Here is a 56659-nt window from a genome sequence, read left to right as displayed (position 1 = left end):
GCGCACCGAGGACGGCGGCCTGGTCCGCAGGTTCGCCGCGGTTCCCGACTGCGCGGGGCTGCTCTCCGCCGTGGCCCGGGACGCCGTCGATCTCCTCACCGACGCCACCGCCCGTGGTCAGCTGCGGCAGTGCGCAGGGGACTCCTGCTCGCTGGTCTACCTCGACACCTCGCGCGGGCGGCGGCGCCGCTGGTGCTCCAGCGAGGTGTGCGGCAACCGGGAGCGGGTCGCCCGGCACCGGCGGCGTGCCGTCGCCGCGCGGAACTGACGCCGCCGTGCGGACCACACCACTCGAACTCCCCTGAACCGCAAGGCGTTTTCACTCCGTACCAGAGCACCCCGCCACCGAATTCCCGAAGTTTTTCGCGAGCCGTTGAGCAACTCGGCGCCCGCACCCGTACTCAGGAGGGACGCGGCTCCTCGGGCCACTGCTGTTCCCCCACGCCAGTGGGTCCGAGGACGGGCGGGAGTCCGCAGCAGACGAGGGCTGCGGACTCCCGCCCTACTCCTGCCATTTCGTCCAATGACCGTCCCCAGCGTTTCCAATGCTGGGACTCGACCAGGAGGTTCGGGTGCGCAAGGATGCGGCCGTGGTCGAACACCGTCCTTCCAGAACCCGGCACAGGGCCGAAAAACCCCGGGCCGGCGGCAGCGTGCCGGATGAGGAGCTCATGCGAGTCCTCTACCGCGAGCACGCGGGTCCCTTGCTCGCCTACGTACTCCGGCTGGTGGCGGGCGACCGCCACCGCGCGGAGGACGTCGTCCAGGAGACGCTGGTACGTGCCTGGCGCAACGCCGAGCAGCTGAACAGGGCCACCGGGTCCGTACGCCCGTGGCTCGTGACCGTGGCCCGCCGTATCGTCATCGACGGCCACCGCAGCCGCCAGGCACGCCCACAGGAGGTCGACCCGTCACCCCTGGAACTCATGCCCGCGGAGGACGAGATCGACAAGGCTCTGTCGCTCATGACGCTCTCCGATGCTCTGAGCGACCTCAGCGACGCGCACCGGGAGGCGCTCGTCGAGACGTACTTCAAGGGCCGTACGGTCAATGAGGCGGCCGAAAAACTGGGTATACCCAGTGGGACCGTGAGATCCCGTGTGTTCTATGCGCTGCGCTCCATGAAGCTCGCGCTCGAGGAACGAGGAGTGACGGCATGACAGCGCATGAGCGCCCTTCGGAGCACGAGGCCGTCGGTGCCTACGCGCTCGGTGTGCTCGATCCCGCGGACGCGGCGCGCTTCGAAGACCATCTGGCGTACTGCGACGCCTGCGCGCAGCAGCTCGAGGAGTTCATGGGGCTCGAGCCGCTGCTGGCCTCCCTCGCCGAGACCCCGTCCGCCGTCCCCGACCCCGCCGCGCTGCACGCCCCGCCGAGCCCGCAGCTGCTGGACCGGCTGGTGGACGAGGTGGCGGTCAAGCGCAGCCAGAAGCGCAGGCGCGGGCTCTACCTGGTCGCGGCCGCCGCCGCGCTGATCATCGGCGGGCCCGTCGCCACCGGCGTGATGGCCTCCGACGACGGCAAGTCCCAAGCCGCCCTGCCGCACGCCCACTCCACGAGCCCGGCCGAGGACGCCTTCTTCAACCACATGACCGACAAGGTCGAGGCGACCGACCCGGTCAGCAATGTGGCGGCGACCGTCGGCACCGAGAAGAAGGCCTGGGGCACGCACGCCGTGCTGGAGCTGAAGAACGTCAAGGGCCCGCTCAAGTGCAGCCTCGTCGCCGTCTCCAAGACGGGGGACGAGGAGGTCGTCACCTCCTGGTCGGTCCCGAAGTGGGGCTACGGCATCCCCGGCAGCACCAACGAGAAAGCCAAGCAACCGCTCTATGTGCACGGCGGCGCGGCCATGGCCCGCAGCGACATCGATCACTTCGAGGTCCGCACCTTCGACGGCAAGCGCCTGGTCTCCGTCGGCGCCTGAGCGGGGCCTGGCTGCGGCGCCTGAGCGCGGCGCCTCCCCTTCTCGGCGCCGCCCCGAACCGGGGCCCGGCCTCAGAGCCCGGCCCCGGCCCCGGTCATGAACGGCGGGATCGGAAAAGATCCCTGATCACAGATGCGCGGTACGCCCCCTTCGCGTACGGTTGACGGCTGCCCAGCACGTCAGAAGGGGGCACGGGTGGCCGCGCAGGAAGTCGCTGTCGATTCGGTACGTGACCGCGAGATCGGTGTCGAGCAAGATCACCTGGATCAGGTGTACCGGCGCCTCGAGGAGAAGATCCACGAGGCCGAGTTCCTGATGGACGACGCCGCCCGGCGCGGCCAGGTCGGCACGCCCGGCGCACTCGCCGAACGCGACGCCCAGGTCTTCCGCGCCGGAGTCCACCTCAACCGGCTGAACAGCGAGTTCGAGGACTTCCTCTTCGGCCGGATCGACCTGCTGCACGGCAAGGACGGGGCGCGAGGCCCGGACGGTGCGTACACCTCGGTCGAGCCCGCGGACGACGCCGTACGGGACGGCCGCGCCGAGATCGCCGAGACCCTGCACATCGGCCGGCTCGGCGTCCTCGACGCCGACTACTCCCCGCTCGTCATCGACTGGCGGGCCCCCGCCGCCGCCCCCTTCTACCGAGCCACCCCCAAGGACCCGGGCCGCGTCGTCCGCCGCCGCGTCATCCGCAGCAAGGGCCGCCGGGTCCTCGGCGTCGAGGACGACCTGCTGCGCCCCGAGCTGACAGCCTCCCTGGACGGCTCGGAGCTGCCCGTCGTCGGCGACGGCGCCCTGATGGCCGCGCTCGGCCGGGCCCGCAGCCACGCCATGCGCGACATCGTCGCCTCCATCCAGGCCGAGCAGGACCTCGTCATCCGCGCCCCCGCCGCCTCCGTCACCGAGGTCGGCGGCGGCCCGGGCACCGGCAAGACGGCGGTCGCCCTGCACCGCGCCGCGTACCTCCTCTACCAGGACCGCCGCCGCTACGCCGGGGGCATCCTGGTCGTCAGCCCGACCCCGCTGCTCGTCGCGTACACCGAGGGCGTGCTGCCGTCCCTCGGCGAGGAGGGGCAGGTCGCGATCCGCGCGGTCGGCTCGCTGGTCGAGGGCGCGCAGGCGGACACGTACGACGAGCCGGCCGTGGCCCGGATCAAGGGCTCGTCCCACATGGTGAAGGTGCTCCGCAAGGCGGCCAGGGGCGCGCTCGACATCGGCGACACCCCGGACCGGCTGCGCGTCGTCGCCTTCGGCCGCCGCGTCGAGCTGGACGCCGCCGAGCTGCAGCGCATCCGGCAGGCCGCGTTGGGCGGGACCGCCCCCGTGAACCTGCTGCGCCCCCGGGCCCGCCGCCTCCTGCTGGACGCGCTCTGGACGAAGTCCGGCGCGCACCGGCGCTATACGGACCCGGAGCTGGCCGCCGAGGCCCGCGCCGGGTTCGACGAGGACCTCTCCACCGAGCCGTACTTCACCGACTTCCTCGACGCCTGGTGGCCCGAGCTCACCCCGCGCCTGGTGCTCGCCGCCATGGCCGACGAGCGGCGACTCGCCCGCTGGTCGCGCCGGGTGCTGACGCAGCGCGAAGTGCGGCTGCTCGCCCGCTCCCTGGGGCGGCTCGACGCCGAGGGCCGGGGGCCGCTGTCGGTGCACGACGTGGCGCTGCTCGACGAGCTGCACGTGCTGCTCGGCACCCCGGCCAGGCCCCGCAAGCGCGAGGTCGACCCGCTCGACCAGCTGACCGGCCTGGAGGAACTCACCACCTACGCCGAGCGCACGGGACCCGTCCGCCGCAGCCGGGGCGAGCGGCTGGAGGAGGAGCGTACGGACTACGCCCACGTCATCGTCGACGAGGCGCAGGACCTCACGCCCATGCAGTGGCGGCTGGTCGGCCGCCGCGGCCGGCACGCCACCTGGACGATCGTCGGCGACCCGGCGCAGAGCTCCTGGTCCGACCCGGAGGAGGCGGCCGCGGCGCGGGACGAGGCGCTCGGCACCCGCCCGCGCCGCCAGTTCATGCTGACCGTGAACTACCGCAACCCCGCGGAGATCGCGGACGTCGCCTCCCGGGTCCTCGCCCTGGCCATGCCGGGCATGGAGTCCCCGGAGGCGGTCCGCACCACCGGCATCGAGCCGAGATTCGCCGTGTCCCGCGACGGCCTGGCCGCCTCCGTACGCGAGGAGGCCCAGCGCCTGTTGGACGAGGTGGACGGCACGGTCGGCGTGGTCGTGGCGATGGACCGCCGCGAGCAGGCCCGTGAGTGGGTGGCGGGCCTCGGCGACCGGGTGGTGCCGCTGGGCAGCCTGGAGGCGAAGGGGCTCGAGTACGACGCGACGGTCGTGGTCTCGCCCGCCGAGATCGCGGACGAGTCTCCGGCCGGGCTGCGGGTGCTGTACGTGGCGCTGACCCGGGCCACGCAGCGGCTGACGGTGCTCTCGGGCGAACGGGACGTACCGGACGCGGACGGAGTCCCGGACCTGCTCAGGGACTGACCACGGGACGGGACGTACGGCCGGTCCCGCGGTCGCCCCACGGCCGGTTGCCGGACCCGGCCCGCGCGGCCGATCGGGGGCGGTTTCGCCTCAACTGCCCGTACAGGAATGACTTCTCGGGGTCGTTTGTTAGCCTGGGTGTGGCACCGGCCCGATCCAAGCCCCCGGGCCCAACCTTTGTCGCTTCGAGCGACCACTTGCCGCGAGGCGAGCATGGCGGGTCGGTGTCCTCGCTCGTACGTGAAGGGCGCCCCTCTCAGCAGAGAGGGGCGCCCTTTCGCGCGGCTGGAACAATATTTCCGAAACTCGAAGGCGACTAACGCGTACCGGCAGGTAGGTGCGACGATCGACCGAGCGAGCCGAAGGGCGCGCCGGTGTCGAAAGCGACGAGGCCAAGCGAGGAACGAGCGCAGCGCCGAGGAGTGTCGACACCGGGTCGAAGCGCCCGGAGGCGAGCGAGGAATAACCTGCGCGCCCCCGCCGAACGCGGGCTGCGCCTCACGCGAACAAGAAGGCAGAAGAGGAAGTCGGCCATGGCAACGGCGCCCAGCGTCTCCTACTCGATGACGGTCCGGCTGGAGGTACCGGCCAGCGGCACCGCCGTCAGCCAGCTCACCACCGCCGTGGAGTCCTCCGGCGGCTCGGTGACCGGGCTGGACGTCACCGCGTCGGGTCACGAGAAGCTGCGCATCGACGTCACCGTCGCGGCCACCTCCACCGCGCACGCCGAGGAGATCGTCGAGAAGCTGCGCGGCATCGAGGGCGTCACGCTGGGCAAGGTCTCCGACCGTACGTTCCTGATGCACCTCGGCGGCAAGATCGAGATGGCGTCGAAGCACCCGATCCGCAACCGTGACGACCTCTCCATGGTCTACACCCCGGGCGTCGCCCGCGTGTGCATGGCGATCGCCGAGAACCCCGAGGACGCCCGGCGCCTCACCATCAAGCGCAACAGCGTCGCCGTCGTCACCGACGGCTCCGCCGTCCTGGGCCTGGGAAACATCGGCCCCAAGGCCGCGCTGCCCGTCATGGAGGGCAAGGCGGCCCTCTTCAAGCGCTTCGCCGGCATCGACGCCTGGCCGTTGTGCCTGGACACCCAGGACACCGACGCCATTGTCGAGATCGTCAAGGCCATCGCCCCGGGCTTCGCGGGCATCAACCTCGAGGACATCTCGGCGCCCCGCTGCTTCGAGATCGAGGCCAGGCTGCGCGAGGCCCTGGACATCCCGGTCTTCCACGACGACCAGCACGGCACCGCCATCGTCGTCCTCGCCGCGCTCACCAACGCGCTGCGCGTCGTCGGCAAGGGCATCGGTGACGTACGGGTCGTGATGTCGGGCGCGGGAGCGGCCGGTACGGCCATCCTCAAGCTGCTGATCGCCGCCGGTGTGAAGCACGCGGTCGTCGCCGACATCCACGGCGTCGTGCACGCGGGCCGCCAGGACCTGGTCGAGGCCGACGGCCGTAACGAGGGCGGCGCGCTGCGCTGGATCGCCGACAACACCAACCCCGAGGGGGTCACCGGCACCCTCACGCAGGCCGTGGCGGGCGCGGACGTCTTCATCGGCGTCTCCGCCCCCAACGTCCTGACCGGCGAGGACGTCGCCGCCATGGCGGACGGCGCGATCGTCTTCGCACTGGCCAACCCGGACCCGGAGGTGGACCCGGCCGTGGCCCGCCAGACCGCCGCCGTCGTCGCGACGGGCCGCAGCGACTTCCCCAACCAGATCAACAACGTGCTCGTGTTCCCGGGCGTCTTCCGCGGCCTGCTGGACGCCCAGTCACGCACGGTGAACACCGACATGATGCTGGCCGCCGCGACCGCGCTCGCGGACGTCGTCACCGAGGACGAGCTCAACCCGAACTACATCGTCCCGAGTGTCTTCAACGACAAGGTCGCCGGGGCCGTCGCCGGAGCGGTCCGGGACGCCGCGAAAGCGGCCGGACCGGCTGTGACGGCGGCCACGGCGGACTGAGCACGGCGCGTCGCAGGGCTCGCGGTCCCACCTGGCCCCATAGGGTGACGGGCAGAAAAACGGCCGCGAAACCCGCCGCAACCCTGGAACGAGCCCTGCGGTGCGCTGCCAGGAGCAGACGGAGCGTCACCGAAACGAGGCCGTGGCGCTTTTCGTGTGACTCCGAGGGGTGCCGGATTGGCTTTCCCGCCACAGGTGGGGGCAGGATGCGTATCCGGGCGCGAGGGTCTGCAACCAGACCCGGGTCCGGGGACTGTCCGAGGGCCCTGGCAGCATCGGCTTCGATCTCACGCCTCATTGGCAAGTTGAACACGGGAGTAACTATGAACCGCAGTGAGCTGGTGGCCGCTCTTTCCGAGCGCGCCCAGGTGACCCGTAAGGACGCGGACGCCGTCCTGAACGCGCTCGCCGAGACCGTCGGTGAGGTCGTCGCCAAGGGCGACGAGAAGGTCACCATCCCCGGCTTCCTGACCTTCGAGCGCACCCACCGTGCCGCTCGCACCGCGCGGAACCCGCAGACCGGTGACCCGATCGAGATCCCGGCCGGCTACAGCGTGAAGGTCTCCGCGGGCTCCAAGCTCAAGGAAGCCGCCAAGGGCAAGTAAGTTCCCCGCACGACGCGAAGGGCGGCCACCCTCGGGAGGGTGGCCGCCCTTCTGCGTGGGTGCCGGCTCGCCGGACGGCCAGGCGCTCGCCTGGAGGCTTCGGGAGTAACCCCCGGACCCCCAGCAGGGGGTCCGTCGGGGGCTCAGGCGCTCGCAGACGATGGCTCAGGCGCTTGCGGACGGCTTCGGGAGTTCGACCTTGCCGCCGAGCCCCTCCAGCTTCCCCATGAAGTTCTCGTAGCCGCGGTTGATCAGGTCGATGCCATGGACGCGGGAGGTTCCCTGGGCCGCGAGGGCGGCGATCAGGTACGAGAAGCCGCCGCGCAGGTCCGGGATGACCAAGTCGGAGCCCTGGAGCTTCGTAGGCCCGCTCACCACCGCCGAGTGCAGGAAGTTCCGCTGGCCGAAGCGGCACGGGGTCCCGCCGAGGCACTCGCGGTAGAGCTGGATGTGGGCGCCCATCTGGTTCAGCGCGCTGGTGAAGCCCAGCCGCGACTCGTACACCGTCTCGTGCACGATCGACAGGCCCGCCGCCTGGGTCAGGGCGACCACCAGCGGCTGCTGCCAGTCGGTCTGGAAGCCCGGGTGGACGTCCGTCTCGAGCGCGATCGCGTTCAGCGGGCCGCCCGGGTGCCAGAAGCGGATGCCGTTGTCGTCGACCTCGAAGGCGCCGCCGACCTTCCGGAAGACGTTGAGGAAGGTCATCATCTCGCGCTGGCTGGCACCGCGTACGGAAACGTTGCCCTCGGTCGCGAGCGCCGCGCACGCCCAGGAGGCGGCCTCCAGGCGGTCGGGCAGGGCCCGGTGGTTGTAGCCGCCGAGCTTCTCCACGCCGGTGATCTGGATGGTGCGGTTGGTGCCCATCGTGATGATCGCGCCCATCTTCTGCAGGACGCAGATGAGGTCCTCGATCTCCGGCTCGATCGCGGCGTTGCGCAGCTCGGTGATGCCCTCGGCCAGGACGGCGGTCAGGAGCACCTGCTCGGTCGCGCCGACCGACGGGTACGGAAGCTCGATCTTGGTGCCGCGCAGCCGGTTAGGCGCCTCCAGATACTGGCCCTCGGGCCGTTTCTCGATGACCGCGCCGAACCTGCGCAGCACGTCGAAGTGGAAGTCGATCGGCCGGCCGCCGATGTCGCAGCCGCCCAGGCCCGGGATGAAGGCGTGGCCGAGGCGGTGCAGCAGCGGGCCGCAGAAGAGGATCGGGATGCGGGAGGACCCGGCGTGCGCGTCGATATCGGCGACGTTGGCGCTCTCCACGCGGGAGGGGTCGAGGATCAGCTCGCCCGGGTCGTCACCTGGGCGCACCGTGACGCCATGCAGCTGCAGCAGCCCGCGTACGACGCGGACATCACGGATGTCGGGCACATTGCGCAGCCGGCTTGGCTCGCTGCCGAGCAGAGCGGCGACCATGGCCTTCGGCACGAGGTTCTTCGCGCCGCGGACATGGATCTCGCCCTCGAGCGGTGTGCCGCCGTGGACAAGCAGGACGTCGTCGGTCATGGGTCTCGCGTTCCTGGAGTCGGGCAGGGACCAGAGAAATGGTAAGGGCCGTGTGGCCCTCCTCCGTAAGGGCGCGGTACGAACGACCACGGCATGCATGCGTCGCAACACGTTCCGTTCACCTCCCCGTACCGCAGGGTCACCCGGGAACACCGCAGGGTCGCACGGCGCGCCCCCGTGCCGCCGTACGCCCCGCGCTGCCGTCGGCCGCGTAGCCGCATTGACTCCCCGCGGAGGGCAATCGTGCGGGATCATGTCGTCATGACCGAGGTGTCCTCCCTCACAGGGCGGCTGCTAGTCGCGACACCGGCGCTGGCCGACCCCAACTTCGACCGCGCTGTGGTGCTCCTCCTCGACCACGACGAGGAGGGATCGCTGGGCGTCGTCCTGAACCGGCCGACGCCGGTCGGAGTCGGGGATATCCTCGAGTCCTGGGCCGGTCTCACGGGGGAGCCGGGCGTGGTGTTCCAGGGCGGCCCGGTGTCGCTGGACTCGGCGCTGGGCGTCGCCGTGGTGCCTGGCGAGGCGGGCACGCCCGTGGGGGAGGGGCCGCTGGGCTGGCGGCGGGTGCACGGCGCCATCGGCCTGGTGGACCTGGAGGCGCCGCCGGAGCTGCTGGCCGCGGCGCTGGGATCGCTGCGCATCTTCGCGGGCTACGCGGGCTGGGGCCCGGGCCAGCTGGAGGACGAGCTGGTCGAGGGGGCGTGGTACGTGGTGGAGTCCGAGCCGGGTGACGTGTCCTCGCCGGACCCCGAGCACCTGTGGCGCTCGGTGCTGCGGCGGCAGCGCAACGAACTCGCCATGGTGGCGACGTATCCGGACGACCCGAGCCTGAACTAGGCGACCCAGGGCCCGCTCAGCCCGGTCTGCCCCGGTGCCGTGCCTGCCGTGCGGTCCCGCTCAGCCCGGTCTGCCCGGTGCCGCCGGGCCCCGGAACGTACCGCGGTACGCGCTCGGGGAGACGCCGAGCGTCGCCTGCAGATGCTGGCGCAGTGAGGCCCCCGTGCCGAAGCCCGCGTCCGCCGCGACCCGGTCGACCGGCAGATCCGTCTCCTCCAGCAGCTGCCGGGCCCGCTCGATGCGCTGCTGGGCCAGCCACTGCATCGGGGTCATCCCCGCCTCCTCGCGGAACCGGCGGCTGAAGGTCCGTACGCTCATCGACTCCCGCGCGGCCAGCTCGCGCAGCGTGAGCGGCCGGTCGAGGTGCTCGAGCGCCCACGCGCGGGCCGCGCCGGTGGAGGACAGCCGGGGCTCGGGGACGGGCCGCTGGATGAACTGGGCCTGGCCGCCCTCGCGGTGCGGGGCGACGACCGTGGAGCGGGCCACCTCGTTGGCGACCGCCGAGCCGTGGTCGCGCCGGATCATGTGCAGGCACAAGTCGATGCCCGAGGCGACGCCTGCCGAGGTGAGGACCGACCCGCCGTCGGTGTCGTCCCCGGCGTCGTCCTCGGTGTAGAGGACGTCCGGGTCGACCTTGACCGCTGGATGGATCTCCTGGAGGTGCTCGCAGGACCGCCAGTGCGTCGTCGCGCGGCGGCCGTCGAGGAGCCCGGCGGCGGCCAGGACGAAGGCGCCGGTGCAGATCGAGGCGATCCGGGTGGCGGGCCGGATACGGGCGAAGGCTTCGGCGAGCGGGCCGTCGAGACGGCCGGTCTGGGGCTCGTAGTCGACCTGGGCGGACGGGACGATCACGGTGTCGGCCTCGGCCAGGGCGTCGGGGCCGTGCGCGACGGCGATGGCGAAGTCGGCGCTGGTGCGGACCTCGCCGGGTACGAGCGCGCAGGTCACGACCGTGTAGAGCGGCTCGCCGCCGCGCACCCGCGCGGCCTGCCCGAACAGCTGGTGGACGATGCCCACTTCGATCGGCAGCAGACCGTGGCGGGCCAGGACGGCGACCCGGTGGCGGCCGGGGTGCGGGAAAGCGGCCATGGCGAGATTCTTTCACATATCGGCCATCTGGCCACTCGTCGAGCCAGGGCCCGCCGCGCAGGCTCGTAGGCATGACACAGAGCGTCGAGAGAATTCACCTGTGGGGTCGGCGACCGCACCGCGCCTGGTGGGTGGCAGCCGTCTCCGGACTGGCGATCGTCAGTGCGGGCGCCTTTACCACGATGTCCGGTCTCCTCGTCGGCCCGCTGCACGCGGAGTTCGGCTGGTCACGCTCCACCATCGGCTTCGCCGCCTCGGTGAACATGGCGCTGTACGGGCTCACCTCGCCCTTCGCCGCCGCGCTGATGGACCGCTTCGGCATGCGCCGGGTCGCCGCCGGTGCGCTGGCGGCCGTCGCGGTCGGCGGCGGCCTGACGGCGGTCATGACCGAGGCCTGGCAGCTGACCGTTCTGTGGGGCTTCCTCGTCGGGCTGGGCTCCGGCTCCCTGGCGATGGCCTTCGCCGCGACCGTCGTCGGCCGCTGGTTCGTACGCCGCCGCGGCCTGGTCACCGGCTTGCTCACCGCGGCCGGCGTCTTCGGCCAGTTCGTCTTCCTGCCGCTGCTCTCCTGGATGACCGAGCGCTTCGGCTGGCGTGCCGCTGCCGTGACGCCGGCGCTGGCCGCGCTGGTCGTGCTGGTGCTCGTACGGCTGCTGATGCGCGACCATCCGGCGGATGCGGGACTGAGGCCGTACGGGGCCGCGGAGCGGGTGCCGAAGCCCGCCCCCCTGCCGGGCGCCGCCCGGCGCACCCTGCGGGTGCTCCGCGACGCCGCGCGCACCGCCCCGTTCTGGCTGCTCGCCGGCACCTTCGCGATCTGCGGCGCCTCCACGAACGGGATCATGTGGACGCACTTCACCCCGGCCGCCCACGACCACGGCATGCCCGTGACGGTCGCCGCCTCGCTGCTCGCCCTGATCGGGATCTTCAACGTGGCCGGCACCGTCGGCTCGGGCTGGCTCACCGACCGGGTCGACCCCCGGCGGCTGCTCGCCGCGTACTACGCGCTGCGCGGCATGTCGCTGATGTTCCTGCCGCTGCTGCTGGCGCCGGCGGTGCACGGGCCGCTGGTCGCCTTCGTCGTCCTCTTCGGCCTGCTCGACGTGGCCACCGTGCCGCCGACGATCGCGCTGTCCCGGGAGTTCTACGGCGAGGACGGCGCCATCGTCTTCGGCTGGGTGAGCGCCGCGCACCAGGTGGGCGCCGGACTCGTGGCCTTCCTCGGCGGCGTGGCGCGGGACGCGTCCGGCTCGTACGACATGGTGTGGATCGCCGTCGGGGCGCTGTCCGCGACGGCGGCGCTGCTGGCACTCGTCCTGCGCTCTCCCCGGCCCAGCCGGGCTGCATGCCCGGCAAGTCCGGCTGGCCCGGCAAGTCCGGCAGACCCGGCAGGACCGGCCCGCGGCGCCCCGAAGGCCCGGAGCGCCGCCGCTCCCTGCTTCCCGCAGGCGTGAGTACCCTTGGCAGACATGAGCACTCTCGAGCCCGAGCGCGGGGCAGGCACCGGAACCCTGGTAGAGCCGACGCCGCAGGTGTCGCACGGCGACGGCGATCACGAGCGCTTCGCCCATTACGTCCAGAAGGACAAGATCATGGCGAGCGCGCTGGACGGCACGCCTGTCGTCGCGCTGTGCGGCAAGGTCTGGGTCCCGGGCCGCGACCCGAAGAAGTACCCGGTCTGCCCGATGTGCAAGGAGATCTACGAGTCCATGGGCGCCAGTGGCGACAGGGACAAGAGCGGTAAGGGCAGCGACAAGAAGTAGCCGACCCTTCGGTGGGCTTGTGACGGCCCCCGGGTGTGCACCATGCGCACCCGGGGGCCGTTCGCGTTGCACAGGGTGCTTCCGCCGGTCACGAAGTGGTGGAGACCACTTGTCGGGGCCGTGAACCGCTCATAGCCTCCTGCGTGTTGTGCAGCACGAAACGTACGTTGCGAATGCTGCAACGCCAACCGTTGGGGGTCCCATGAAACTCTCCGCCCGTCTTGCCGCCCCGACGGCGGCGCTCGTCCTCGCCGGGCTCACCGCCACCGCCTGTGCCCCGTCGACGTCCGACAACAGCGCGACGTCGGACGAGAAGAGCGGCACGCTGCGCGTCTGGCTCTTCCAGGAGGTCGCCAACAAGCCCAAGGAGAAGGTCGTCGACGAGGCCGTCGACGCCTTCGAGAAGGCCCATCAGGGCACCAAGGTCGAGGTCGACTACATACCCGTCGACACCCGCGCGCAGAAGATCAAGGCGGCCTTCAACGACCCGAAGAGCGCGCCCGATCTGATCGAGTACGGCAACACGGACACCGCCGGGTACGTCAAGGACGGCGGACTCGCCGACGTCAGCGAGGAGTTCGCGGCCTGGGACGACGCCAAGGACACCGACCCGACGGCCAGGGAGTCCGTCACCGTCGGCGGCAAGGTCTACGGCGCCCCGCTGTTCGTCGGCGTGCGGGCGCTGTACTACCGCACCGACGTCTTCAAGGACCTCGAGCTCGAGGTGCCGAACACGCAGGCCCAGCTCATCGACACGGCCAGGAAGATCCGCAAGGAGAGGCCGGAGCTGTACGGGCTCGCGGTCGGCGGCGCGTACACCTACGGTGCGATGCCCTTCATCTGGGCGAACGGCGGTGAACTGGCCACCGGGAAGGGCGGCACGTACACCTCCGCCATCGCCGGCCCGGCCGCCCAGAAGGGCATCAAGGCGTACACCTCCCTCTTCGGCGACGACAACTGCCCCGCCGCCAAGTGCGCCGAGATGGGCGGCAACGACACCGTCACCGCCTTCGCCTCCGGCAAGGCGGGCATGGCCATCGGCGGCGACTTCAGCCACCAGGCCATGGAGGACGGCAAGGTCAAGGGCAAGTACGCGGTCGTGCCGCTGCCCGGCGTGAAGGAGGGCGAGATCGCTCCGGCCTTCGCGGGCGGCAACAACCTCGGTGTGCTGAAGAGCAGTTCGCACCGCACCCTGGCCGTGGAACTGATGAAGTCCCTGGCGGGCAAGGAGACGCAGCGGGGGCTCTTCGAGGCGATGGGCTTCCTGCCCACCCACACGGACGTACGGGACGAGGTGGCGCGGCAGGAGCCGTTCATCGAGCCGTTCGTGAAGACCCTCGACGCGGGCGCGAAGTTCGTCCCGGCCTCGCCGGGCTGGGCGGCGATCGACGCCTCGCTCGTGCTGCCGACGATGTTCCAGGAGGTCGTACGCGGCGACAAGCCGGTGCCCGCGGCCGCGGAGGACGCCGCGAAGAAGATGGACGACGCGTTCCGCTCCGCGGGGTGAAGCCGATGACGCACCGCACCGTCCCGGCAGACTCTCCGCCCGGCCGCGGCGGTGCCGCAGGCCGCCCCGGCACGGCGGCCCCGGCGGCACCGCCCGGCGCGGCCCCGGACGCGCCCGGCCGGGCGGCGGAGGGCTGCTCGGCCTCGAGTGCCAGCCGCGAGCCGACGCAGGGTCCATCGCCGGAAGTCGGCCGCCGAACCGGCGAGACCGGCAGCACGGGCAGGCCCCGCGGGACCGGCAGGACGGATGGGACTGGCAGGACCGGCGGGCCCGGCGGAACCGGCGAGACTGGCAGGACGGGCGGAACCGGCGGGACTGGCCGGACTGGCCGGACCGGCGGGACTGGCGGGACGGGCGGAACCGGCGGAACCGGCGAGACCGGCGGGACCGGCGGGACTGGCCGGACTGGCCGGACTGGCAGGACCGGCGAAACCGGCCGGACCGGTGGGACCGGCAGCACGGTCGGAATCGGCAGTCCCGGCCTGGCGGTTAAGAGGCGCGAGCGCGCCAGCGCGCAGCGCCCCGGCTGGACGCCGTGGCTCTATCTCGCCCCCGCGCTCGCCGTCCTCGGCGGGCTGCTGGTCTACCCGGTCTACCAGCTCGGCCTGATCTCGTTCCTGGAGTACACGCAGGCGCAGGTCAGCGGCGGCGAACCGACCACGTTCCAGGGGTTCGGCAACTACGCGAAGCTCTTCGGCGACCGCCAGTTCTGGCAGGTGCTGCTGGCGACCGTGCTGTTCGCGGCAGCGTGCGTGGTGGGCACCCTGGCGGTGGGCTGCGCGCTCGCCGTCCTGCTCACCCGCGTACGGGCGGTGCCCCGGCTGGCCCTCATGCTCGCCGCGCTGGGCGCGTGGGCCACGCCCGCCATCACCGGCTCCACGGTCTGGGTCTTTCTCTTCGACCCCGACTTCGGCCCGGTCAACAAGCTGCTGGGCCTGCACGACTTCTCCTGGACGTACGGGCGGTACAGCGCCTTCGCCCTCGTCCTCTTCGAGGTGGTGTGGTGCTCGTTCCCGTTCGTGATGGTGACCGTCTACGCGGGCATCAAGGCGATTCCGGGGGAGGTGCTGGAGGCCGCGGCGCTGGACGGCGCGTCGAGCCTGCAGATCTGGCGGAAAGTCATGGCCCCGATTCTGCGGCCGATTCTGGTCGTGGTGACGATTCAGTCGATCATCTGGGACTTCAAGGTCTTCACGCAGATCTACGTGATGACGAACGGCGGCGGCATCGCCGGCCAGAATCTCGTCCTCAATGTCTACGCCTACCAGAAGGCGTTCGCGTCCTCGCAGTACAGCCTCGGCTCAGCGATCGGCGTCGTCATGCTGCTGATCCTGCTCGTGGTGACGCTCGGCTATCTGCGGCTGCTGCGACGGCAGGGAGAAGAACTGTGAGCCTCTTGCGCATCCGCAGGCCGTGGCGGCTGGCCGCCGAGGCATCGGCCCTGCTCATCGCGGCGGCCGTGGCCTTCCCGCTTTACTGGATGGTGCTTTCGGCCTTCAAGCCGGCGGGTGAGGTGCAGTCCACCGAGCCGCGGCCCTGGACACTCGACCCCTCGCTCGACGCCTTCCGGCGGGTCTTCGAACAGCAGGACTTCGGGCGCTACTTCCTCAACAGCCTGCTGGTCGCAGGCGTCGTGGTCATCGCGTCCGCGCTGATCGCGTTCCTCGCGGCGACCGCCGTGACCCGTTTCCGCTTCAGATTCCGTACGACGCTGCTCATCATGTTCCTCGTCGCGCAGATGGTGCCGATCGAGGCGCTGACCATTCCGCTGTTCTTCCTGATGCGGGACTTCGGGCAACTGAACACGCTCGGATCGCTCGTCCTGCCGCACATCGCCTTCTCGCTGCCCTTCGCGATCTGGATGCTGCGGGGCTTTGTGAAGGCCGTGCCGGAGGCCCTGGAGGAGGCCGCGTACATCGACGGCGCGAGCCGTGCCCGCTTCCTGTGGCAGATCCTCTTTCCGCTGGTCTTCCCGGGTCTCGTGGCGACCAGCGTCTTCTCCTTCATCTCGACCTGGAACGACTTCCTCTTCGCCAAGTCCTTCATCATCAGCGCCACCGAGAATTCCACGCTGCCGATGGCCCTGCTGGTCTTCTTCAAGCCGGATGAGAACGACTGGGGCGGGATCATGGCCGCATCGACCGTGATGACCGTCCCCGTGCTGGTCTTCTTCGTACTCGTACAGCGGCGCCTGGTTTCCGGCCTCGGCGGCGCGGTGAAGGACTGAGGACATGACGGACAAGCCGGTTCCCGGCCTCATCCCCGCGCCCCGGCACCTGACGGACACCGGACGCCACGGCCCGTACGCCGACGACGTACGCACCCGGATCGACCCCGAACTCACGGAGCGGCTCGGCCCCGAGGGCTACCGGCTCACGGTCGGCAGGTGCGGCGTGGACATCGCGGGCGGCGGCGAAGCGGGCGTCTTCTGGGGCCGGCAGACGCTGCGGCAGCTGCTCGGTCCCGACGAGTTCCGGAAGGCGCCGGTCCGGCCGCCGGACCGCGAGCGGACCGTACCGTACGTGACGGTCGAGGACGCGCCCCGGTTCGCCTGGCGCGGCCTGATGCTGGACGTGGCCCGCCACTTCATGCCCAAGGACGGCGTGCTCCGCTACATCGACCTCATCGCCGCCCACAAGCTGAACGTCCTGCACCTGCACCTCACCGACGACCAGGGCTGGCGCATCGGGATCGAGCGCTACCCGCGGCTCACCGAGGTCGGCGCGTGGCGCGAGCGCACCAAGTACGGGCACCGGGCCTCGCCCCTCTGGGACGAGCGCCCGCACGGCGGTTACTACACGCAGGACGACATCCGCGAGATCGTCGCGTACGCCGCCGGGCGGCATATCACGGTCGTCCCGGAAATCGACATTCCCGGCCACTCGCAGGCGGCCATCGCCGCATACCCGGAACTCGGCAACACGGACGTCATCGACACGGCCTCCCTCGGCGTCTGGACGACCTGGGGCATCAACCCGAACGTACTCGCCCCCACTGACAACACCCTCCGCTTCTACGAGGGCGTGCTCGAGGAGGTTCTCGGGCTTTTCCCCTCCCCGTTCGTCCACATCGGCGGCGATGAGTGCCCCAAGGACCAGTGGAAGGCCTCCCCGACCGCCCAGGCCCGCATCAAGGAGCTGGGGCTCGCGGACGAGGACGAGCTGCAGAGCTGGTTCATCCGGCATTTCGACCGCTGGCTCACTGCCCGCGGCCGCCGCCTCATCGGCTGGGACGAGATCCTTGAGGGGGGCCTGGCGGAGGGAGCGGCCGTGTCCTCCTGGCGCGGTTACGCGGGCGGGATCGCGGCCGCCAGGGCCGGCCACGACGTGGTCATGTGTCCTGAGCAGCAGGTGTATCTCGACCACCGCCAAGCCCCCGGCGACGACGAGCCGATGCCCATCGGCTACGTCCGCACGCTCGAGGACGTCTACCGCTTCGAGCCCGTCCCGCCGCAGCTCACCCCCGCCGAGGCCGCCCGCGTCCTGGGCACCCAGGCCAACGTCTGGACCGAGGTGATGGAGAACCAGCAGCGCGTCGACTACCAGGTCTTCCCTCGCCTCGCCGCCTTCGCCGAAGTCGCCTGGTCCGCCCTGCCCGCCCCCGCCGAGCGGGACTTCGCCGGCTTCGAGTCCCGGATGACCGCGCACTACGCGCGCCTCGACGCCCTCGGCGTCGACTACCGCCCACCGTCCGGACCCCGCCCGTGGCAGCGGCGGCCCGCGCCGGAGGGCGTCAGCCTCGGACGTCCGATCGAGGGGGCGCCCCCGATCGTGTGAGCCGCGGGCGAAGCCGGGCCCCCGCGCGGCGCGCCCCTGGAAGCGTGGACCCGGGACGACAGAACTCGCACAAAAGCTCACCGAAGGGTGCAATTCGTGCTCAGGGTCAACAGGCCAAGAAAACGGACCAATCGCCAATTCGGTATGTAACAGCCCTTCGTGGACCCTCGCGCCGAGGGGCGGTGAAGATGTGCCAGAGTTGCCACGTCCGGACTGTGAGCACGTACCGTACGGCGAACAGGCGGGACATCGGGAAGGGGCAGCTGGGTTGACCACGCACGCGTCGCAGGCAGCGCAGTCGGTGACGTTGCCGGCCTCGCTCGACGAGGCCGTGGCGGCGCTCGCCGCCATGCCCGCCGCCGTGCCGGTCGCGGGCGGCACCGACCTCATGGCCGCCGTCAACTCCGGCCTGCTGCGGCCCGCGGCGCTGGTCGGCCTCGGCCGGATCAGTGAGATCCGCGGCTGGCAGTACCAGGACGGACACGCCCTGCTCGGCGCGGGCCTCACCCACGCCCGGATGGGACGGCCCGACTTCGCGGCGCTCATCCCGGCGCTGGCCGCGGCCGCGCGCGCCGCGGGCCCGCCGCAGATCCGCAACGCCGGGACCCTCGGCGGCAACATCGTCACCGCAGCGCCCACCGGCGACGCGCTGCCCGTGCTCGCCGCCCTCGAGGCCACGCTGATCGTCGCCGGGCCCGAGGGCTCGCGCCGCGAGATCCCGGTCAGCCATCTGCTCGCCGGGATCGAGATGCTGCGGCCCGGCGAGATCGTCGGCTTCGTGCGCGTACCGCTGCTCCACGCGCCGCAGACCTACCTGAAGGCCACGGGCCGTACGGGGCCCGGGCGCGCCACCGCCTCCGTCGCCCTCGTGCTCGACCCCGCCCGGCGCAACGTGCGCTGCGCGGTGGGCGCGGTGGCGCCGATGCCGCTGCGGCCCCTGGAGGCCGAGCGCTGGGTGGCCGCGCTCATCGACTGGGACGGCGACCGCTCGCTCGCGCCCGAGGCCTGCGCGGCCTTCGGCGAGTACGTCGCGGCGGCCTGCATCCCCGACCCGCCGCCCGCCGAGGACGGCAGCGAACCTGCCGCCCTGCCGCCCGCCGCCCTGCACCTGCGGCGTACGGTGGCCGCACTGGCCCGCCGAGCTCTGGGGAGGGCGCTCGCATGAGTTCCGAACAGCAGCCGCCGCAGGACGGCCAGGGGCCGCAGCAGCCGCGCGGGCCGCACGGCTGGGAGCCCCTGCCGCAGGGCGAGTACGACGCGGAGACCACGGCGTACGTGCGGCTGCCCGAGGGCCTTCTCGACCCGTCCGCGGTTCCTCCGGGCGCCGACCCGCTGGCCGCGCTCGGCCACGGCTACGTACCGCCGCCCATCACGCCCGGTGCCGGGCAGCCCGCTGACCCGGGCGCGCCGGCGGACCCGAGGGCGACGGGGCAGTGGACGATGCCGTTCGCCGACACCGGCGCGGGGCAAGGGGGCCAGGGCGACGGCGGTTGGGGCGACCCGGGCGCCGCGGGGGCCGCGGGTCAGTGGAGCGTGCCGATCGCGCCGGACGATCCCGTGGGCGAATCGGGCGAATACCTGGTCGGCGACCGGGCGCGCCCGGCCGGCCCGTACGGCGGTGGCTCGCCGGCCGCGGGCGGGCAGCCGTGGTACGGCGGGCAGGGCGCGCCGGAGGGTGTGCAGAACTCGCAGGATGCGCAGGGGCTGCAGGGGGCTTCGGGTCAGGGGGCGTCGGACCTGACCGGTCAATGGACATTCCCCTCGGCGGGGGGACAACTGCCCGACTCGGCGGCGCAGTCCGGCGGCGCGGGCGGTCGGGGCGGGCCGGGCGGTCAGGGCGCGCCGGAGGGCTGGAGTACGACTGCCTCGGCGACGGGCCAGTGGGCCGTCCCGACCACGGACGCGCCGGGCACGGACGAGTCGGGCGCGTACCCCCTGAGCGAGGGCGGAGCCGCCGCGGCCGAGCCGTGGCCGCAGGGCGGCGGCGAGCCGGGAGCGGGAGCCGCAGGCGGGTTCGAGCAGCCGCGAGCGACGCGGAGCGGAGCGCCTGGCCGGCGGAAGCTCGCCGCCGGACCGGGCGGCGCCGCGGCCGGGGACCGTACCGAGCCACCGGCCGCGGATGCGGATGCCGGATGGCCGCCGGCCGCGAACAGCCCGTGGCAGTCCCCGGACGCCGGGGCCGAGAACGCGCGCAGGGACGCCGACGGGAACGCCGGCGGGAAATCGGCCACGACGGAGGCCGGTGGGAGCGAGGCCGGGGGGGCTCACGCCGGTGGGGCTCACGCCGGTGGGGCTCACGCCGGTGGGACTCAGGCCGGTGGGACTCAGGCTGGCGCGAGCGACCGGTCGCGGACCCGGCCCGGCGGCACAGGTGACTCGTCGTACGCGGCCCCGGCCGAGGGTGGTTCGCTGCCGGGCCGCGCGGCCGAGGACGCGATCAACAGACTTACGGGCGCGGGCTCTCCGGCAGCCGACCGGGCCGCGTCCGCATCAAGGCCCGGCTCCCCGTCCGGCTCACCGGATGTGGACGAGGACTCCGGCACCGGTGCCGGCAACGGGGACGCTCCCGACGGGCCCGAGGAGACAGCCGCCGCGCACGACGAGTCACCCGACGAGCCGGCCGAACCGGCGGACTCCGACGCGGCCGACCCGCACAGCGAGCACCCCAACGCCTCGTACGTCCTGAGCGTCAACGGCGCCGACCGCCCCGTCACCGACGCCTGGATCGGCGAGTCGCTGCTCTACGTCCTGCGCGAGCGCCTCGGTCTCGCCGGGGCGAAGGACGGCTGCTCGCAGGGCGAGTGCGGCGCCTGCTCGGTACAGGTCGACGGGCGGCTCGTCGCCTCCTGCCTGGTGCCCGCGGCGACCACGGCCGGAAGCGAGGTCCGTACGGTCGAGGGGCTCGCCGCCGACGGCGTCCCCTCGGACGTACAGCGCGCCCTCGCCGCCAGCGGCGCCGTGCAGTGCGGCTTCTGCGTGCCGGGGCTCGCGATGACCGTGCACGACCTCCTCGAGGGCAACCACGCGCCGACCGAACTCGAGACCCGCCAGGCGATCTGCGGCAACCTGTGCCGCTGCTCCGGCTACCGGGGGGTGCTCGACGCGGTGCGCGAAGTCGTCGAGGGCCGCGCGGAGTCGGCGGAGGCGGAGGCGGAGGAAGAGGCCGAGGCCGAGGACTCCGGCGCCACCGATGGCGACACCCCGCGCATCCCCCACCAGGCACGCTCCGCGGAGGACCACGCATGACCGGCCATGAGCGTTGTGGGCATGCGTTCCGCGGGGCGGAACGAATGCCCACAACCGGGTGGGAGAACCCGTAGTCTCCAGACACCCAGCGGTAGCGGAAAGGCGGCGTGATGACCGGTCCCGACGCGGCCACCGCGACCCCGGCCGTCGGCGGCGGCCCGACGCCCGTCGAGGACGCCCCGCCGCACGGCCTCGGGGCGTCGCTCGCGCCCGCCGACGCCCATGCGAAGACCGCGGGCACCTTCCCGTACGCCGCCGATCTGTGGGCCGAGGGCCTGCTCTGGGCGGCCATACTGCGATCACCGCATCCGCATGCCCGGATCGTGTCCATCGACACCGCCCCGGCGGCCGAAATGCCGGGCGTACGGGCCGTGGTGACCCACGAGGACGTCCCGGGCGACGCGAGCCACGGCCGTACGGCCGGGGACCGCAAGGTCTGCGACCGGCCGGTCTTCGCGAAGGACGTGGTGCGCCACCACGGCGAGCCCATCGCCGCGGTCGCCGCCGACCACCCCGACACCGCGCGCCTCGCCGCGGCCGCCATCGCCGTCGAGTACGAGGTGCTGGAGCCCGTCACCGACCCGGAGAAGGCGTTCGAGGCCGAGCCGCTGCACCCGGACGGCAACCTCATCCGCCACATCCCCCTCCGCTACGGCGACCCGGACATCACCGGAGACGTCGTCGTCGAAGGGCTCTACCGCATCGGGCGACAGGACCCCGCGCCCATCGGAGCCGAGGCCGGGCTCGCCGTGCCGCGTCCCGACGGCGGCGTGGAGATCTACACCGCATCCACCGACCCGCACGCCGACCGCGACCTCGCCGCCGCCTGCTTCGGTCTGGAGCCCGAGCGCGTCAAGGTCGTCGTCACCGGCGTGCCCGGCGCGATGGGCGACCGCGAGGACGCGGGCATGCAGCTGCCGCTCGGGCTGCTCGCGCTGCGCACCGGCTGCCCGGTCAAGCTGGCCGCGACCCGCGAGGAGTCCTTCCTCGGCCACGCGCACCGCCACCCCACCCTCCTGCGCTACCGCCACCACGCCGACTCCGAGGGCCGCCTGGTCAAGGTCGAGGCGCAGATCCTGCTGGACGCGGGCGCGTACGCGGACTCCTCAGCCGACTCCCTCGCCGCGGCCGTCGCCTTCGCCGCGGGCCCGTACGTCGTGCCGCACGCCTTCGTCGAGGGCTGGGCCGTCCGCACCAACAACCCGCCGTCGGGCCATGTCCGGGGCGAGGGCGCGATGCAGGTGTGCGCCGCGTACGAGGGCCAGATGGACAAGCTGGCCGCCAAGCTGGGCATCGACCCGGTGGAGCTGCGGCTGCGCAATGTGATGGCCACCGGCGACCTGCTGCCGACCGGCCAGACCGTGACCTGCCCGGCCCCGGTCGCCGAGCTGCTCCAGGCCGTACGGGACGCGGAGCTGCCGCCGCTGCCCAAGGACGCCCCGGAGGAGGAGTGGCTGCTCCCGGGCGGCCCCGAGGGCGCGGGCGAGCCGGGTGCGGTGCGGCGCGGCGTCGGCTACGCGCTGGGCATGGTGCACATGCTCGGCGCGGAGGGCGCGGACGAGGTCTCCACGGCGACGGTGAAGGTCAACGGCGGTGAGGCGACGGTGATCTGCGCCGCCGTCGAGACCGGCCAGGGCTTCTCCACGCTCGCCCGGCAGATCGTCCAGGAGGTGCTGGGCGTCGAGGAGGTGCACGTCGCCTCGGTCGACACCGACCAGCCGCCGGCGGGCCCCGCCTGCCACGGCCGGCACACGTGGGTGTCGGGCGGCGCGGTCGAGCGCGCGGCCAAGATGGTGCGTACGCAGCTGCTCCAGCCGCTGGCGCACAAGTTCGGGATGTCCACGGAGCTGCTGACGATCGCCGACGGCAAGATCACCTCGTACGACGGGGTGCTCAGCACGACGGTGGCGGAGACGCTCGACGGCAAGGAGCTGTGGGCGACCGCGCAGTGCCGCCCGCACCCGACGGAGCCGCTGGACGAGACGGGCCAGGGCGACGCGTTCGTCGGGCTCGCCTTCGCCGCCGTACGGGCCGTGGTGGACGTGGACATCGAGCTGGGCTCGGTGCGGGTCGTGGAGATGGCGGTGGCGCAGGACGTGGGGCGGGTGCTCAACCCGCGCCAGCTGGCCTCCCGTATCGAGGCGGGCGTGACGCAGGGCATGGGCGCGGCGCTCACCGAGAACTTGCGGACGTCGCGCGGCGTGGTCCGGCGGCCCGACCTGACCGGGTACGCGCTGCCGACCGCGCTGGACGCGCCGGACATCCGGATCGTGAAGCTGGTCGAGGAGCGGGACGTCGTGGCGCCCTTCGGGGCGAAGGCGGCGAGCGCGGTGCCGGTGGTCACGTCCCCGGCGGCGGTGGCCGCGGCCGTGCGGGCCGCGACCGGGCGCCCGGTGAACCGGCTCCCGATCCGCCCGCAGGCGGCGGTGGCGCTTCCTCAGCGCTGAGGCGCGGCGGGCTGCGGGCGGAGGTTGCAGGGCTCAGGGGCGGTGGGCGGCGACCGGCCGGGACCTCGTGTCCGGCCCGGTCACCGCGCGGTCGGGAACCGCCGCCGCTCTGCTCAACTCACCTGTGCTTCGGGAGGATTGGCCGCCCGCTGAGCCCGCTGAGCCCGCTGAGCCCGCTCCCCGGCGCTCGGGGCGGCCAGGGCGAGCCTGCGGTGGATGCGGCGCAACATGGTGCGGGCCATGAACGGGTGCACCCGCTTGACCACGGCCCAGTAGAGCCGACCGCGCCAGTTGTGGATCCTCACGACCGTGGAGAGGGTGACCCGACCGTCGTCGACGAGGATCGACGCGCGGAAGTCCAGGTGCCCGGCGTCCTCGCCCAGCAGCACCTCGCCGCCCTCGCGGCCCACCACAGGGAAGGGGGCACCGCGCAGAACGCCCCGCCAGGCCTCCGGCTCCTCCGGCATCCCCGGGCGGACGTTCATCTGCCAGGCGTCGTGGAAGTCGGTCCGCTCGAAGGCGGTACGCGCCAGCCGGGCGGCCGCGGGGATCTCCACGGCGGCCGGCCTGTCCCACACCAGCCGGTTGAGCAGCCGCACCCAGGGCGACCAGCGGACCGGGTGCCGTACCGCCCCGGTGGCGACCCGCTCGACGTTGTCGAAGATCTCCTCGACCACCGTGTCGTGCATCCAGCGGACCGCCAGCGCCCAGCCCACCCAGAGTGTGGGGCGCTGCTCCGCCTCCAGCGTGTGCCGTACGCGGCAGCGCCCGGGACCGAGCGGCTCGACGGCCATTTCGTGATGGCCGTTCATGGGCGGGCCGAACGCGAAGCGGACCCGGCGGCCCGGCTCGTACGCGGCGACCGCGTAGCGGACGAAGCCGTGGCCGCCGGTCGCGCCGACGCCCAGCGGGCGGTCGAAGCGCATCGGGGGCCAGGCGGGGGTGGGGAAGAGCGGGTCGAGAGGGGAGGAGAGCTGGTCGAGCAGGGCTCCGACGGTCTCGGCCGGGGCCTCGATGGTGCGTTCGTGAACGTTGCGCACTGTGCGCATCGGGCACCTCCATACGCTGCCGTATGGTCCTTACCGTACGGTACCGTACGGTCATGGTGCAACGGCGGGAGCCCCGGTCCGGGGGCGGCGGACGGCAGCGGCTGAGCGCGCGGGACTGGGCGGACGCGGCACTCACCGCCATCGGCGAAGGCGGCCTCGCCGCGGTGGCGGTCGAGCCGCTCGCCGCCCGCCTGGGGACGACGAAGGGCAGCTTCTACTGGCACTTCGCCAACCGGGAGGCGCTGATCGAGGCCGCGCTGGACCGGTGGGAGCAGATCTCCACCGAAGCGATCATCGCCGAGCTGGACCACGAGCCGGATCCGGAGCGTCGGCTGCGCAGGCTCTTCGCGGAGGCGTCGGCGTCGGCGGCCGGGGACCCGCTCGAAGTCTCCCTGCTGGCCACGGCCGGACACCCACAAGTCGCTGCGGTGCTGCGGCGCGTGACGGCCCGCCGGATCGCGTACGTGGCGCAGCTCTTCACCGAACTGGGCTTCCCGCCGGAGGAGGCGCACCGCCGGGGCCTGCTGGCGTACACCGGCTATCTCGGCCACACCCAGCTGATCCACGCGGTGCCGGAGACGCTCCCGGCGGGCGAGGCGGGGACGCGCTATCTGGACTCGGTGATCGACGTCCTGCTGCGCCGCGACTGAGCACGCACTTACGGCAAGGGCGTCGCGCGCCGGCTTCCGGACGCGCTCCACCGCCGGAATTCGAATGAGTCGCGCTCGGCGAGGCATTGCAGAAGATCCGGGCGAACTGGACGAGCAGATGGCCGCGTTCTTCGCCCCCGGGCACGTGGAACTGCTCATCCCCGAGGTCGAGCGGGCGGCCGGGAGACTCGACAAGGACAGCATTTCCCGGTCCCGCATGCTCGCGTGCGTGGGCGAGGCGCGCGGGAAGCTTCACGCGGAACCGCGGCCCGGACTGGAGTGGATCAGCCGCCCACGCCCGAAGACTCGCCTGCGTCCTCGCCGCGCTGTGTGAACCCTTCGAGAGGGTGGGCGGGGGCTGACGGGCGTGGCACTCAGGACCGAGCGGCAGCGCCAAGGCTCGGCCTCCGCTCACCAGCAGCTTGTGGTCGTCCAGGACGACGGCCCGGCGGGCGCTGCGTTACTGGCGGGCTCCTGGAACACCGCACGACTGCCGGACCTGCTTGGCGGTGAACGACACGGGTGAGAGGCCACATACAACTGCGAGGCTGTCCAACGGCTCCGCAAGAAGTACGGGTGTGCGCTCCGGGCACGCCGGTACTCCTTGATCGGCTACACCAGGGAACGGGACGTCATCCATCCGCTCGACCGTTGGGGGGGCCGGTGACGCCTCCGTCAGGCCGAGGCGTGCGGTGAAGGGGGCGGCGGCCCGGGCGGCGGCCCGAACGGGTCGATGGCCTCGACGGGGGGAGTCTCCTTCGCGCGGTGGCCGCCGGGCTTGCAGCCGGCGAAGGGGCCCATCGGGTCCCGCAGGGAGTTCATCACCGGTCCCAGGTAGTCGCGGTGCCAGTTGGCGGGCCCGCACGTTCCGGAGCCGGGACCGGTCAACTCGCCCCAGGCGAGCCACAGGCCGTGGAGTTGGGCGACCGCTTCCGGATGCTCCCACCAGCGGGCGCACCAGGAGGCCGTGGAGGTGACCTCCCTGCCGTAGACCGGCAGCAGCAAATGGTGCGTCCACAGGGTCAGCCCCCGTAGCGTCTCCGTGTACTGGGGCCCCTCCATGTAAAGGATGAAGTGCGGTGGGCTCGGAGGATTCTCCTGGGGAGCCGCGCTTTCCGTCTTCGCGCCGGCCCCGTCGGCGGGAGCGGCGCCCCGCTCGGCTCCGGAGACCTCCGCGGTCTCAGTGGACATGCCATCCTGCTTTCTCTCGGTGACTTCGGCTTGGTTGGTGCATGGACGACACGTGCGCAGACCGCGTACGGTTCACCGGCTACCGGGGGGACTACCGGCTCGGCCCATTCGGTCCTTCACAGCCATGAAATGCGGGCTGGGCGCTCTCCGCAGCTTGCTTGCCCCCAGGACGGACGCCGCAAGACTCTCCGCCGCAAACGTAGCGGTCTCCTCAACGGGAGGGCGGGGCGCTCCGTCGTGCACCAGTCGCGAGCCGCCGGACATGTACGGCGCCCCCCGGTTCTTGCGGCTCGGTGCATACGCGCTCGTGGAGGCCGTGGCGGGATTCGTGTGAGCCGCCAGTTCCGCGGCCCGGCCGGTCGCCTGCGGAGACTGCTCATCGAGTTGCATCGAACATCCCCGAACACAGAGGCGTGGGAGGCGATAGCCGCGCTTCTCGTGCCGACAGCCTCGCCGTCCTTGCCGGAGGTACCGAAGGAGTCGGCGACGCGCGTGAACCGTCACGACCCGGGCCACGTTGTGCTGTCTAACACCCCTGGCTACCAGCAAAGAGGAGAGAGAGCAGAATGGATACAGTGGCGAAGATGTACGACGCCGCCAAGAAGCTGATGGCTGATGAACCATCTCCGCATAACGCGCGGGCGGAATCCCAGCGGCACATCCAAGAGGTGATCCGAGCGGCCGGCATGGAGGACCAAGCGACCGTGGGCCAGGGCGTTGCGGCTGCCATCGCCACCATTCAGGCGACTGCCCAAGAAAAAGGTGCCCGCGACGTCGATACGGTGTTCAAGGATCCGGCCCTGAAGGATCTCTACACACGTCCCGCACACGACGAAGACGCCCACCGGACGATAGCCCGAGCGGAGTACACCTACTGGCAGCAGCAGCACGCCAAGGACCCATCGCCGGCCACCGAGGCCGCCGTCTCGTTCGATGTGGAGTCGCGCGTCAGGTTGCAGAGGAACTTCGGCCGCCTCAGCGAAGCCGCAGGGACGTTCACGCGCGCCTTCGAGCAGCAGCAGACCTTCGCGCAGCCGCAGAACCTCGCCGCGGGCTATACCAGCAGTCCCGCCCCCGGGCAATCGAGCTCTTCCGCAGCAGCCCCACCGGCCGCGCCCGAGTCTGCGGCACCCGCGAAGGGGAAGGGCCGCAAATAGGTTGTCTCGTAAGGGTTCAGGTGTGGGCGAGGTTGTGCATGTGGGCGATGCCGCTGGCAGCCCAGTAGACGCCGTCGCCGCGACGGCGGCAGTCGCGGAGGATCTTCCCATCCTCCATCCGGACGAAGACGTGCTCCACTCTTCGAGGCCGGGTGGGTCGCCATCGCGTTCGGCTGTACCACCTCACGGCTTGTCCCTGCATTTCTGAGGCTCTCAACGGGAAACTCAGGTGAAAGACTCGGCCTTAGATCTGAGCTTTGCTTTGGCCGCCTTCCGTCTCCGCTATGGGCTCGACAGCAAGGTGCTTCCGGCCCGCCCGTCTGGTGGTGCCTCGCTCCAAAGCGAGACGGGAACTGAGGCGGACGAAGAATAGGGCCGCACCCTGCAAAGGGTGTGGCCCTATTCTCTTGCCTGGTCGGAGCGATAGAGGCCGTGGCGGGAATCGAACCCGCGTAACTCGCTTTGCAGGCGAGCCCCTGAACCACTCGGGCACACGGCCATGACGGTGTCGTTCCTCGACGGTAAGCGGTCGGCCGTGGCCGATCAACGGTGCGGCGGGCGGTGCCATACGACTGCCATACGGCGTTCACACTCGGCGTCGTGTCGTCGGCCCGAGAGCCCCCGCGAGCCGTCCTGAAAGCGTCCGCGCATGGAATGTTCGGTCAGGCCAACTTCCGCTTATGATTCGCCCGTGTTCGATTCCCGGCACATCAAGACGTTTCATGAAGTGGTCAGGGCCGGGTCGTACTCGGCGGCCGCTCGCTCCCTCGGGTACACGCAGCCCGCGATCACCCAGCAGATGAAGGCGCTCGAAAGAGCCGTCGGCACCCCGCTGTTCACCCGGGTCGGCCGGGTGATGCGGCTGACCGAGGCGGGGGAGGCGCTGGCGCGGCATGCGGACGTGATCCTGGACAGTCTGGCGACCGCGCAGCAGCAGATCGGCGCCATCGCGCGGCTGCGGTCGGGCCGGGTCAAAGTCTGTGCGTTTCCCAGCGCCGCCGCCACGCTCATACCGGAGGCGATGGCGCGGCTCGCGGCCGGGCATCCGGGGGTGCGCCTGGAGTTACTGGAGGGGGAGCCGCCGGAGTCGTTGCAGCGGGTGGTGCGCGGGGAGTGCGACATCGCGCTGGCGTTCACGTATCCCGGCCTGCACGCCGAAGTGCCGGAGGAACTGGCCGAGATCCGGCTGATGGAGGACCTGCTGACCGTACTGCTGCCGACGGGCCATCCCCTGGCGCGGCGGCGGGCGGTGCACCTGCGGGACCTCGCGGACGAGCGCTGGATCGCGGGCTGCCCGCGCTGCAGCGCGAACTTCCTGCACGCCTGCGCGGAGGAGGGGTTCGTGCCGGACATCGCGTTCACGACGGACGACAACCTCGTGGTACAGAGCATGGTCGCGGCGGGGGTGGGCGTCGCGATGATGCCGGCGCTGGTGCTGTCCTTCCTCTGCCACGAGAAGGTCACCGGGCGCGCGGTGGAGCCGCATGCGCGGCGGCAGGTATCCGCGTACGTGCTGCGCGATCACCTGCGGATACCGGCCACGGCACTGGTCCTCGACGAGCTCAAGGCGGTGGCGGCGGCGCGCGTCGGCTGCTGACGCGCGGCGGGCCTCTGCCGCACCCTCCTTTCCATAAGCGGACGTTGAGATTCGCCGAAGAGACCGTCGTTGGACGTGATGGATCGGGCGGCGCGACGCTGCCCGTATGACGACGCCGACCAGGCCGGCCACGCCCGCCCCCGCTCCCGCACGTGCGACTCCGCGCCTCGGAGCGCTCGTCGAGGACGTACGGGAGGCCGTCGGCCGCGGACTGCCGCCGGACCTCACCGCGTATCTGGTCGCCGAGCGGCTCGCGCCCTTCCTCGGCGCGGCCCATCTGCTCACCGACGAGCAGCGGGAGGGCGACCCCGGGCGCTACCGCCAGCACGTCCTGCACGCCGAGCAGGACGGCAGCTTCTCGGTCGTCGCACTGGTGTGGCTGCCCGGCCAGCGCACGCCCGTGCACGACCACGTGTCCTGGTGCGTCACCGGCGTCCACGAGGGCGAGGAGAGCGAGCGGCGCTACCGGCTCGTACCGGACGGCACGGGCTCGCGCCTGGTCGCGACCGAGGACGTGGTCAACCCGCAGGGAGCGGTGTGCGGGTTCGCGCCGCCGGGCGACATCCACCGGGTGTGCAACGCCGGCGCGGCGACGGCGATCTCGATCCACGTCTACGGCGCGGACATCGCCCGGCTCGGCACGAGCGTCCGGCGCGTGTACGCCGCGCCGGACGGCGAGCAGTGGCACTGACCCGCGCGTCCCGGGCCGCGGCGGCAGCGCCCGCACGGGAGCAAGCACCGTCCCGGGCCGCCGCGGCAGCGCCCGAACCGGGCCAGGCACGGTCCCGGACCGCAGCAAAAGCGCCCACACAAGAGCAAGCACCGGAACCGCCTGCCCGCGCCCCCGGCAAGGCGGCGGCCGGGCTCGCGCTCGCCGCGCTCGGCGTGGCCGCCGCCTGGGGCGTCCACCGGGCCCTCCCGGCCGTGCCCATGCTGACCGCGGCCGTGGTGCTGGGGTTGGGCGCGGCCCATCTCCCTGGCGTACGGGGGCTCGTACGCGGTACCGGCCGCCCGGGACTCGCCCTCGCCGCCAAGCGGCTGATGCGGCTGGGCATCGTCCTGCTCGGGCTGAAGCTGAGCCTGCACGACGTGCTGGGGCTCGGCTGGGGCACGGTGGCGATGGTGCTCGCCGTGGTCGCGGCGACCCTGCTCGGCACGTGGTGGCTCGGCCGCCGCCTGGGGCTGCCCGGCGATCAGCCGCTGCTCATCGCCACCGGGTACGCCATCTGCGGCGCGTCCGCGATCGGCGCGGTGAGCCAGGTGCGCGACAGCGACGAGGAGGACGTGGCCGCGTCCGTGGCGCTGGTGACCCTGTGCGGCACGCTTGCCATCGCCGTACTGCCGCTGCTCCAGCACCCGTTGGGGCTCAGCGACGCGCAGTTCGGCGGGTGGGTGGGGGCCGGGGTGCACGACGTGGGGCAGGTCGTGGCGACCGCGCAGGCGGCCGGGCCCGGCGCGCTGGGCGACGCGGTGCTCGTCAAGCTGATGAGGGTGATGCTGCTCGCTCCGCTCGTCGCGGGGACGGCGCTGGCCGTACGCCGCCGCGGCGGCGGCGCACGCAACGCGGCCGGGGGGCCGGCCGGGCCGCGGCGGCCGCCGCTCGTGCCGCTGTTCGTCCTCGGCTTCCTGGCGATGGCCGCCCTGCGCGACACGGGACGGCTGCCGGGCGCCGTGGTCGAGGCAGCGGGCGTCGCACAGGAACTCCTGGTGGCGGCCGCCCTGTTCGCCCTCGGCAGCGCGGTACACCTGCCCTCTCTGGTACGGACGGGCGCCCGCGTCGCCGCCCTGGGCCTGGGCGCGTGGCTGGTGATCGCCGCCGCGTCGTACGCCGGCGTCCTGCTGACGGCCTAGGTCGGAAGGCGCAGGCGATCCCCGTCGCACGACAGGGGTCCAGCGTTGCAGAGCCCCTTACCCTGGCGCAATGACCGCTGCTCCCGACCCGCGCGACGTCGACGTCGCCGATGCCGTCGGCTCCGACCCCCGCGCGCCGTACGGCGGCACGGTTCTGAGCCGTCCCTTCCGGGCCCTGACGCTCGGCATCATCTCCGTCGTCTCCCTCATCGCCTTCGAGGCGAGCGCGGTCAGCACCGCCATGCCCGTGGCCGCGCAGGCCCTCGACGGACTCGGGCTGTACGCCTTCGCGTTCTCCGGTTTCTTCACCGCCAGCCTCTTCGGCATGACCCTGTCCGGCGAGTGGTGCGACCGCGCGGGTCCGGTCGCGCCGCTGTTCACCGGGATCGGGGCGTTCGGCACCGGTCTTGTGGTCTCCGGCTCCGCGCAGAACATGTGGACCTTCGTGGCGGGCCGCGGCGTGCAGGGCATCGGCGCCGGACTGGTGATCGTCGCGCTGTACGTGGTCGTCGGCCGCGCCTACCCCGAGCGGCTGCGGCCCGCGGCCATGGCCTCGTTCAGTGCCGCCTGGGTGCTGCCCGTGATCGTCGGTCCGCTCGCCGCCGGGACGGTCACGGAACAGCTCGGCTGGCGCTGGGTGTTCCTCTCCATTCCCGTCCTCGTGCTCCCGCCGCTCGCCGTGATGCTGCCCGCCCTGCGCAAGCTGCCGCCCCCCGCCCGCACGCCCATGGACCGCCACCGCATCATGCTCGCGCTGGCCGTCGCCGCGGGCGCGGGCCTGCTGCAGTACGCGGGCCAGGACCTGACCCCGGTCGCGCTCCTGCCGGCCGCGGCGGGGCTCGCCCTGCTCGTCCCGTGCCTGCTGCGGCTGCTGCCCGAGGGCACGTTCCGCGCCCGCCGCGGCCTGCCCGCCGTGGTGCTGGTGCGCGGGATCGCCGCGGGGTCCTTCTTCGGCGCGCAGGCGTTCGTACCGCTGATGCTGGTCACCGAGCGCGGGCTCGCCGCGACCCTGGCCGGGCTCTCGCTCACCGGCGGCGGGCTGGCCTGGGCGCTCGGCTCGTACGCGCAGAGCAGGCCGCGCCTGGAGCCGTACCGGCAGCGGCTGATGACCCTCGGGATGACTGTCATGGCGCTCGCCGTCGCGGGGGCGTCGCTCGCGCTCGCCGACCGGGTCCCGGCCTGGATCGTCGCCGTGTGCTGGGTGGCCGGCGGGTTCGGCATGGGCCTGACCATCGCCAGCGCGACCGTGCTGCTGCTCAAGCTGTCCCGCCCCGAGGACGCCGGGAGCAACTCAGCCGCGCTCCAGATCTCCGACGCCCTCGGCAACATCACCCTGATCGGGGTGAGCGGCGTGCTGTTCGTGGCGTTCGGCGGCGGTGGCGTCGCCGCGGGCGCGCACTCGGCCTCAGCGGCGGCCGGGGGCGGCACCGGCCACCACCCGGCCGCGTTCACCGCCGTGTTCCTCGCCATGGCGGCGATGGCCCTCGTCGGCGCGTACGTCACCACGCGCCTGCGGCCGAAGACCGGCTGGCCGACGGACCGTTGACCGGTGTGCCCGGCAACGCGTACCGCCCGGCCGCCCCGCGCTCGCGGCGCGGCCCGGCGGTACGCTGGCCAGGCCGATGGACCGCCGACCGCAGACCATCGCCCCGGGCCGGGCGGGCCTCAGCCCCAGCCCCAGCCTCAGCCCACCCTGAACGCCCGCGTGCTGCCGCTGAACGGGGTGATCGCGCCGAAGATGCTCTTGGAATCCCCGAAGTGGACGATCCGGTACGTGCCCGCCGGTGTGTCCTGGCCGACGTCCCAGGTGATGACCGCTTTGGAGGTGCCGGTCACCGCATTGGTCCGCACCCAGCGGTATTTCGTCTCCCAGTCACCGTCGTCCAGGTAGCGCGCCCACTGGCCGTCCACCAGCCGCTGCACCTCCAGGAACGTCCCGTTCCGGTGCAGGTTGTTCTTCGGGTGGCCGGTGACGAACTCGGCCCTGGCCGTCCGGCCCTGCTCGTAGGACTTCTCGGGCTCCGTCAGCACCTCGCCGAACGACGTGCCCGACGGCGGGCTGTCCATGACCACGCCGGTCTGCAGGGTGATCTGCCGGTCCGACAGGTCGGGCGGGTTCGGGCCGCGGTCGATCGTGCCGCCGTCCTTCAGCGAGGCGGCGAGCCTGGCGAACTCCTGCTGGTACGCGGGCAGCGTGTACCGGCCGTAGAGCGTCGAGCCGCCCTCGTACTGCTGCAGGTCGTACTCCTCGGGCGTCGTCACGTACTGGCTGTAGGCGTTGGCGTAGCCCTGCATCAGCACGTTCCCGACCGGTACGCCGAGCTCCTCCGCGACCGAGCGGCGGATGCGCAGGCCGGAGACGATGGTGTACTCGGCGGGCCCGGCCACCAGATAGAACTGGCCGATCTTGACGATCTGCACCGGGAGGATCTTCGGGGTGGCGGGTGCCGGGTCGGAGATCATGCCGGTCGGTACGAGGTTGGCCTTGGGGTACTGGCAGCCCACCAGCCACTCAGGCGGGTCGACGTGCCACGGCTCGAGCAGGTCGGCGACCGGGCTGTGCATGCCCTCGGTGAACCCCGGGATGGCGGGCCCGTCCTCGACGCTGCCGGCCAGGGTGGAGGCGCCGACCATGGCGGGGCAGGTGCGGTGGTCCTTGCCGTCGGGGGTGTACTTCCCATCGACCGTGACCTCTTCCATGTTCACGAACCGCATCCGGGAGTCCACGCTCCCGCTGACCGGGGTGTCCGCCGCGTTGTAGACCTCCCGGGCCTTCCTGAACTGGCGGTCGCCGATGATCCGGGTGTTCTCGAACTCGTCCTCGGTCGGCCCGGAGCCCGGCTTCAGGTTCAGATTCGGCGACATGTCACCGGCGTTGGTGTTGGGAAACGCCGCGACGAAGCCCTTCTTGTCCTCGAGGTAGCGCACGCCCTTCTCGTCGTGCTCCCACTCGTACGACGCGTAGCCCTTGTTGTCCGGGCTGAGCAGGGTGTTCTTGTTCGTCAGCGAGGTGTTGTGGGTCGCGAACCAGCTGATCGCGCCGATGTCGCTGCCGCCCTGCCTGAAGCGGAGCACGGTCATCGCCGGGTCGATGGCGCCGGGGAAGGCGGCCTTGTCGGATTCCGGGTTCTCGTCGAAGGCCACCTTGGAGCGGTTGACGCTCGCATGGGTGAGCTCGCCCCTGCCGAGGGTGATGGTCCCCGGCTCGAGGTCCTCATGGGCCTTGGTGACCGACTCGACGATGCCGTCCACGATGGCGTTGAAGGTGTCCTTCTGGAAGCCGAGGGAGGCCAGGTTGTACGCCAGGTGGTGGGAGTGGCCGCCGGATCCCGCATGGGTGTGGGTGGCCGACAGCAGCACGTTCTGCTCGCTGTACAGCGAGCCGTAACGCTTCTTCAGCTTGCGTATGACGCGCTGCTGTACCGACTGGAAGATCATGCCGAGGTCGGCGTTGACGTAGACGACGCGGTTGCCGCTCTCCCGGTCGGCCACGATGAACGCCCGGGAGCGCTGGCGCTGGTGGATGCCGGTCGCCTTCTGGTCGAAGCTGGAGTACCCCATCATGCCGACCTCGGCGGCCTCCCCGGTGACGTCGGATATGCCCCGGCCGACGAGGTACGTGGTCGGCTCAGCAGCCGGTGCCGCGCCCGCCCGCTCCATGGCGGGCACGGCCGCCAGGCACAGCGGGCCGAGTGTTCCGGCGAGCAGCAGGGAAAGGATTCTGACCTTTGCGCTGGGGAACCGCATGCCTTCTCCTGAGGGGGGTGGGGGGTGGGGGTGTGGGGGTGGCGGACGGGTATCCGGCCATGACCGTACGGCCGGAGGCGTGCGGGGAAGAGGACCGAGCCGGACAGTAACCGGGTCTCCAGCGGCCATGGACCCGGGAGCTCCGAAAAGGAACGTCCCTAGTCGACCGAGCCCTTCAGCGCCACGAGGATCAGCCCGAGGCTGCCCGCGAGCAGTGCGGCCAGGATGAGCGGGCCGCCCCTGAGGCCGCCTCTCAGGGCGCTGACCGTTCCGAAGCCGACGAGCAGCAGCACGGTGAACCACACCGCGATTTCCAGGGCCACGGTCGGGGTCGCCCCGAACAGCAGCGCCACCAGCAGCACGAGCACCGGGGCCAGGGCGGCCCTGACGATCGCCCACTGTGCACGCATCGTGGACCACAGCCGCCGCCGGGAGAAGGCCACCCCCTCCTCGAAGTGGACGAGTTCCTCCGCGTACACGTGAGCGAGCCAGTAGACCACCACGGTGGCGAGGACACCGGGGACGACCTCATCGATCTCGACGGGCGGCTCCGAGTACGCGGCCATGACGGCACCGGTGATGACCGTGCCGTAGACCGCCTGTGCGGGGTTCTTCAACGGCATCAGCCGCATTCCCAGCCGACCCCACCACTCCCGCAACGACATGGCGCCATCCTCCCGGTTTCCCGCCGGAAGTGACGCAGCGACCCACCCCGATCCGTCCGGACCCGGAACACGTCCGGACCCGGAGCGCTTACAGTGGCAGCGCTGTTCACGGCCGCTCGGGAGGTGAGGTGCGTAGTTCCCCGCCTGGTTCCCCGCCCGCCGACCCGCGCCGCGGCTCGGCGACCATCACCTCGCATCTGCTGCGCTATCTCAGCGTCGTGGCCGCCGAGCGCGGACACGACCTGGGGCCCGCGCTGCGCCGCGCCGGGCTCAGCGAGGCCGCGCTGAGCGCCGTGGGCCTGCGGATCTCCTACCGGCAGAGCAGCCAGGTCATCAGAGAGGCCATGAGCGAACTCGGCGATCCCGCGCTGGGCCTGGCCGTCGGGCGCAGACAGCGGGTGACCGCGTGGGGCCTGGTCGGACTCGGCCTCCAGGCCAGCCCCACGCTGTTCGACGCCGTCGTCCTCGGCGTGCGCTACCACGGCCTCACGGGATCGATGCTCGACTACCGGCTGGAGTCCGTACCCGGCGGAGCCGCGATCCTCCCGACCGCCCGCTACGCCGACTACGAACTCCAGCCGTTCCTGATCGAGGAAGCGTTCAGCAGCACCGTGGCCCTGATCAGGTGCGCGCTCCACGACGACTTCGCGCCCCACGCCGTCGTCGTCCGGCACCCCTGCCCCGCCTACGGGGACGAGTACGAGCGGTACTTCCGCTGCTCGGTCTCCTTCGAAGCGCCCGACGACCGGCTCGTCCTCGGCACCGACTGGCTGGAGCGCCCCCTGCCGGGCGCCGACGCGTACACGGTCGCCCAGGTCGTCGGACTGCTGGAGTCGGCGCGCACGCTCGGGCGCGAGCGGCAGGACCTGGTCGAGGGCCTGGAGGTGTCGGTCGCCCGCAGCCTGCCCCACGTACCGCCGCTCACCCACCAGGCGCAGGCGCGCGCGATGAGCGAACGCACGCTGCGCCGGCGGCTGGCGGAGTGCGGGACCACGTACGAGGCGCTGGTCGACTCCGTACGCCTGGTCCGCGCCGAGGAGTTGCTGACCACCGGGGACATGCCGCTGGGCAGGGTCGCGGAGTTGCTCGGCTTCAGTGACGCGCGGACGCTGCGGCGGGCGGTGACGCGGTGGTTCGGGGTGAGCCCGTCCGAGGTGCGCAGGCGCGGCACCGCGCCTGCGCGGCCGGAGACCGCCGTCTGCGCCCGCCGCACTGTGAGCTGAGTCCCACTCCCGGGTGGCCTCGGGGCGTACCCCGGGAGCGTGAAGGGTGCCCCCGGTAGGCTGACGCGGCCCCATCCCCGAGCACCCGATCCCCGGGCACCCGATTCCCGGGCACCCGAGCCAGCCCAGCACCCGAGCCAGACCCACCGGAGACCGTGACTACCACCACCTCCTCCTCGCATCACCTCTCACCCGCCTTCCCCGGCCGCGCCCCCTGGGGTACGGCGGGCAAGCTGCGTGCCTGGCAGCAGGGCGCGATGGATCTCTACATCCAGAAGCAGCCGCGGGACTTCCTCGCGGTGGCGACGCCCGGCGCGGGCAAGACGACCTTCGCGCTGACGCTCGCCTCCTGGCTGCTGCACCACCACGTCGTGCAGCAGGTGACCGTCGTCGCGCCGACCGAGCACCTGAAGAAGCAGTGGGCGGAGGCGGCGGCGCGGATAGGGATCAAACTGGACCCGGAGTACAGCGCGGGGCCGCTGGGCCGCGAGTACCACGGCGTCGCGCTGACGTACGCGGGCGTCGGCGTGCGGCCGATGCTGCACCGCAACCGCGTCGAGCAGCGCAAGACCCTCGTCATCCTCGACGAGATCCACCACGCCGGTGACTCCAAGTCCTGGGGCGAGGCGTGCCTCGAGGCCTTCGAGCCGGCGACCCGCCGACTCGCCCTCACCGGCACGCCGTTCAGGTCGGACACCAACCCCATCCCGTTCGTGGAGTACGAGGAGGGGAACGACGGCATCCGGCGGTCCTCGGCCGACTACACGTACGGGTACGGGAACGCGCTCGCCGACGGCGTCGTCCGGCCGGTCATCTTCCTCTCCTACAGCGGCAACATGCGCTGGCGGACGAAGGCGGGCGACGAGCTGGAGGCCCGGCTCGGCGAGCCGATGACCAAGGACGCTGTGTCGCAGGCGTGGCGTACGGCGCTGGACCCGCGCGGCGACTGGATGCCGAACGTGCTGCGAGCCGCGGACCAGCGGCTCAGCGAGGTCCGCAAGTCGATCCCGGACGCGGGCGGGCTCGTGATCGCTTCCGACCAGGACGCGGCGCGCGCGTACGCGAAGCTGATCCGCGAGATCACGGGGACCGGGCCGACGGTCGTGCTGTCCGACGACAGCGGCGCCTCGCAGCGGATCGACGACTTCTCCCACTCCGACGACCGGTGGATGGTCGCGGTCCGGATGGTGTCGGAGGGCGTGGACGTGCCGCGGCTCTCGGTCGGGGTCTACGCGACGACGATCTCGACGCCGCTGTTCTTCGCGCAGGCGGTCGGCCGTTTCGTACGGTCGCGGCGGCGCGGCGAGACCGCGTCCGTCTTCCTGCCGACGATCCCGATGCTGCTCGGCTTCGCGAACGAGATGGAGGTCGAGCGCGACCACGTCCTCGACAACCCGAAGAAGGAGGGCGAGGAGGAGGACCCGTACGCGGAGGAGGAGAAGCTCCTCCAGGAGGCGGAGAAGCAGCAGGACGAGGACACCGGCGAGCAGGACATGCTGCCGTTCGAGGCGCTGGAGTCGGACGCGGTCTTCGACCGGGTGCTGTACGACGGCGCGGAGTTCGGGATGCAGGCGCACCCGGGCAGCGAGGAGGAACAGGACTATCTGGGCATTCCCGGCCTCCTTGAACCGGACCAGGTGCAGCTGCTGCTGCAGAAGCGGCAGGCCCGGCAGATCGCGCACAGCCGGAAGAAGCCGGACGCGGAGGCCGACCTGCTGGAGATCCCGGCGGAGGGGCGGCCGGTCGTCACGCACAAGGAGCTGCTGGAGCTGCGGAAGCAGCTGAATTCCCTGGTGGGCGCGTACGTCCACCAGAGCGGCAAGCCGCACGGGGTGATTCATACGGAGCTGCGCCGCGTCTGCGGCGGCCCGCCGAGCGCGGAGGCGACGGCGGGCCAGATCCGCCAGCGCATCGCCAAGGTCCAGGAATGGGCCACGCGCATGCGCTGACCCGCCGGATCTTCCCGCCGCGACGGCGGCCAGTCCGACGAAAAACTTCCGCCGCAGTGGCGAGAGGCGAGACGGCGGAGCCCGGCGGTGCCGAATCGGGAAGGTTTCCCGCCGCAGCGGTGAGACGCGAGGCAGTGGAGCCCGGCGGTGCCGAACTGGCCGCACCGGAAAAGTATTCCGCCGCAGCGGTGAGACGCGAGACGGTGGAGCCCGGCGGTGCCGAATCGGGAAGGTTTCCCGCCGCAGCGGTGAGACGCGAGGCAGCGGAGTCCGGCGGTGCCGAACTGGCCGCACCGGAAAAGTATTCCGCCGCAGCGGTGAGACGCGAGACGGCGGAGTCCGGCGGTGCCGAACTGGCCGCAGCCTGCTTGCCCGTACGGCACCGCAGGTCCGCGCCATCGACTTCTCGCCGTCGCGGCGGGAAAGGTTCTCGCCGCGGCCGGGCATATCAGGCAAAACGAACACCGGGTTGCCCGGATTCTGGACGGGCCCTTCCGCTGAGCGGACCGGCTCGCTACCTTCTCGGTACCCCACACACGCCCCGTGGCAGCGCTGCCGCGGAGCGCAGCCGGTGCCATGCGACCGGCGGCCTCTCCGCGCGCTGCCGCTGGGACCGGCAACGCACCCGCCGCGAGAAGCCGCCCGTCACTCAGACGAGGAGGGGGCGTCGTGACCGCGGAGACGTCTCAAACGCTCGACAGGGGCCTGAAGGTCCTCAAGCTGCTCGCCGACACCGACCACGGCCTGACCGTGACCGAGCTCTCGAACAAGCTCGGCGTCAACCGCACGGTCGTGTACCGCCTGCTCGCGACCCTCGAGCAGCACGCACTCGTACGCCGGGACATCGGCGGCCGCGCCCGCGTCGGGCTCGGCGTGCTGCAGCTGGGCCGCCAGGTGCACCCGCTCGTACGGGAGGCCGCCCTGCCCGCGCTGCGCGCGCTCGCCGAGGACATCGGGGCCACCGCCCACCTCACGCTCGTCGACGGCAGCGAGGCACTGGCCGTGGCCGTGGTCGAGCCGACCTGGACCGACTACCACGTGGCCTACCGGACCGGATTCCGGCACGCCCTGGACCGCGGCGCCGCGGGCCGGGCCATACTCGCCGCGCGCCGGACCCCGGGCACGGACCCGGGCTTCTCGCTCACCCACGGCGAGCTGGAGGCGGGCGCCTGCGGCGCCGCGGCGCCGCTGCTCGGCGTGACGGGTGTCGAGGGCAGCGTCGGCGTGGTCATGCTGGCCGAATCGGTCCCGGAGCGGGTCGGCCCCCGGGTCGTCGAGGCGGCGCGAGAGGTCTCCGACGCGCTGCGCTGACAAGGTCGGTTAGATTCACCACCATGCCTGCCGCCGCCTCGCCCCCTCCCTCTCCTCCCGCCCCCCGCAGGGGAACCCGCGCCCGGGTCCTCGGTCTCTGTGCCGTGCCCGTCGTCGCGCTGCTCGCCGTCGCCCTCTTCGCCCCGCTGCCCTTCTCGATCGCCCAGCCCGGGATGACCGCCGACGTGCTCGGCTCAAGCCGGGGCAAGCCGGTGATCAGCATCTCCGACGCGGAGAGCCGCAGGACGACGGGGCAGCTGCGGATGACGACGATCGCGGCGACCAACCCCGACGCGCACGTGGGGTTCGGCGACGTCGTCGACGGCTGGTTCAGAGCCGACCGGGCCGTGCTGCCGCGCGAGTCCGTCTACCCGGTGGGCGACACCACCAAGGAGATCCAGCGCTACAACGCCCGCCAGTTCCGGAAGTCCCAGGACGCGGCCACTGCCTCCGCCCTCCGCTACCTGCACAGGTCGCCGGACGACGTACGGGTCACCCTGCGCCTCGCCGACGTCGGAGGGCCGAGCGCCGGGCTGCTGTTCTCGCTGGGCATCGTCGACAAGCTGGACGGCGACGGCTCCGGCGGCGACCTGACGGGCGGCCGTACGATCGCGGGCACCGGCACCATCACCGCGGACGGCGAGGTCGGCGCGGTGGGCGGCGTACCGCTGAAGACGCAGGCCGCCAAGCGGGACGGCGCGACCGTCTTCCTCGTCCCGCAGGCGGAGTGCGACGACGCCCAGGCCGAACTCCCGAAGGGCCTCCGGCTCGTCCCGGTCACCACCCTCGAGGGCGCGGTGAACGCCCTCAAGGCCCTCGAGACGGGTGGCAGGGTCCCCAGCTGCTGATGCCCTCCCGCACGAAGCGCTCAGCCCTCCCGGATGAAGCCCTCCCGTACCAGCCAGTCCTTCGCCACCTCGTGCGGGTCCTCCCCTCCCACGTCCACCCGCGCGTTCAGCCGCTGGGCCTCCGCCCCCGTCAGCCGCTTGCTGATCGGGGCGAGGAGCCCGGCGATTTGGGGGTACTTCTCCATCGCGGCGCTGTTCATCTCCGGTGCCGCGTTGTAATTCGGGAAGAAGTGCCGGTCGTCCTCCAGCACTTTCAACTTCAGCTCCGGAATGCGGCCGTCGGTGGTGGCGGCCACCCCGAGGGTGCAGGCGGCGCCCTTGGCGACCTGGGTGTAGACGACTCCGTCGTCCATCTTCTTGTAGTTCCCGCGCGGGAGGGCGAAGCCGTACTTCTTCGCCACGCCCGGCAGGCCGTCCTCGCGCACCGCGAATTCGCTCCCCCCGCAGATCGTGGCCGCGCCCGGGTCCTCCTTCACCAGCCGCGCCACATCGGAGAGGGTGCGCAGACGGTACTTCTGCGCGTGTCCCTGGTTCGCGACCAGCGCGTAGGTGTTGTCGAGCGGGGCCGCGGGCAGCCAGGTGATGCCATGGCGGCGGTCCTCGTCGCGTACGGCCTCCCACTGCTCGTACGGATCGACGATCGGCCGGGTGTGCCCGAGGTACGTGATCCAGGCCGTGCCCGTGTACTCGTACATCCCGTCCGCCGCACCGGACTTGACCGCCTCGCGGGCACCGATCGAGCCCTGGATGTTCGTCCGGTCCAGGACTTCCGCGCCGGCCGCCTTGAAGACAAGACCCATGATCTGGCCCAGGATGATCTGCTCGGTGAACTCCTTGGAGGTGACGGTCAGGCGGGCGCCCGCCAGCGGCCGCCCCTTCCCGATCGAGCCCGGCCGCACCGAGTCGGCCAGCGGGCTGCCGCTGGTCAGCCCGCAGCCGCTCAGGCCCGCGGCGGCGAGCAGCAGCGCGCACGCACCCGCGGCGGCCGCCCGTACCCGGGACAGGCGCATCAGTCCACCTCCAGGCCGCGCGGGCGCAGCAGCATCTCGACGAGCATCCCCAGCCAGTCGACGATCAGCGCCATGGCGACCGTCAGCACGGAGCCGAGCACCAGCACCGGCATCCGCTGGTTGGTGATGCCGGAGGAGATCAGATCGCCCAGGCCGCCACCACCGCCGAAGGTGGCCAGCGTCGCGGTGCCGACATTCAGCACCAGCGCGGTCCGTACGCCCGCCAGGATCAGCGGTACGGCCAGCGGCAGTTCGACCCGGAACAGCACCAGGCGCGGCGACATCCCGATGCCGCGCGCCGCCTCCACGAGCGCCGGGTCGATGGCCCTCAGCCCGGCGACGGTGTTGCTCAGCACCGGCAGCACGGCGAACGCCACGATGCCGATCAGGGCCGCCCGCCGGCCGATGCCGAGCCAGATCACCAGCAGTGCCAGCAGGCCCAGGGCCGGGGTCGCCTGGCCGATGTTGGCCGCCGCGACGAACGGTGGGGCGGCCCGGCGCAGGCTCCTGCGGGTCAGCGCCACGCCCAGCGGGATCGCGATGACCAGCACGAAGAAGGTGGAGATCGCGACGAGTTCGGTCTGCTGGCGGAGCGCGGTGCGCACGATGCCGCCGGAGAGCGAGTTCCTGGCGATCGAGTCCAGCTCGGTGGTGCTGAGATACAGAGCGGTGGCGCCGAGGGTGGCTGCGACGAAGGCCGGCACGGTCACCAGCTTCTGCCAGGTGATACGGGGTGGGACCCGATGGGGTGCGACGGGCCCTGTCTCGGGCTCGTCCGGACCCGGAGCCCGGTGACCGGCCTCGGGAGCTGCGATGCCACCGGCCCCGCCGCCTCCCCCGCCACCGACCTCGCTCCGGCTCACGAGGGCTCACCCCGGCCGGTCCGCTGAGCCTCCCCGGCTCGCCGCTCCTCCGGCGCCCCGTTCATTGCGTTCAGCAGCGTCGCCATGTCCACGACGCCGATGTACTCGCCCCCCTGCCCGGTGACCGCGACGCGGCCCGCGCCGTCGGCCAGCAGCGCCTCCAGCGCGTCCCGCAGCGTCACGTCCACCCCGATCCGGCCCCGTACCGGGACGCCCGCCGATAACGGCAGGGGCTCCGCGGCGGGCTGCGTGCTCCGGGCGCGCGTCAGGTCCTCGCGCCGCAGCCAGGCGTGCGGGCGCCGGTCCCGGTCCAGCAGCAGCAGATGATCGGCGGAGGCGGAGTCCGCGCGCAGCAGCTCCAGGACGGTCTCCAGCGGGTCGTCGACGGTGGCGGTCGGGACGTCGGCGAGCTCCACCTCCCGTACGCGCTTGAGGTTCAGTCGCTTCACCCCGGCGCCCGCGCCCACGAATCCGGCGACGAAGTCGTCGGCCGGGCTGGTCAGGATCGCCTCCGGGGTGTCGAACTGGGCGATGTGCGAGCGCTCGCGCAGCACCGCGATCCGGTCGCCGACTTTGATGGCCTCGTCGAAGTCGTGGGTGACGAAGACGATCGTCTTGCGCAGCTCGCGCTGCAGCCGGATCAGCTGGTCCTGAAGGCGCTCCCGGGTGATGGGGTCGACGGCCCCGAACGGCTCGTCCATCAGCAGCACGGGCGGGTCGGCGGCCAGCGCCCGCGCCACCCCGACCCGCTGCTGCTGGCCGCCGGAGAGACGGCGCGGATAGCGGCCGCGGAACTCCCCGGGATCCAGGCCGACCAGATGGAGCATCTCCTCGACCCGGCCTTCCACCTTCGCCCGGGGCCAGCCGGCCATCTTCGGTACGAGCGCGATGTTCTCTGCGACGGTCATGTGCGGGAAGAGGCCGGTGGCCTGGATGGCGTAGCCGATCGTGCGGCGGAGCGCCACAGGGTCGATGCCGGTGACGTCCTCGCCGCCGATCGTGATCCGCCCGGAGGTCGGCTCGATCAGCCGGTTGATCATCTTGAGGGTGGTGCTCTTCCCGCAGCCGGAGGGACCCACGAGGACCACGGTCTCGCCCGCCGCGATGTCCAGGGTCACGTCCTCCACAGCCGGAGCGGGGCTGTCCGGATAGCGCTTGGTCAGGTTGTCCAGTCGGATACTCGCGCCGGCGGCGGCCCGCTGGGCGAGCCCGGCGGGCTCTGCGGTCGCGGAAGCCTGGGCGGTGGGTTCGGCGGTTTCGGCAGGTTCAGCCACGGATCCCCCGTGAGATGGTGAGCCGTCCGATCACCACGTACCCGGCGTCGAACAGCAGGGCCAGGACGACGATTCCGAGCGTCCCCGACAGTACTTCGTTGACCGCGTTCGCACTGCCCAGGCTGGAGATCCCGCGGAAGATCTGGTTGCCGAGCCCGGGCCCCGAGGCGAAGGCCGCGATCGCCGCGATGCCCATCAGCATCTGGGTCGCCACCCGTACGCCGGTGAGGATCGGCGGCCAGGCGAGCGGCAGTTCGACCCTGAGCAGCCGGGCGAACCGCGACATCCCCATGCCCTTGGCGGCCTCGACGAGGGCCGGGTCGACCCCGCGTAACCCGACGACCGCGTTGCGGACCACGGGCAGCAGCCCGTACAGCGTCAGCGCGATGACGGTCGGCGCGACGCCGAGGCCGACGACCGGGACGAGCAGGCCGAGGAGGGCCAGGGAGGGGACGGTGAGGATGGTCGCGGTCGTGGTGATCGCGAGGTTTCCCGCCCACTCGGTGCGGTAGGTGAGGACGCCGATCAGGACGCCGAGCACCGTGGCGGCGACCATGCACTGGAAGACGGCGCTGGCGTGCTGATAGGCGTCCACCAGCAGCTGCTGGTAGCGGGTGCCCAGGTACTCCCAGAAGTTCACTTCACGGCCCCTCCCTCAAGGGCGGTCCCCCCGGCGGTCGGGCGGTCCTTACGGCTCCTGCCGCGACGCCTGGCGCACCAGCGGAATGATCCGGAGCGGCACCGGATTCTCCATCACGATCGCCGTCGAGGCCCGCACGATGCCATCGAATCCCACCACCCTGTCGATCACGCGCTGCAAGTCGGCATTCGAGCGTGCCACCAACCGGCACAGCATGTCACCATGGCCCGTCGTGGTGTGCAGCTCCAGCACTTCCGGGACGCCGTCCAAGTGCGCCCGTACGTCCGCGCCTTGACCCTGCCTGATCTCCAGCGTCGCGAACGCGGTCACCGGATAGCCGAGCGCCGCCGGGTCCACGTCGGGCCCGAAGCCGCGGATCACCCCATTGGCCTGGAGGCGGTCGAGGCGCGCCTGTACGGTCCCGCGCGCGACGCCGAGGCGCCGCGAGGCCTCCAGTACGCCGATCCGCGGTTCGTGCGCCAGCAGCTCCAGCAGCCGCCCGTCCAGCTCGTCGATGCCCATGAGCCCGCCTCCCGGTAGTCATCCTGTACAGAACGCCCCGCATCGGCCGGTGATTGCTGTGCAGAGTGTGCAGCGATTGAGCCAACTATTGCGCACCTTGTGGAGCAGGGGGAGCCTGAGGTCATGACTGAGACCATCCATCACCCTCCGCACACCGCACGGCAGGCCGACCCCTTCCCGGTGAAGGGAATGGACGCGGTCGTCTTCGCCGTCGGCAATGCCAAGCAGGCCGCGCACTACTACTCCACGGCCTTCGGCATGAAGCTCGTCGCCTACTCGGGGCCGGAGAACGGCGTCCGGGAGACGGCCAGTTACGTCCTGGAGTCCGGCGCCGCCCGCTTCGTCTTCACCTCGGTCATCAAGCCGGTGACCGAGCGCGGCCGGTTCCTCGCCGGGCACGTGGCCGCGCACGGCGACGGCGTCATCGACCTCGCCATCGAGGTCCCGGACACGCGGGCCGCGTACGAGTACGCGGTCGCGCACGGCGCCACCGGCCTCGAGGAGCCGCACGACGCCAAGGACGAGCACGGCACGGTCGTCCTCGCCGCCATCGCCACGTACGGCCGGACCCGGCACACCCTGGTCGAGCGCACCGGCTACGACGGCCCGTACCTCCCCGGCTTCGTCGCCGCGGCCCCGATCACCGAGCCGGGCCCCCGCCGCTTCCAGGCCATCGACCACTGCGTCGGCAACGTCGAACTCGGCAAGATGGACGAGTGGGTGGCGTTCTACAAGAACGTGATGCACTTCGCCAACATGAAGGAGTTCGTCGGCGACGACATCGCCACCGAGTACTCGGCGCTGATGTCGAAGGTCGTCGCGGACGGCACCCGCAAGGTGAAGTTCCCGATCAACGAGCCCGCCGTTGCCAGGAAGAAGTCGCAGATCGACGAGTACCTGGAGTTCTACGGTGGCCCGGGCGTCCAGCACATCGCGCTCGCGACGAACGACATCGTGGCGACCGTACGGGCCATGCGCGCGTCCGGAGTTCAGTTCCTGGACGTCCCCGACTCGTACTACGACACCCTCGGCGAGTGGGTCGGCGACACCCGCGTGCCGCTGGACGAGCTGCGCGAGCTGAAGATCCTCGCCGACCGCGACGAGGACGGCTATCTGCTGCAGATCTTCACCAAGCCGGTCCAGGACCGCCCCACCGTCTTCTTCGAGATGATCGAGCGGCACGGTTCGATGGGCTTCGGCAAGGGCAATTTCAAGGCGCTCTTCGAGGCCATCGAGCGCGAGCAGGCCAAGCGCGGCAACATCTGAGCCGCTGGGCCCCCGACCCTCGCGAGGCGCGCCGCCCCGCTCCGGCCGCGGGCCCTACGGGACCTGACACCCGTGGGGCCCGAGCGTGTCCGGGGTGGCTTGGGGTCGTTGGTCCGGTATGCGGATCCAGATCATCACCGCGGGCACGTACGGCTCCGTGGCCCCCTACACCGGTCTCGGTCACCGCCTGCTGGCCGAGGGCCACCACGTCGAGCTCGTCACCCACGCCCGGTACGCCGAGTCCGTGGCCTGCTGCGGCCTCGCCATGCGCCCCCTGCCCGCCGACCCGTTCGAGCACCTCCTGTCCGCGCACGCGCGCGTGACGCAGGCGCGCAGTTCTCCGCGGAGCCTGTACGAGATGGGCCGCGCCTCGCGGCGCGCCGCGGCCGGTCTCGTCGACGGGATCATCGAGGCCGTGGACGACAAGGCGGATCTGATCCTGCTGTCCACGCTCGCCGCGCCCATCGGCTCGGTGGTCGCCGAGTACCACCGGATCCCGAGCGCGGGCGTCTTCCTCCAGCCGGAGGAGCCCACCACCGAGTTCCCGCCCTGCGTGATGCGCTGGCGGCCCGAGAGCCGCGGCAACCGGGCCCTGGGCCGGGCCGTCAACGCCGGATTCGACGCCCTGTACGCCGCGGCGAACCGGCGGCTGCACGCCCGGCTCGGGCTGCCCCGCCGCGGCACGGCGCAGCTGCGCAGGCGCCGCGGCGGCTCCCAGTGGCCCGTATGGCACGGCTTCAGCCCCGCCGTCGTACCGCGCCCGCAGGACTGGCGGCCGGGTCTTTACGTCACCGGCTACTGGTGGCCCCACCAATGCGCGAGCTGGACGCCCCCCACCGAGGTCACCGACTTCCTCGAGGCCGGTCCCGCCCCGGTGTTCGTCGGCTTCGGCAGCATGATGCCGAGGCCCGCGGAGGAGCTCGGCGACATCACCGTACGGGCGCTGCGCAGGGCCGGGCTGCGGGGCGTGGTCCAGGCGGGCTGGGCCGGTCTTTCGGTGGCCGGCGACGAGGTGCTCACGGTCGGCAGACTGCCGCACAGCTGGCTCTTCCCGCGGACGGCGGCGGTCGTGCACCACGCGGGGGCGGGCACGACGGGTGCGGGGCTGCGGGCGGGGGTGCCGGCGGTCCCGGTCCCGGTGCTGACCGACCAGCCGTGGTGGGCCTCGCGCCTGGTCCGCCTGGGCGTGAGCCCCGGCGCCCTCCCGCACGCGATGCTCTCCGCGGAACGCCTGGCCGCCGCCCTGCGCCGGGTAACGGGCACCCCGGGCTCGGCCTACCGCCGCCGAGCCAAGGAACTGGCCACCCACATCGCCCACGAGGACGGCTCCGGCCAGGTGACCCGTGCGATCGCGTCCTGGCTCGGCTGACAACGCCGAGGCCGCGCCGCCAACGGCAGCGCCCCACCCCGCCCCGGACACTGGCCCGGCGGGGTCAACGCCGGCGCCCCACGCCGCGGCCACTGGCCCGGCCGAGCGCGTCGCGGCAGACCGGGGCGCTCGTGGGGCAACGGCGCCGAGAGACGCGACTGGGCCCGATCCGGCCTCCGGTGCGGCCGACCGGGACGCGGCAGACCGGGACGCGCCCGTGCCGACGGCGCCTCGGGGTGCGGCTGGGCCCGTGGCGCGGCACGGCTTGGCACGGCCCGAGGAGCCGATGGGAGCGGCGCACCCCGCCCCGGACGCTGGCCCGGCCGACCGGGACGCGGCAGACCGGGGCGCGTCTGTGCCAACGGCGCCGACAGACGCGACCGGGCCCGATCCGGCCTCCGGTGCGGCCGACCGGGGCGCGGTCGGGTCCCCTGCGGTCGCGGTCGGCGCGTCGGGCGCGCGTGGTCCGGTCTCCGGCCCGGGGCGGCCTGGGCCCGCTGGGCAGTCCGTCGACCGGAGCGAGGACCGTTTCGGCCCGGCCCACGGGAGTTTTGGCGCGGAGGGTTGGTCCGGAGACGGGATCGGCGGGTCTCCGGGGCCTGGCGGCCGGGGCGAGGGACTCGATTCCGGATCGGGCGGGGCCCGGCCCATGGGGCCGGTCGACGCCTGGCTGTACCGGCATCAGACCGAGGGCGCCATCTGCATGACCTTCGGCCTGCTCGCCTGGTTCGACGGGCCCCCGCCCCTCCTCCCGGAGCTGCGGAAGCGGGTACGCGAGCGCTGGTGCAGCCTGCCGCGGCTGCGCGCTCTCCCGGTCGATGGACCCTGGCCGCACTGGACCCTCGCCCCCCAGGACCCGGACCCCGACCACCACGTCGTCGCCGGCCCGCACGCGGAGCCGGGTCTTCACGTCCAAGCGCCCTTCACCGCCGCCTCGGAAGCTGCCGCGCCGCAGGCGCGGGGGCCGGTGCACGCGGGCGTGGAGGCGTGCGCGGCGGCGCTGCTCGCGGAGCCGCTCGGCTCCGCGAGCGGCCTGCCGCCCTGGAGGCTCCATCTGCTCCCCGCCGAAGAGGGCTCCGGCTTCGCGCTGCTGCTGCGCGCCCACCACGCCCTCCTCGACGGCAGGTCCCTGATCACCCTCCTCCGTACCCTCCTCGACGGCCCGGGGTCCTACCCCCTGCCCCCGGCCGCCGCGCATCTCCCCGAACCCCTCGACCTCCCCTCCGCCCCCAGGTCCGCCCAACTCAGGGCCGCCGCCGGGCTGTTGCCCGCCGGACGGCGGCTGCCCTTCCACGCGCGCGTGGACGAGGGCCGCGCCCTGGCCTGGAGCGAACTGCCGGTGCACGCCCTGCGGCAGGCGCGCGGAGCCCTGCCCGGCGACGAGCCGGCCTCCGCCAACTCCGTCTTCCTCGCCGCCGCGGCCGCCGCGCTGCGCGCCACCGGCACGCTCGGCGCCCGCCCGGGCCTGCCCGGCGTCTGTGCCATGGTTCCGGTCGACCTCCGCTCCCCCCGTGACGAGGCGTACCTCGGCAACCACTACGCGACCATCCGCATCCCCCTCCCCACAGCGGCCGCCGCATCCGGCCCCGACCGGCTCACCGCCGTGGAACGCTCCGCCCGCCGGGCCGCGTACCGCCGCCTCGCGGACGCCCAGGCCCTGCTGGTGAGCAGGACCCCGCCCCGGCGCAGCGCGCTGCGCGACGCGCTCGCCCGCTACGCCGACTCGCCGCGCTACTCCTCGCTGCTGTGCACCAACGTCCGTACCGGCGGCGCGGGCGGCCTCGGCGCCCTGGCCCTGGGCCCCGCGACAGCGACCAGGATGGCGCTGGTGCCCGCCCTCAGCCCGGGGCATCCGCTCGCCCTGTCGCTGACCACTTACGGCACCACCACCGCCGTGGCCGTCCTCACCGACGAGGCGCACGCGCCCCTCGGCCGCCCGCTCGCCGACCGGATCCGGCACGAGGTGCTCGCCCTGCGCTCGGCGGCCCTGGACAGCCCGTACGGATGAACTTCACCGCGGCTCCCGACGCCGGTTCCCGGCCCGCGCGAACCTGCCTCGGATAGTGCTCTGATGCGACGACTCGGAGATCTCGGAGATTCAGCAGGCTCGCCGGGGGCGGGGCCGAGCCGCAGGTCGGTTCTCGGGCTGGCCGGTGCGGCGGCGGCAGCCGCCTTCGCAGCCACACGAGCATCCGCGGCCCCCCGGACATCTGCGACCCCCCGGACATCCACGGCGCCCCGCAGATCCGCGGCCCACCAGACGAACACGTCTCCCCGGACGTACGCCGCGGACACGCCCTTCGATCTGAGCGCCCAGGGCACCCGCTGGATCCAGGACAAACCGCTCCACCACACCACCGTCATGCAGTCGTTCGCCTTCGACGAGCGCCGCCGCCAGATCTACGCGGTCCAGGTGATCTCCGGCGGCGTCCGGCTCCTCGGCGAGCCCCGCGCGTACACCCACGCCGAGCGGTCGCTCGCCGGTGACCTGTGTCTGAACCGGCTTTCCTGGGACGGCGCCGTCCTGGACCGCATGTACCTGAAGGGCTTCGGGCACGGGACCGCCATGGGTGCCGAGGAGACGGCGGACGGCGGCATCGCGCTGTGGGCCGAGACCGACGCCAACCCCGCCTCCGGGTACGGCAGGGCCATCGGCCGCTTCCGGTACGCCGCGGGCACCGTGCTGAGCGCCGGCGACCCCGGCGTCACCACGTACCGCCCGCGCCCCGGCACCACGAACAACGCGGCGGCGATCGACCAGGCCGGCCGCCGCGTCCTGCTGCGCTACGGCATTGCGGGCAGCCGCCGGTACGCGCTCTACGACCTGGACGCCTTCGCCGCGGGCGACTTCGGCCCGCTGGCCGACTTCGAGCAGCCGGGCACCGAGCTCGGTCTGCCGTTCCAGGGCATGACGCTGCACGGCGGCTACGCGTACCAGATGCTCGGCCACTCCCACGACCCCGACAGCCCGTCACCGAGCACCGGCGACACCCGGCTGTACTGCATCGACCTGCGCACCGGAGCGGTGGTGCAGGAACAGCCGTCCCGCACCGCGTACGCCCTGGCCTCGCGCGAGCCCGAGGGCCTCGCGGTGCTGCGGAACGAAGGGCAGGGGCCCCGGCTGTGCATGGGTTTCGCCTCGGGACCTGTCGGTGGCCGGACGTACTCCCTCTACTACCTGGAGTCGCACTGACGCCGACCCGACGTCGACTGAGACGCCGACCCGAGGCCGACCGCGACCAGTCGTTGATCTTCCCAGGCGGACCGCCCGATGCGAGTCTTGAACCATGGCTGACCTCATCGAGCGACTGCGCGACGGGCTTCCGGACGAGGCCGTGCTGACCGACCCCGACATCACGGGCTCCTACGCCAATGACATGGCGAGCTTCTGCGAAGCGGGCGCCCCTGCCGCCGTCGTCCTCCCGCGCACCGTCGAGCAGGTGCAGCACGTGATGCGCACCGCCACCGAACTCCGCGTCCCGGTCGTGCCGCAGGGCGCGCGCACCGGCCTGTCCGGCGGTGCCAACGCCTCCGACGGCTGCATCGTGCTCTCGCTCGTCAAGATGGACCGGATCCTGGAGATCAGCCCGGTCGACCGGATCGCCGTCGTCGAGCCGGGCGTCGTCAACGCCGTCCTCTCCCGCGCCGTCGCCGAGCACGGGCTCTACTACCCGCCGGACCCCAGCAGCTGGGAACAGTGCACCATCGGCGGCAACATCGGCACGGCCTCCGGCGGTCTGTGCTGCGTGAAGTACGGGGTCACCGCCGAATACGTGCTCGGGCTCGACGTCGTCCTCGCCGACGGGCGGCTGCTGACCACCGGACGCCGCACCGCCAAGGGCGTCGCCGGATACGACCTGACCCGCCTCTTCGTCGGCTCCGAGGGCAGCCTCGGCATCGTCGTACGGGCCGTCCTCGCGCTCAAGCCCGCGCCGCCGCAACAAATCGTCCTCGCCGCCGAGTTCCCGTCCACGGCCTCGGCGTGCCAGGCCGTCTGCGAGATCATGGCCCGCGGCCACGCCCCCTCGCTGCTCGAGCTCATGGACCGCACCACGCTCCGCGCGGTCAACAAGATGGCCAACATGGGCCTGCCGGAGTCCACCGAGGCGCTGCTGCTCGCCGCCTTCGACACCCCGGACCCGTCGGCGGACCTCGCGGCCGTCGGCGAGCTGTGTGCGGCGGCCGGTGCCACCGAGGTCGTCCCGGCCGAGGACGCGGCCGAGTCCGAACTGCTCCTGAAGGCCCGGCGGCTGTCCCTCACCGCGCTGGAGCAGGTCAGGTCCGCCACGATGATCGACGACGTCTGCGTCCCGCGCTCGAAGCTGGCCGCCATGCTCGAGGGCACGGCGGCCATCGGCGAGAAGTACGGCCTGACCGTCGGCGTCTGCGCCCATGCCGGCGATGGCAACACCCACCCGGTCGTCTGCTTCGATTCCGCCGACCCCGACGAGTCGCGGCGGGCCCGCGAGTCCTTCGACGAGATCATGGCGCTGGGTCTTGAGCTGGGCGGCACGATCACCGGGGAGCACGGGGTGGGCGTGCTGAAGAAGGAGTGGCTGGCGCGGGAGCTGGGTCCCGTGGGACTCGAGTTGCAGCGCGGCATCAAGCAGACCTTCGACCCGCTGAACCTGCTGAACCCAGGCAAGATCTTCTAGACCTCCGGGTCCGTGCCGTCCTCCACCCGTTCTAGGCGTCCTCCGGGCTGCCGTCCCGCAGCTGGTCGTCGGGCAGGGCAGGGGCCAGCAGCGCGGCGAGCGCGTCGTCGACGTCCAGCCACTCGTGCTCGGAGCCGGGCGCGACCGCCCGCACCGTCAGCTCCAGCCAGGCCGACAGGGCCGCGGCCGGGGCCTCGATCAGCGCGCTCCCGCCCGGCGAGGACAGCGCCATGCTGACGGCGCTGCGCCCGTCGACCTTCGTCGGCCGGACCCGTACGTCCCCTTCCCCGCACGGCCGGAAGACGCCTTCGATCAGCAGCTCTCGCGCGAACGTCCAGCGGACGGGCGAGTCGGAGCCGACGTGGAAGGTGATCTGCACCGCGTACGGGTCGTCTCTGCGGTAGGCGAGGCGGGCCGGGATGGGGACGGCCCGCTCGTGCGACAGCACCAGCATGAGATCCAGATCGAGCTCCAGGATGTGCATGAACGTCGTCCTTTCCGTGGTGCGGCGATCCCGCACGGGCCCGCACACGGGGAGAGGCGACGCCCCTAAATTCCTTACGCGACTTCCTGGGAAAGTGTTCAGATTTCTTGGGGACGCCGCCCCGCGGCCATGCGATTGCGGGCGTTCACCACAAGCGGTGGAGACGGGCACTTCGTCTCGATAGGGTGCCCGGAGAGGCGGTTGAAGAGGCTGTGCCGCCCCAGCCGGGGACACGGCCGGAGGTCGACAGGGGCGCTCGATGAGTGGTGTCGTACCAACGGATGGCGCCGGGGTGAGCGCGGCGACGCGCGGCCCCGACGAGGTCGAGCTCCGCCTCGAGCAGCACCGGAGGGAGCTGACCGGCTACTGCTACCGGATGCTCGGATCGGCCTTCGACGCCGAGGACGCGGTGCAGGAGACGATGGTCCGGGCCTGGAAGGCCTACGACCGCTTCGAGGGCCGCTCGGCGCTCCGTTCCTGGCTCTACCGCATCGCGACCAACGTGTGCCTCGACATGCTGGGCGGCAAGGAGCGCCGTACCCGCCCGATGGACCTCTCCTCCCCGTCGACCGCCGCATCCCCGCTGGGCCCGGCGCTGCCGGAGGTCACCTGGGTCGAGCCGGTTCCGGACGGCCGCGTGCTGCCGACGGACGGCGACCCGGCCGAGGTCGCCGTGGCGCGGGAGTCGGTGCGGCTCGCGTTCGTCGCCGCGCTGCAGCACCTCGCGCCCCGGCAGCGGGCCGTACTGATCCTGCGCGAGGTGCTGGCCTGGAAGGCGAGCGAGGTCGCGGAGCTGCTGGACACCACGGTCGCGTCGGTCAACAGCGCGCTGCAGCGGGCGCGCGCGACGATCGCCTCGAGCGATATCGCGGACACCGACCCGGCCCGGCCGATGGACGAGGAGCAGCGCGCGCTGCTGGCGCGCTACGTCGACGCCTTCGAGCGCTACGACCTCGACTCGCTCACCTCGCTGCTGCACGAGGACGCGACGCTGTCCATGCCCCCCTTCGAGCTGTGGCTGCGCGGGCCCGCCGACATCCGCGCGTGGCTGGTCGGGCCCGGCATCGGCTGCCGCGGGTCGCGCCTGGTCCCGGTCACGGCGAACGGCTCCCCGGCCTTCGGGCAGTACCGCCCCGACCCCGTCGAGGGCGGCCACGAGCCGTGGGCGCTCCAGGTCATCGAGGTGTCGGACGGCCGGATCACCGGGTGGAACTCATTCCTGGACACCGCCCGGCTGTTCCCGCTGTTCGGCCTGCCCGCCCGGCTCGAGGCGCAGCCCGGGACGTCGTAACGCGGGACGTGAGGCGGGACTGCCGGGGCACAGCGGCAGGGCCTCGTCGAGGCCCGCGGAGGCCAGCAGGACCCGCAGGCCGTCACCGGCGTGGCGGAGCCGGAGCCGGCGGCCAAGGCGCCGCGCGGTCAACTGCAGCCGCGCCAGTGCCTCGAGGGTGACCACATCCGGTTCGGCGAGCGCGCCCACATCCAGGGTCACCAGCTCGGCGTCGCTGCTCTGCAGCAGCACCCGCAGGCGCTCGCACAGCCAGGGCACGTGGGCGGGCGTGATCGGACCGCGGAGGGCGAGGACGATCGTACGGGCGGTGGGCTCGTCCGGTTCGCCGTGCTCGTCGTACGTGCCGCGCTCGTGGGGCTCGCCGCGCTCGTCGGGCTTGTCGTCGGGATCGGCCAAGGCCGGCCTCCAGTCGTGGTCATCATCAGAGGAGACCGGCGGGCCGGGGAAAACTCATCGCCCGCGCGGCAGCGGGAAGTCGCCCCGGCTCCGAAGAGTTGCCGAACTCTGCTGGGCCGAACCGGAGTTGGGCGCAGGGGGAGCGCCCCGGGACGGAACTCCGGGCAGTTGTCCGGCCGTCCGGCCCTCCGGCAGGGGCGCCCTCTCCCAGATTCTTTCGAGCGGGCACGCGAAAGTGGTCCGAACGGCAAGACTGATTCGGGTCCCGTCCGGCGTCTGGTATGTGTGGACAGTGCGCCCCGGCCCGCGTACGCATGCACGCGCGCGGCGGCGGAGTGCGGTACACCACACCGCGTGCGTGCGGCAGACTGCTCATGCCCAACCGCACAGCACGGCAGAGCAGAGCAGAGCAGATACGACGGGACACGGTTCAATGAGCGCCCCTACCTCAGGATCCGCCGACGGCAGCCCCGCCCCAGGCTTCTACCCCGACCCGTCCATCCCCGGCTACATCCGGTACTGGAACGGCGCCGCGTGGGTGCCGGGCACCAGCCGCCCCGCGCCGCAGGACGGCGAGGACATGCCGGGCCCGCCGCCGGGCGCCGCGGCCGCCTCCTCGGCCGCCCCTTCTCCCGCCGGTCCCGCGCCGCGGCGGGAGGAGACCGGGCCGATGTTCCTCGACGAAGCGGAAGCGGACGACGAGGCGGCGGAGCGGGGCGACTCCGGTAGGGACGCGAGCGCGGGTACGGACGCGGGCGCGGGACCGCGCGCCGGGTCCGGCACCGCGCTGCCGGAACTGCGGCCGCGTGGCGAGATGGACGTACGCCCCGCTGCCGGGATCGACTGGAGCGACCCCAGCCGCCTGCACGGCTCCCGCCCCGAGCCCGCCTCCGCCTGGGGCGCGGACGCCTCCCGCCAGTCCGGCTTCGGCAGCGGCCAGGACCGCCGCGTGTCCTGGGGCAACGACCCGGCGGACGCGGGCCCGGCGGGTGCGTCCAGCGCCTCCGGTGCGACGGACTGGGCCGCGGGTGACAGCGGCCGGTCCGCACGAGCGGGCGGCGCCGCCGACCCGCGCGCATCCGAGGGCTCCGGGGCGGCCGGGGCGGCTGCCTCCATCGGCAGGGGACCCGGCGAGGGCGGCGGATCGCCCGGAACCGTGGACCTCGGCGCTGGGGGATCCTCAGCCGACCGCGATCCCGGCCGCGACCGCGGGAGCGACCGCGATCCCGGCCGTGGGAGTGGCGCCGGCCGTGGAAGCGGCGGCCGCCGGGACGGTACGCTCACGCTCCGGAACGACCGGGGCGACGACCCCGGTGCCGCGCCGTCGTCCGGCGCCACGTCCCCGGGTTCCAAGTCCCCCGGCGCGGCCGACGGCACGATGGCGATCCGTGCCGTACGGCCCGGGGCCGACGAAGGAGAGCGGTCCGTACCCGCCGCGCGGGACGGCGAGTCCGGGCCGGGCCGGGACGGGACCATGACCATCCGCGCCGCCGGAAGCGGTTCCGTGGGGGCGGGCTCCGGCTCCGGCAGCCGCGCCGACGGCACGATGGCCATCCGCGCCGTACGGCCGGGTGCCTCCGGCCCCGCCGCCATCCCCCCGCAACCGGGACCTGCCGCTCCGCAGCCCCCTCAAGCGCAGTCCCCGCAGCCGCCGACCCCGCAACCCCCGGCCCCCATCCCCGCCCCCGTCACGCCGGGCCCCGGCGGCGGGCAGCCGTCCTGGGCGCAGCAGGCGCACCAACTCCCGCGGTCCGAGGGCCGGGCCGCCGCCCCCGAGCCCGTCGTGCCCTGGCGGCCCCCGGCCGACGACCCGTTCCTGCAGGCCGCCCAGGCGCAGGCGGCCGCACGCCCCGCCTCGCTCGGCCGCCGGTTCGCGGCCCGGCTGATCGACACCGCCCTCCTCGGCGGCGCCGTCGGGGCAGCGGCCGTCCCGCTCTGGACGAAGGCGGTTGACCACGTCAACGACAAGATCGAGCAGGCGAAGCTGAGTGGTGAGACCGTCACCGTCTGGCTGCTCGACAGCACGACGGCCGCCTATCTGGGCATCGTCCTCGGCGTACTGCTCGTGGGCGGGGTGCTGTACGAGGCGCTGCCCACCGCCAAGTGGGGCCGGACGCTGGGCAAGCGCCTGTGCCAGGTGAAGGTGCTGGACATCGAGTCCCACGACACCGCAGGCTTCGGCGCCGCCCTCCGCCGCTGGCTGCTCTACAGCGTCCTCGGCGTCCTGCTCATCGGCGTCCTCAATGTCCTGTGGTGCCTGTTCGACCGGCCGTGGCGCCAGTGCTGGCACGACAAGGCGGCCCGCACCTTCGTGGCCGGGACCGGCGGGAGCGCGGCGAGCGGATAGCGGGGATGGCGGCGCTGCCGTACCCGGGCCCGGCCGGTCCCCCGAACGGCTCGTGCCGGGCTGCGGCCCCCGCACCGCGGGGGTCGACTGGTGCGCATGAGCACCGATCAGCCGCCACCGGGGTCCGGCGGGCCG

The 56659-nt window shown here is 72.6% G+C and carries 48 protein-coding genes, 1 tRNA gene and 1 pseudogene (2 of these 50 only partly in view); 35 read left to right on the top strand and 15 right to left on the bottom strand.

Translation table 11 applies throughout. The annotated features are described in order from the left end of the window. From ACTWQC_RS11065 to ACTWQC_RS11040, 6 genes are all read left to right on the top strand, one after another. Positions 1-268, top strand: the 3' portion of a protein-coding gene (locus ACTWQC_RS11065; protein WP_443315424.1) for a CGNR zinc finger domain-containing protein. It extends 335 nt beyond the left edge of the window; the window shows 268 of its 603 coding nt (coding positions 336-603); the start codon falls outside the window, past its left edge; the stop codon is at positions 266-268. Between the two features lie 277 nt (positions 269-545). Beyond that, on the top strand, positions 546-1160 hold the full coding sequence (locus tag ACTWQC_RS11060) for a sigma-70 family RNA polymerase sigma factor (protein WP_443315423.1): 615 nt from the start codon (positions 546-548) through the stop codon (positions 1158-1160). Beyond that, the gene (locus tag ACTWQC_RS11055; RefSeq protein ID WP_443315422.1) at positions 1157-1924 is read left to right on the top strand and encodes a zf-HC2 domain-containing protein; all 768 of its coding nucleotides are present in this window, start codon (positions 1157-1159) and stop codon (positions 1922-1924) included. The genes ACTWQC_RS11060 and ACTWQC_RS11055 overlap by 4 nt, the downstream gene beginning before the upstream one ends. Positions 1925-2119: 195 nt before the next feature. Further along, positions 2120-4417 (top strand): HelD family protein, encoded by a 2298-nt coding sequence (locus ACTWQC_RS11050; protein WP_443315421.1) that lies wholly within the window; start codon positions 2120-2122, stop codon positions 4415-4417. A 533-nt stretch (positions 4418-4950) separates the two neighbouring features. Beyond that, positions 4951-6393, top strand: coding sequence for an NAD-dependent malic enzyme (locus ACTWQC_RS11045; protein WP_443315420.1), 1443 nt, complete (start codon positions 4951-4953; stop codon positions 6391-6393). 323 nt (positions 6394-6716) lie between these two features. After that, positions 6717-6998: an HU family DNA-binding protein gene (locus ACTWQC_RS11040; RefSeq protein WP_365260683.1), complete on the top strand. Its 282-nt coding sequence runs from the start codon at positions 6717-6719 to the stop codon at positions 6996-6998. Between the two features lie 165 nt (positions 6999-7163). On the opposite strand, the gene murA is transcribed toward ACTWQC_RS11040, so the two are convergent. Further along, positions 7164-8501 (bottom strand): UDP-N-acetylglucosamine 1-carboxyvinyltransferase, encoded by a 1338-nt coding sequence (murA, locus tag ACTWQC_RS11035; protein ID WP_443315419.1) that lies wholly within the window; start codon positions 8499-8501, stop codon positions 7164-7166. A 261-nt stretch (positions 8502-8762) separates the two neighbouring features. Between murA and ACTWQC_RS11030 the strand changes: the two genes are divergently transcribed. Next, positions 8763-9341, top strand: coding sequence for a YqgE/AlgH family protein (locus tag ACTWQC_RS11030; protein WP_443315418.1), 579 nt, complete (start codon positions 8763-8765; stop codon positions 9339-9341). A 60-nt stretch (positions 9342-9401) separates the two neighbouring features. Here the strand turns inward: ACTWQC_RS11030 and ACTWQC_RS11025 are convergent, their stop codons facing one another. Then, entirely contained in the window at positions 9402-10430 is a 1029-nt protein-coding gene (locus tag ACTWQC_RS11025; RefSeq protein WP_443315417.1) for a GlxA family transcriptional regulator, read from the bottom strand. Positions 10431-10501: 71 nt separating this feature from the next. Between ACTWQC_RS11025 and ACTWQC_RS11020 the strand changes: the two genes are divergently transcribed. From ACTWQC_RS11020 to ACTWQC_RS10980, 9 genes are all read left to right on the top strand, one after another. After that, a complete protein-coding gene (locus ACTWQC_RS11020) occupies positions 10502-11884 on the top strand; it encodes an MFS transporter (protein ID WP_443315416.1) in 1383 nt (460 codons plus the stop codon). A gap of 15 nt (positions 11885-11899) precedes the next feature. Next, positions 11900-12193: a DUF3039 domain-containing protein gene (locus tag ACTWQC_RS11015; RefSeq protein WP_443315415.1), complete on the top strand. Its 294-nt coding sequence runs from the start codon at positions 11900-11902 to the stop codon at positions 12191-12193. Between the two features lie 202 nt (positions 12194-12395). Next, a complete protein-coding gene (locus ACTWQC_RS11010; protein WP_443315414.1) occupies positions 12396-13700 on the top strand; it encodes an extracellular solute-binding protein in 1305 nt (434 codons plus the stop codon). Positions 13701-14167: 467 nt separating this feature from the next. Then, positions 14168-15091 carry a carbohydrate ABC transporter permease gene (locus ACTWQC_RS11005; RefSeq protein ID WP_443315458.1) on the top strand — a complete coding sequence of 308 codons (924 nt, stop codon included), beginning with the start codon at positions 14168-14170 and terminating at the stop codon, positions 15089-15091. Further along, positions 15088-15927 carry a carbohydrate ABC transporter permease gene (locus ACTWQC_RS11000; RefSeq protein WP_443315413.1) on the top strand — a complete coding sequence of 280 codons (840 nt, stop codon included), beginning with the start codon at positions 15088-15090 and terminating at the stop codon, positions 15925-15927. The genes ACTWQC_RS11005 and ACTWQC_RS11000 overlap by 4 nt, the downstream gene beginning before the upstream one ends. Positions 15928-15931: 4 nt before the next feature. Continuing rightward, positions 15932-17476, top strand: a complete 1545-nt coding sequence (locus tag ACTWQC_RS10995; RefSeq protein ID WP_443315412.1) for a beta-N-acetylhexosaminidase — start codon at positions 15932-15934, stop codon at positions 17474-17476. A gap of 268 nt (positions 17477-17744) precedes the next feature. After that, complete coding sequence (locus ACTWQC_RS10990) at positions 17745-18641, top strand: FAD binding domain-containing protein (RefSeq protein WP_443315411.1); 897 nt, start codon at positions 17745-17747, stop codon at positions 18639-18641. After that, positions 18638-20722: a 2Fe-2S iron-sulfur cluster-binding protein gene (locus ACTWQC_RS10985; protein WP_443315410.1), complete on the top strand. Its 2085-nt coding sequence runs from the start codon at positions 18638-18640 to the stop codon at positions 20720-20722. The genes ACTWQC_RS10990 and ACTWQC_RS10985 overlap by 4 nt, the downstream gene beginning before the upstream one ends. Positions 20723-20832: 110 nt before the next feature. Next, on the top strand, positions 20833-23169 hold the full coding sequence (locus ACTWQC_RS10980) for a xanthine dehydrogenase family protein molybdopterin-binding subunit (RefSeq protein ID WP_443315409.1): 2337 nt from the start codon (positions 20833-20835) through the stop codon (positions 23167-23169). Positions 23170-23282: 113 nt separating this feature from the next. Here the strand turns inward: ACTWQC_RS10980 and ACTWQC_RS10975 are convergent, their stop codons facing one another. Next, positions 23283-24218 carry a DUF2867 domain-containing protein gene (locus ACTWQC_RS10975; RefSeq protein ID WP_443315408.1) on the bottom strand — a complete coding sequence of 312 codons (936 nt, stop codon included), beginning with the start codon at positions 24216-24218 and terminating at the stop codon, positions 23283-23285. Between the two features lie 53 nt (positions 24219-24271). Here ACTWQC_RS10975 and ACTWQC_RS10970 point away from each other — a divergent pair, with 53 nt between their 5' ends. Beyond that, positions 24272-24868: a TetR/AcrR family transcriptional regulator gene (locus ACTWQC_RS10970; RefSeq protein ID WP_443315407.1), complete on the top strand. Its 597-nt coding sequence runs from the start codon at positions 24272-24274 to the stop codon at positions 24866-24868. Between the two features lie 64 nt (positions 24869-24932). Further along, positions 24933-25202 carry a DUF6415 family natural product biosynthesis protein gene (locus tag ACTWQC_RS10965; protein ID WP_443315406.1) on the top strand — a complete coding sequence of 90 codons (270 nt, stop codon included), beginning with the start codon at positions 24933-24935 and terminating at the stop codon, positions 25200-25202. Positions 25203-25543: 341 nt separating this feature from the next. Here ACTWQC_RS10965 and ACTWQC_RS10960 read toward each other — a convergent pair whose 3' ends face one another. Then, complete coding sequence (locus tag ACTWQC_RS10960; protein WP_443315457.1) at positions 25544-25930, bottom strand: DUF4913 domain-containing protein; 387 nt, start codon at positions 25928-25930, stop codon at positions 25544-25546. Positions 25931-26643: 713 nt separating this feature from the next. Here ACTWQC_RS10960 and ACTWQC_RS10955 point away from each other — a divergent pair. Beyond that, positions 26644-27216, top strand: a complete 573-nt coding sequence (locus ACTWQC_RS10955) for a hypothetical protein (RefSeq protein ID WP_443315405.1) — start codon at positions 26644-26646, stop codon at positions 27214-27216. A gap of 16 nt (positions 27217-27232) precedes the next feature. On the opposite strand, the pseudogene ACTWQC_RS10950 reads toward ACTWQC_RS10955, so the two are convergent. Both ACTWQC_RS10950 and ACTWQC_RS10945 read right to left on the bottom strand, forming a co-directional pair. Beyond that, positions 27233-27358 (bottom strand): annotated as a pseudogene (locus ACTWQC_RS10950) (IS5/IS1182 family transposase); the annotation flags it as partial. A 285-nt stretch (positions 27359-27643) separates the two neighbouring features. Next, positions 27644-27715, bottom strand: a tRNA-Cys gene (locus ACTWQC_RS10945). Positions 27716-27907: 192 nt separating this feature from the next. Here ACTWQC_RS10945 and ACTWQC_RS10940 point away from each other — a divergent pair. The 4 genes from ACTWQC_RS10940 (at position 27908) to ACTWQC_RS10925 (ending at position 32210) form a co-directional block, all read left to right on the top strand. Next, positions 27908-28813, top strand: a complete 906-nt coding sequence (locus ACTWQC_RS10940; RefSeq protein WP_443315404.1) for a LysR family transcriptional regulator — start codon at positions 27908-27910, stop codon at positions 28811-28813. A gap of 106 nt (positions 28814-28919) precedes the next feature. Beyond that, entirely contained in the window at positions 28920-29504 is a 585-nt protein-coding gene (locus ACTWQC_RS10935) for a cysteine dioxygenase (RefSeq protein ID WP_443315403.1), read from the top strand. Next, positions 29495-30664, top strand: coding sequence for a YeiH family protein (locus ACTWQC_RS10930; protein WP_443315402.1), 1170 nt, complete (start codon positions 29495-29497; stop codon positions 30662-30664). The genes ACTWQC_RS10935 and ACTWQC_RS10930 overlap by 10 nt, the downstream gene beginning before the upstream one ends. Before the next feature lie 70 nt (positions 30665-30734). Further along, positions 30735-32210 (top strand): MFS transporter, encoded by a 1476-nt coding sequence (locus ACTWQC_RS10925; protein ID WP_443315401.1) that lies wholly within the window; start codon positions 30735-30737, stop codon positions 32208-32210. Between the two features lie 137 nt (positions 32211-32347). Here the strand turns inward: ACTWQC_RS10925 and ACTWQC_RS10920 are convergent, their stop codons facing one another. After that, positions 32348-34411 carry a neutral/alkaline ceramidase gene (locus tag ACTWQC_RS10920; protein ID WP_443315400.1) on the bottom strand — a complete coding sequence of 688 codons (2064 nt, stop codon included), beginning with the start codon at positions 34409-34411 and terminating at the stop codon, positions 32348-32350. Between the two features lie 158 nt (positions 34412-34569). Next, a complete protein-coding gene (locus ACTWQC_RS10915) occupies positions 34570-35076 on the bottom strand; it encodes a hypothetical protein (RefSeq protein ID WP_443315399.1) in 507 nt (168 codons plus the stop codon). A gap of 128 nt (positions 35077-35204) precedes the next feature. Here ACTWQC_RS10915 and ACTWQC_RS10910 point away from each other — a divergent pair, with 128 nt between their 5' ends. The 4 genes from ACTWQC_RS10910 (at position 35205) to ACTWQC_RS10895 (ending at position 40407) form a co-directional block, all read left to right on the top strand. Continuing rightward, the gene (locus ACTWQC_RS10910; RefSeq protein ID WP_443315398.1) at positions 35205-36299 is read left to right on the top strand and encodes an AraC family transcriptional regulator; all 1095 of its coding nucleotides are present in this window, start codon (positions 35205-35207) and stop codon (positions 36297-36299) included. Between the two features lie 155 nt (positions 36300-36454). Next, on the top strand, positions 36455-38248 hold the full coding sequence (locus tag ACTWQC_RS10905) for a DEAD/DEAH box helicase (protein WP_443315397.1): 1794 nt from the start codon (positions 36455-36457) through the stop codon (positions 38246-38248). 669 nt (positions 38249-38917) lie between these two features. Then, the gene (locus ACTWQC_RS10900; protein WP_443315396.1) at positions 38918-39559 is read left to right on the top strand and encodes an IclR family transcriptional regulator; all 642 of its coding nucleotides are present in this window, start codon (positions 38918-38920) and stop codon (positions 39557-39559) included. A 23-nt stretch (positions 39560-39582) separates the two neighbouring features. Beyond that, on the top strand, positions 39583-40407 hold the full coding sequence (locus ACTWQC_RS10895; RefSeq protein WP_443315395.1) for a YlbL family protein: 825 nt from the start codon (positions 39583-39585) through the stop codon (positions 40405-40407). Positions 40408-40427: 20 nt separating this feature from the next. Here the strand turns inward: ACTWQC_RS10895 and ACTWQC_RS10890 are convergent, their stop codons facing one another. Genes ACTWQC_RS10890 through ACTWQC_RS10870 form a run of 5 tightly spaced genes read right to left on the bottom strand, consistent with a single transcriptional unit; the run spans position 40428 to position 44716 of the window. Further along, positions 40428-41417, bottom strand: coding sequence for a glycine betaine ABC transporter substrate-binding protein (locus ACTWQC_RS10890; protein WP_443315394.1), 990 nt, complete (start codon positions 41415-41417; stop codon positions 40428-40430). Further along, positions 41417-42232, bottom strand: coding sequence for an ABC transporter permease (locus ACTWQC_RS10885; protein ID WP_443315456.1), 816 nt, complete (start codon positions 42230-42232; stop codon positions 41417-41419). Before ACTWQC_RS10885 ends, ACTWQC_RS10890 begins: the two co-directional genes overlap by 1 nt. Positions 42233-42276: 44 nt before the next feature. Next, positions 42277-43554: a betaine/proline/choline family ABC transporter ATP-binding protein gene (locus tag ACTWQC_RS10880; protein WP_443315393.1), complete on the bottom strand. Its 1278-nt coding sequence runs from the start codon at positions 43552-43554 to the stop codon at positions 42277-42279. Further along, positions 43547-44194 (bottom strand): ABC transporter permease, encoded by a 648-nt coding sequence (locus ACTWQC_RS10875; RefSeq protein ID WP_443315392.1) that lies wholly within the window; start codon positions 44192-44194, stop codon positions 43547-43549. Before ACTWQC_RS10875 ends, ACTWQC_RS10880 begins: the two co-directional genes overlap by 8 nt. 48 nt (positions 44195-44242) lie before the next feature. Further along, positions 44243-44716, bottom strand: coding sequence for an Lrp/AsnC family transcriptional regulator (locus ACTWQC_RS10870; RefSeq protein ID WP_443315391.1), 474 nt, complete (start codon positions 44714-44716; stop codon positions 44243-44245). 123 nt (positions 44717-44839) lie between these two features. Here ACTWQC_RS10870 and hppD point away from each other — a divergent pair, with 123 nt between their 5' ends. From hppD to ACTWQC_RS10845, 5 genes are all read left to right on the top strand, one after another. Next, positions 44840-45982: a 4-hydroxyphenylpyruvate dioxygenase gene (hppD, locus tag ACTWQC_RS10865; protein WP_443315390.1), complete on the top strand. Its 1143-nt coding sequence runs from the start codon at positions 44840-44842 to the stop codon at positions 45980-45982. A 118-nt stretch (positions 45983-46100) separates the two neighbouring features. Continuing rightward, positions 46101-47351 (top strand): glycosyltransferase, encoded by a 1251-nt coding sequence (locus tag ACTWQC_RS10860; protein ID WP_443315389.1) that lies wholly within the window; start codon positions 46101-46103, stop codon positions 47349-47351. A 649-nt stretch (positions 47352-48000) separates the two neighbouring features. Continuing rightward, on the top strand, positions 48001-49359 hold the full coding sequence (locus tag ACTWQC_RS10855; RefSeq protein ID WP_443315388.1) for a wax ester/triacylglycerol synthase domain-containing protein: 1359 nt from the start codon (positions 48001-48003) through the stop codon (positions 49357-49359). Between the two features lie 354 nt (positions 49360-49713). Then, positions 49714-50544 (top strand): phage baseplate protein, encoded by an 831-nt coding sequence (locus ACTWQC_RS10850; protein ID WP_443315387.1) that lies wholly within the window; start codon positions 49714-49716, stop codon positions 50542-50544. A gap of 94 nt (positions 50545-50638) precedes the next feature. After that, the gene (locus tag ACTWQC_RS10845; protein WP_443315386.1) at positions 50639-52006 is read left to right on the top strand and encodes an FAD-binding oxidoreductase; all 1368 of its coding nucleotides are present in this window, start codon (positions 50639-50641) and stop codon (positions 52004-52006) included. A gap of 31 nt (positions 52007-52037) precedes the next feature. On the opposite strand, the gene ACTWQC_RS10840 is transcribed toward ACTWQC_RS10845, so the two are convergent. After that, positions 52038-52490 (bottom strand): SsgA family sporulation/cell division regulator, encoded by a 453-nt coding sequence (locus ACTWQC_RS10840; protein ID WP_443315385.1) that lies wholly within the window; start codon positions 52488-52490, stop codon positions 52038-52040. Between the two features lie 259 nt (positions 52491-52749). Here ACTWQC_RS10840 and ACTWQC_RS10835 point away from each other — a divergent pair, with 259 nt between their 5' ends. After that, positions 52750-53781 carry a sigma-70 family RNA polymerase sigma factor gene (locus ACTWQC_RS10835; RefSeq protein ID WP_443315384.1) on the top strand — a complete coding sequence of 344 codons (1032 nt, stop codon included), beginning with the start codon at positions 52750-52752 and terminating at the stop codon, positions 53779-53781. On the opposite strand, the gene ACTWQC_RS10830 is transcribed toward ACTWQC_RS10835, so the two are convergent. Continuing rightward, positions 53704-54177 (bottom strand): STAS domain-containing protein, encoded by a 474-nt coding sequence (locus ACTWQC_RS10830; protein ID WP_443315383.1) that lies wholly within the window; start codon positions 54175-54177, stop codon positions 53704-53706. The genes ACTWQC_RS10835 and ACTWQC_RS10830 overlap by 78 nt on opposite strands. 433 nt (positions 54178-54610) lie before the next feature. Between ACTWQC_RS10830 and ACTWQC_RS10825 the strand changes: the two genes are divergently transcribed. Next, positions 54611-56524: an RDD family protein gene (locus ACTWQC_RS10825; protein WP_443315382.1), complete on the top strand. Its 1914-nt coding sequence runs from the start codon at positions 54611-54613 to the stop codon at positions 56522-56524. A gap of 96 nt (positions 56525-56620) precedes the next feature. Further along, a protein-coding gene (locus ACTWQC_RS10820; protein ID WP_443315381.1) for an RDD family protein crosses the window boundary here: on the top strand, positions 56621-56659 show its 5' portion. The gene runs 687 nt beyond the window's last position; the window shows 39 of its 726 coding nt (coding positions 1-39); the start codon lies at positions 56621-56623; its stop codon lies beyond the right edge, outside the window.

This window comes from Streptomyces sp. 8N616 (assembly GCF_052246385.1).
In the GTDB taxonomy this organism is placed as follows: Bacteria; Actinomycetota; Actinomycetes; order Streptomycetales; family Streptomycetaceae; genus Streptomyces.
The sequence above is the reverse complement of the archived record's forward strand: the minus strand, read 5'-3'. Positions and strand labels throughout refer to the sequence as shown.

Bases quoted from the DNA above. Each gene is read 5' to 3' on its own strand.
- ACTWQC_RS10850 (WP_443315387.1), top strand. From the start codon at position 49,714: ATGCAGTCGTTCGCCTTCGACGAGCGCCGCCGCCAGATCTACGCGGTC.
- ACTWQC_RS11030 (WP_443315418.1), top strand. From the start codon at position 8,763: ATGACCGAGGTGTCCTCCCTCACAGGGCGGCTGCTAGTCGCGACACCG.
- ACTWQC_RS10985 (WP_443315410.1), top strand. From the start codon at position 18,638: ATGAGTTCCGAACAGCAGCCGCCGCAGGACGGCCAGGGGCCGCAGCAG.
- ACTWQC_RS10965 (WP_443315406.1), top strand. From the start codon at position 24,933: ATGAGTCGCGCTCGGCGAGGCATTGCAGAAGATCCGGGCGAACTGGAC.
- ACTWQC_RS10970 (WP_443315407.1), top strand. From the start codon at position 24,272: ATGGTGCAACGGCGGGAGCCCCGGTCCGGGGGCGGCGGACGGCAGCGG.
- ACTWQC_RS10935 (WP_443315403.1), top strand. From the start codon at position 28,920: ATGACGACGCCGACCAGGCCGGCCACGCCCGCCCCCGCTCCCGCACGT.
- ACTWQC_RS10980 (WP_443315409.1), top strand. From the start codon at position 20,833: ATGACCGGTCCCGACGCGGCCACCGCGACCCCGGCCGTCGGCGGCGGC.
- ACTWQC_RS11020 (WP_443315416.1), top strand. From the start codon at position 10,502: ATGACACAGAGCGTCGAGAGAATTCACCTGTGGGGTCGGCGACCGCAC.
- ACTWQC_RS10840 (WP_443315385.1), bottom strand. From the start codon at position 52,490: ATGCACATCCTGGAGCTCGATCTGGATCTCATGCTGGTGCTGTCGCAC.
- ACTWQC_RS10825 (WP_443315382.1), top strand. From the start codon at position 54,611: ATGAGCGCCCCTACCTCAGGATCCGCCGACGGCAGCCCCGCCCCAGGC.
- ACTWQC_RS10860 (WP_443315389.1), top strand. From the start codon at position 46,101: ATGCGGATCCAGATCATCACCGCGGGCACGTACGGCTCCGTGGCCCCC.
- ACTWQC_RS11060 (WP_443315423.1), top strand. From the start codon at position 546: ATGCTGGGACTCGACCAGGAGGTTCGGGTGCGCAAGGATGCGGCCGTG.
- ACTWQC_RS10855 (WP_443315388.1), top strand. From the start codon at position 48,001: ATGGGGCCGGTCGACGCCTGGCTGTACCGGCATCAGACCGAGGGCGCC.
- ACTWQC_RS10915 (WP_443315399.1), bottom strand. From the start codon at position 35,076: ATGTCGTTGCGGGAGTGGTGGGGTCGGCTGGGAATGCGGCTGATGCCG.
- hppD (WP_443315390.1), top strand. From the start codon at position 44,840: ATGACTGAGACCATCCATCACCCTCCGCACACCGCACGGCAGGCCGAC.
- ACTWQC_RS11010 (WP_443315414.1), top strand. From the start codon at position 12,396: ATGAAACTCTCCGCCCGTCTTGCCGCCCCGACGGCGGCGCTCGTCCTC.
- ACTWQC_RS10870 (WP_443315391.1), bottom strand. From the start codon at position 44,716: ATGGGCATCGACGAGCTGGACGGGCGGCTGCTGGAGCTGCTGGCGCAC.
- ACTWQC_RS10920 (WP_443315400.1), bottom strand. From the start codon at position 34,411: ATGCGGTTCCCCAGCGCAAAGGTCAGAATCCTTTCCCTGCTGCTCGCC.
- ACTWQC_RS11040 (WP_365260683.1), top strand. From the start codon at position 6,717: ATGAACCGCAGTGAGCTGGTGGCCGCTCTTTCCGAGCGCGCCCAGGTG.
- ACTWQC_RS10925 (WP_443315401.1), top strand. From the start codon at position 30,735: ATGACCGCTGCTCCCGACCCGCGCGACGTCGACGTCGCCGATGCCGTC.
- ACTWQC_RS10975 (WP_443315408.1), bottom strand. From the start codon at position 24,218: ATGCGCACAGTGCGCAACGTTCACGAACGCACCATCGAGGCCCCGGCC.
- ACTWQC_RS11025 (WP_443315417.1), bottom strand. From the start codon at position 10,430: ATGGCCGCTTTCCCGCACCCCGGCCGCCACCGGGTCGCCGTCCTGGCC.
- ACTWQC_RS10845 (WP_443315386.1), top strand. From the start codon at position 50,639: ATGGCTGACCTCATCGAGCGACTGCGCGACGGGCTTCCGGACGAGGCC.
- ACTWQC_RS10995 (WP_443315412.1), top strand. From the start codon at position 15,932: ATGACGGACAAGCCGGTTCCCGGCCTCATCCCCGCGCCCCGGCACCTG.
- ACTWQC_RS10895 (WP_443315395.1), top strand. From the start codon at position 39,583: ATGCCTGCCGCCGCCTCGCCCCCTCCCTCTCCTCCCGCCCCCCGCAGG.
- ACTWQC_RS10890 (WP_443315394.1), bottom strand. From the start codon at position 41,417: ATGCGCCTGTCCCGGGTACGGGCGGCCGCCGCGGGTGCGTGCGCGCTG.
- ACTWQC_RS11015 (WP_443315415.1), top strand. From the start codon at position 11,900: ATGAGCACTCTCGAGCCCGAGCGCGGGGCAGGCACCGGAACCCTGGTA.
- ACTWQC_RS11055 (WP_443315422.1), top strand. From the start codon at position 1,157: ATGACAGCGCATGAGCGCCCTTCGGAGCACGAGGCCGTCGGTGCCTAC.
- ACTWQC_RS11045 (WP_443315420.1), top strand. From the start codon at position 4,951: ATGGCAACGGCGCCCAGCGTCTCCTACTCGATGACGGTCCGGCTGGAG.
- murA (WP_443315419.1), bottom strand. From the start codon at position 8,501: ATGACCGACGACGTCCTGCTTGTCCACGGCGGCACACCGCTCGAGGGC.
- ACTWQC_RS10955 (WP_443315405.1), top strand. From the start codon at position 26,644: ATGTACGACGCCGCCAAGAAGCTGATGGCTGATGAACCATCTCCGCAT.
- ACTWQC_RS10835 (WP_443315384.1), top strand. From the start codon at position 52,750: ATGAGTGGTGTCGTACCAACGGATGGCGCCGGGGTGAGCGCGGCGACG.
- ACTWQC_RS10960 (WP_443315457.1), bottom strand. From the start codon at position 25,930: ATGGAGGGGCCCCAGTACACGGAGACGCTACGGGGGCTGACCCTGTGG.